This is a genomic window from Streptosporangium sp. NPDC048047, from assembly GCF_040653115.1.
Lineage (GTDB): Bacteria > Actinomycetota > Actinomycetes > Streptosporangiales > Streptosporangiaceae > Streptosporangium.
This window is the reverse complement of the sequence record NZ_JBEZNH010000049.1, coordinates 1-57671: the sequence shown is the minus strand read 5'-3', so window position 1 is coordinate 57671 and position 57671 is coordinate 1. Positions and strand designations below refer to the sequence as shown.

At 73.1% G+C, this 57671-nt stretch carries 38 protein-coding genes (1 of these 38 running past the window's edge); 16 read left to right on the top strand and 22 right to left on the bottom strand.

The window, feature by feature from the left end; all coding sequences use genetic code 11:
• Positions 1–134: the 5' end (the start) of a malonic semialdehyde reductase gene (locus tag AB0D67_RS30495; protein ID WP_362943656.1), read on the bottom strand. Its footprint begins 457 nt before the window's first position; 134 of the gene's 591 nt are visible here — the first part of the coding sequence; the start codon lies at positions 132–134; its stop codon lies off the left edge, out of view.
• 156 nt (positions 135–290) lie between these two features.
• Here AB0D67_RS30495 and AB0D67_RS30490 point away from each other — a divergent pair, with 156 nt between their 5' ends.
• Entirely contained in the window at positions 291–1325 is a 1035-nt protein-coding gene (locus AB0D67_RS30490) for a cation diffusion facilitator family transporter (protein WP_362943652.1), read from the top strand.
• A gap of 111 nt (positions 1326–1436) precedes the next feature.
• On the opposite strand, the gene AB0D67_RS30485 is transcribed toward AB0D67_RS30490, so the two are convergent.
• The 7 genes from AB0D67_RS30485 to AB0D67_RS30455 form a co-directional block, all read right to left on the bottom strand.
• Positions 1437–2294 (bottom strand): hypothetical protein, encoded by an 858-nt coding sequence (locus AB0D67_RS30485; protein ID WP_362943649.1) that lies wholly within the window; start codon positions 2292–2294, stop codon positions 1437–1439.
• Between the two features lie 270 nt (positions 2295–2564).
• Positions 2565–3983, bottom strand: a complete 1419-nt coding sequence (locus AB0D67_RS30480; protein ID WP_362943646.1) for an aminopeptidase P family protein — start codon at positions 3981–3983, stop codon at positions 2565–2567.
• Positions 3984–4313: 330 nt separating this feature from the next.
• A complete protein-coding gene (locus tag AB0D67_RS30475) occupies positions 4314–8108 on the bottom strand; it encodes a GDSL-type esterase/lipase family protein (protein WP_362943643.1) in 3795 nt (1264 codons plus the stop codon).
• Between the two features lie 146 nt (positions 8109–8254).
• Positions 8255–9205 carry an alpha/beta hydrolase family protein gene (locus AB0D67_RS30470; protein ID WP_362943640.1) on the bottom strand — a complete coding sequence of 317 codons (951 nt, stop codon included), beginning with the start codon at positions 9203–9205 and terminating at the stop codon, positions 8255–8257.
• Positions 9206–9285: 80 nt separating this feature from the next.
• Positions 9286–10446, bottom strand: a complete 1161-nt coding sequence (locus AB0D67_RS30465) for a hypothetical protein (protein WP_362943637.1) — start codon at positions 10444–10446, stop codon at positions 9286–9288.
• Positions 10447–10474: 28 nt separating this feature from the next.
• Positions 10475–11122 carry a hypothetical protein gene (locus AB0D67_RS30460; protein WP_362943634.1) on the bottom strand — a complete coding sequence of 216 codons (648 nt, stop codon included), beginning with the start codon at positions 11120–11122 and terminating at the stop codon, positions 10475–10477.
• A complete protein-coding gene (locus tag AB0D67_RS30455) occupies positions 11119–11673 on the bottom strand; it encodes an RICIN domain-containing protein (protein WP_362943631.1) in 555 nt (184 codons plus the stop codon). The genes AB0D67_RS30460 and AB0D67_RS30455 overlap by 4 nt, the downstream gene beginning before the upstream one ends.
• Positions 11674–12217: 544 nt before the next feature.
• On the opposite strand from AB0D67_RS30455, the gene AB0D67_RS30450 reads away from it, so the two are divergent.
• The 4 genes from AB0D67_RS30450 to AB0D67_RS30435 all read left to right on the top strand — a co-directional run bounded on the left by AB0D67_RS30450 (position 12218) and on the right by AB0D67_RS30435 (position 15938).
• Complete coding sequence (locus tag AB0D67_RS30450) at positions 12218–13444, top strand: sensor histidine kinase (RefSeq protein ID WP_362943628.1); 1227 nt, start codon at positions 12218–12220, stop codon at positions 13442–13444.
• Between the two features lie 20 nt (positions 13445–13464).
• The gene (locus AB0D67_RS30445; RefSeq protein WP_362943625.1) at positions 13465–14151 is read left to right on the top strand and encodes a response regulator transcription factor; all 687 of its coding nucleotides are present in this window, start codon (positions 13465–13467) and stop codon (positions 14149–14151) included.
• Between the two features lie 164 nt (positions 14152–14315).
• Positions 14316–15326 carry a UDP-glucose 4-epimerase GalE gene (gene galE, locus AB0D67_RS30440; RefSeq protein ID WP_362943622.1) on the top strand — a complete coding sequence of 337 codons (1011 nt, stop codon included), beginning with the start codon at positions 14316–14318 and terminating at the stop codon, positions 15324–15326.
• Positions 15327–15509: 183 nt separating this feature from the next.
• On the top strand, positions 15510–15938 hold the full coding sequence (locus AB0D67_RS30435; RefSeq protein WP_362943619.1) for a CBS domain-containing protein: 429 nt from the start codon (positions 15510–15512) through the stop codon (positions 15936–15938).
• Positions 15939–16104: 166 nt separating this feature from the next.
• Here AB0D67_RS30435 and AB0D67_RS30430 read toward each other — a convergent pair whose 3' ends face one another.
• From AB0D67_RS30430 to AB0D67_RS30420, 3 genes are all read right to left on the bottom strand, one after another.
• Positions 16105–19446 carry a S8 family serine peptidase gene (locus AB0D67_RS30430; RefSeq protein WP_362943616.1) on the bottom strand — a complete coding sequence of 1114 codons (3342 nt, stop codon included), beginning with the start codon at positions 19444–19446 and terminating at the stop codon, positions 16105–16107.
• A gap of 242 nt (positions 19447–19688) precedes the next feature.
• A complete protein-coding gene (locus tag AB0D67_RS30425; protein ID WP_362943613.1) occupies positions 19689–20993 on the bottom strand; it encodes an MFS transporter in 1305 nt (434 codons plus the stop codon).
• A gap of 590 nt (positions 20994–21583) precedes the next feature.
• Positions 21584–24583 (bottom strand): BTAD domain-containing putative transcriptional regulator, encoded by a 3000-nt coding sequence (locus AB0D67_RS30420; RefSeq protein WP_362943610.1) that lies wholly within the window; start codon positions 24581–24583, stop codon positions 21584–21586.
• A 259-nt stretch (positions 24584–24842) separates the two neighbouring features.
• Here AB0D67_RS30420 and AB0D67_RS30415 point away from each other — a divergent pair, with 259 nt between their 5' ends.
• Positions 24843–25097 carry a Smr/MutS family protein gene (locus AB0D67_RS30415; RefSeq protein ID WP_184757641.1) on the top strand — a complete coding sequence of 85 codons (255 nt, stop codon included), beginning with the start codon at positions 24843–24845 and terminating at the stop codon, positions 25095–25097.
• Positions 25098–25250: 153 nt separating this feature from the next.
• Here the strand turns inward: AB0D67_RS30415 and AB0D67_RS30410 are convergent, their stop codons facing one another.
• On the bottom strand, positions 25251–25889 hold the full coding sequence (locus tag AB0D67_RS30410) for a GntR family transcriptional regulator (RefSeq protein ID WP_362943606.1): 639 nt from the start codon (positions 25887–25889) through the stop codon (positions 25251–25253).
• 110 nt (positions 25890–25999) lie between these two features.
• Between AB0D67_RS30410 and AB0D67_RS30405 the strand changes: the two genes are divergently transcribed.
• The 9 genes from AB0D67_RS30405 (at position 26000) to AB0D67_RS30365 (ending at position 37864) form a co-directional block, all read left to right on the top strand.
• Entirely contained in the window at positions 26000–28000 is a 2001-nt protein-coding gene (locus tag AB0D67_RS30405) for a beta-galactosidase (RefSeq protein ID WP_362943603.1), read from the top strand.
• Positions 27997–29388: an aminomethyl-transferring glycine dehydrogenase subunit GcvPA gene (gene gcvPA, locus AB0D67_RS30400; RefSeq protein ID WP_362943600.1), complete on the top strand. Its 1392-nt coding sequence runs from the start codon at positions 27997–27999 to the stop codon at positions 29386–29388. The genes AB0D67_RS30405 and gcvPA overlap by 4 nt, the downstream gene beginning before the upstream one ends.
• Positions 29385–30944 (top strand): aminomethyl-transferring glycine dehydrogenase subunit GcvPB, encoded by a 1560-nt coding sequence (gene gcvPB, locus AB0D67_RS30395; protein ID WP_362943597.1) that lies wholly within the window; start codon positions 29385–29387, stop codon positions 30942–30944. Before gcvPA ends, gcvPB begins: the two co-directional genes overlap by 4 nt.
• A complete protein-coding gene (locus AB0D67_RS30390) occupies positions 30941–32227 on the top strand; it encodes an NAD(+)/NADH kinase (RefSeq protein WP_362943594.1) in 1287 nt (428 codons plus the stop codon). The genes gcvPB and AB0D67_RS30390 overlap by 4 nt, the downstream gene beginning before the upstream one ends.
• Positions 32224–32979: an SDR family NAD(P)-dependent oxidoreductase gene (locus AB0D67_RS30385; protein WP_362943591.1), complete on the top strand. Its 756-nt coding sequence runs from the start codon at positions 32224–32226 to the stop codon at positions 32977–32979. Before AB0D67_RS30390 ends, AB0D67_RS30385 begins: the two co-directional genes overlap by 4 nt.
• 135 nt (positions 32980–33114) lie before the next feature.
• Entirely contained in the window at positions 33115–34443 is a 1329-nt protein-coding gene (locus AB0D67_RS30380) for a sugar ABC transporter substrate-binding protein (RefSeq protein WP_362943588.1), read from the top strand.
• 5 nt (positions 34444–34448) lie between these two features.
• A complete protein-coding gene (locus AB0D67_RS30375; protein ID WP_362943585.1) occupies positions 34449–35387 on the top strand; it encodes a sugar ABC transporter permease in 939 nt (312 codons plus the stop codon).
• Between the two features lie 12 nt (positions 35388–35399).
• On the top strand, positions 35400–36275 hold the full coding sequence (locus AB0D67_RS30370) for a carbohydrate ABC transporter permease (protein ID WP_362943582.1): 876 nt from the start codon (positions 35400–35402) through the stop codon (positions 36273–36275).
• A 2-nt stretch (positions 36276–36277) separates the two neighbouring features.
• Complete coding sequence (locus AB0D67_RS30365) at positions 36278–37864, top strand: glycogen debranching protein (RefSeq protein WP_362943579.1); 1587 nt, start codon at positions 36278–36280, stop codon at positions 37862–37864.
• Positions 37865–37992: 128 nt separating this feature from the next.
• Here AB0D67_RS30365 and AB0D67_RS30360 read toward each other — a convergent pair whose 3' ends face one another.
• The 10 genes from AB0D67_RS30360 to AB0D67_RS30315 all read right to left on the bottom strand — a co-directional run bounded on the left by AB0D67_RS30360 (position 37993) and on the right by AB0D67_RS30315 (position 56600).
• The gene (locus AB0D67_RS30360; RefSeq protein WP_362943576.1) at positions 37993–39471 is read right to left on the bottom strand and encodes a condensation domain-containing protein; all 1479 of its coding nucleotides are present in this window, start codon (positions 39469–39471) and stop codon (positions 37993–37995) included.
• Positions 39468–40496 carry a glycosyltransferase family A protein gene (locus tag AB0D67_RS30355; protein ID WP_362943573.1) on the bottom strand — a complete coding sequence of 343 codons (1029 nt, stop codon included), beginning with the start codon at positions 40494–40496 and terminating at the stop codon, positions 39468–39470. Before AB0D67_RS30355 ends, AB0D67_RS30360 begins: the two co-directional genes overlap by 4 nt.
• A 162-nt stretch (positions 40497–40658) precedes the next feature.
• Positions 40659–46226 (bottom strand): amino acid adenylation domain-containing protein, encoded by a 5568-nt coding sequence (locus tag AB0D67_RS30350; protein ID WP_362943570.1) that lies wholly within the window; start codon positions 46224–46226, stop codon positions 40659–40661.
• Positions 46223–49498, bottom strand: a complete 3276-nt coding sequence (locus tag AB0D67_RS30345) for an amino acid adenylation domain-containing protein (protein WP_362943567.1) — start codon at positions 49496–49498, stop codon at positions 46223–46225. Before AB0D67_RS30345 ends, AB0D67_RS30350 begins: the two co-directional genes overlap by 4 nt.
• The gene (locus tag AB0D67_RS30340; RefSeq protein WP_362943564.1) at positions 49495–51516 is read right to left on the bottom strand and encodes a non-ribosomal peptide synthetase; all 2022 of its coding nucleotides are present in this window, start codon (positions 51514–51516) and stop codon (positions 49495–49497) included. Before AB0D67_RS30340 ends, AB0D67_RS30345 begins: the two co-directional genes overlap by 4 nt.
• 13 nt (positions 51517–51529) lie before the next feature.
• Positions 51530–52978 (bottom strand): condensation domain-containing protein, encoded by a 1449-nt coding sequence (locus tag AB0D67_RS30335; RefSeq protein ID WP_362943561.1) that lies wholly within the window; start codon positions 52976–52978, stop codon positions 51530–51532.
• The gene (locus AB0D67_RS30330) at positions 52975–53193 is read right to left on the bottom strand and encodes an MbtH family NRPS accessory protein (RefSeq protein ID WP_362943558.1); all 219 of its coding nucleotides are present in this window, start codon (positions 53191–53193) and stop codon (positions 52975–52977) included. Before AB0D67_RS30330 ends, AB0D67_RS30335 begins: the two co-directional genes overlap by 4 nt.
• Positions 53190–53522: a phosphopantetheine-binding protein gene (locus AB0D67_RS30325; protein WP_362943668.1), complete on the bottom strand. Its 333-nt coding sequence runs from the start codon at positions 53520–53522 to the stop codon at positions 53190–53192. The genes AB0D67_RS30330 and AB0D67_RS30325 overlap by 4 nt, the downstream gene beginning before the upstream one ends.
• A 5-nt stretch (positions 53523–53527) precedes the next feature.
• Complete coding sequence (locus tag AB0D67_RS30320) at positions 53528–55051, bottom strand: condensation domain-containing protein (RefSeq protein ID WP_362943555.1); 1524 nt, start codon at positions 55049–55051, stop codon at positions 53528–53530.
• Between the two features lies 1 nt (position 55052).
• Positions 55053–56600 carry a class I adenylate-forming enzyme family protein gene (locus tag AB0D67_RS30315; protein ID WP_362943552.1) on the bottom strand — a complete coding sequence of 516 codons (1548 nt, stop codon included), beginning with the start codon at positions 56598–56600 and terminating at the stop codon, positions 55053–55055.
• 574 nt (positions 56601–57174) lie between these two features.
• Between AB0D67_RS30315 and AB0D67_RS30310 the strand changes: the two genes are divergently transcribed.
• On the top strand, positions 57175–57671 hold a 497-nt coding region (locus AB0D67_RS30310; RefSeq protein WP_362943549.1), incomplete at its 3' end, for a thiamine pyrophosphate-dependent enzyme.

The following is a 57671-nucleotide window of genomic DNA, read 5'->3' as shown; positions in this document are numbered from 1 at the left end:
GTCGGGGCGTACTTCACCAGGTCGTAGATCGCCCGCATCTGCTCGTCGGTGACCGGCTCGTCGCTGAAGGCGTTCGCCGTACGGGCGTCCCGGAAGAGGAGGGCCTGCGCTTCGGGGGCGAGAATGAGTGACATATGTACTCCTAAGCGTCTGATGTCCTTTTCTTCCCGCAACATAGGTGAAGATTCAACTATTCCCGGTGTCTCGTTCCCCGGCTCGGAGGGAGGTTTCATCCTCCGGAGGGGAGGAACGAGACACCGGCGTACAGCGGCCGGACAGCGGAGATCCCAGTGAACGACCCCGAAGCGGACAGGAACGGCCCGGAGAAGCCCGACCCGGAGAAGCCCGACCCGGAGAAGCCCGGCTCGGAGAAGCCCGGCTCGGAGAGCCTCGGCACCGTCATCGTGGCCGGTCTCGCCAATTTCGCGATCGCCATCGCCAAGCTGGTCGCCGGCCTGATGAGCTCCTCGGCGGCGATGATGTCCGAGGCCGCGCACTCCGCCGCCGACACCGTCACCGAGGTGCTGCTGTTCGTCGCGGTCCGCCGGTCCGACAGCCCTCCCGACGCCAGACACCCGTTCGGGTACGGCATGGCGGGGTTCTTCTGGGCGCTGATGGCGGCCTTCGCCACCCTCATCGGCGGCGCGGGCTTCTCGATCACCCATGGCGTGCAGGAGATCATCCACGGCGAGGAGCTCGCCGACCTGAGGGTCTCCTACGCCGTTCTCGTGATCTCGTTCGTGATCGAGTCGGTCTCCTTCTTCAAGGCGCTGTCGCAGGTGCGCTCGGAGGCCGCCCGGGTCAGGGTGAGCCCGCAGCGCTACGTCGCCCGGACCTCCGACACCGCGGTCAAGGCCGTGCTCTTCGAGGACGCCGCCGCGCTGGCGGGCCTGGTGATCGCCGCCTGCGGTCTGCTGGCCTACGAGATGACCGGCGACCCCGTGTGGGACGGCGTCGCCTCGGTCGCCATCGGCCTGCTGCTGCTGGGCGTCGCCGCCCACCTCATCCGCGCCAACGTCTCCCTGCTGATGGGCCAGGCCGCGCCCGAGCGGCTCAGGAAGGAGGTCGAGCGGGAGATGCTCGCCCAGCCCGAGGTCGAGGACGTGGTGGAGCTGCTGACCATGATGCTCGGCCCGTCCGAGGTGATGGTCGCCGCGCGCGTCGACTTCTCCGACGAGAGCACGGGGGCCGCCCTGGAGCGGGCCGCCGACCGGGTGGAGGAGCGGCTCCGCGAGCGTTTCCCGTCGATCTCGCACGTCTTCCTCGACCCCACCCCGGGCAGGTCGTCCCACGACCACCGCCGGGCGGCGGACCAGGACTCCTGAACGGCGGGGGCGGCGGATCACGGAGCCCCGGCGGGGGGCGGCGGCGCCGGGGTGACGGTACCGGGCCGGAGCGGTGCCGATCGAGCCCCGGGGCGGGACGTCCCGGGTGGCCTACTCGTCCTCTCCCGAATCGTCCGCTGAGTCGTCTCCCCCGGCGTTCCCGGAGGGGCCGGGGGACGGCGCCACGGTCCTGCCCTGGGGGTCGGTGACCAGCTCGTCGGCCGTGCCCATGACCGTCGTGTCGTCGACCTTCCAGTCCCCGCCGGTCCTGACCAGGTCGAGCCGCAGGTAGGTGCCCAGGAGCCGCCGGGTGCCCGCGGTGCTGGTGACCGTGGAGTCCACCACCGTGATCGCCCTCGCCCGGTCCGGGGCGACCCCGGACACGTAGACGTCCCGCACCGAGGCGGCCGAGCGCGCCCGCATCGAGATGATCGCCTCCTTGAGCCTCCCGAAGGCCTCGTCGTAGGCCCTCTCGAACCGCTCGCTGGAGAAGGTGCGGACCCGGTCGCGGCAGACCCGCAGGTCCGCGTAGTCGTAGGTCTGCAGCGCCACGGCGAACTCGCGCGCCCGCCCCGCGACCGCCGCGCGTTCGGACTCCTCCTGCCGGAGCCGGTCGGCGGTCCTCCACTGGATCGCGGCCGTCAGGGTGGCCGCGAGCATCCCCGCCACGGCCGCCGCCGCGACGACGCCGGCCCGGCGGGTGACCGTCCGGCCCGGAGTCCCCGGACTCCCTGGAGCCCCCGGGCCCGTGCCCGCCTGGACCGCGGTCGCATGGCGGGCGGCCGGGTGGACGGAGGGCGTCCCGGCGGGCCGGGCCGCCGGGCTCGGCTGGGTGGGGGGTCCCCCGTCGCCGGAGTCCCCGCCGCCCGGGGCCCCGGCGCCGTAGGGGATTCCCTCGGGAGCCCCGCGGTGGTCCGGGGTCGCCTCCCGGGGAGCCCCCTCGCCCGGCTGCCGAGGCGCCCGGCTCAACTGCTGCTCCTGATCACGGCGGCCCCGCTCCCGATCGCGGCGGTGCGGCGACCGGCGGGCGGCCGGGCTCGCCGTATCGCCTCCGGGCCCCGTACGGCGGCCCTTCACGGCGAGTCTTCCCTGACGGAGCGTGTCCGGAACGTCGCCTAACGTCCCTTTTGGTATGTATTGCTCAGTCGGGTCGGGCGGCCATGACCCTCCACCCGGCCGCCGGGACGTCCCTGACCGGACACCCCGCCCGGTGCGGCCGGGCGGGGGAGCGGTACACGGTCAGGCGGAGAGCGCGGCCATCCAGCCCTCGATCTCGTCGGGGTGGCGGGGCAGCCCCGCCGACATCAGCCGGGCGCCGTCGGCGGTGATGACGAGGTCGTCCTCGATCCGCACGCCGATGCCCCGCAGCTCCGGCGGCAGCGTCAGGTCGTCCGGCTGCAGGTAGAGGCCGGGCTCGACGGTGAGCACCTGCCCCTCCTCCAGCACGCCGTCCAGGTAGACCTCCGCGCGCGCCCTGGCGCAGTCGTGGACGTCCATGCCGAGCATGTGGCCGCTGCTGCACAGCGTGTAGCGGCGGTACAGGCCGCTGCCGGGCTCCATGGCCTCATCCGGACTGATCTTCAGCACGCCCCAGTCGCGCAGCCCCTCGGCGATGACCCGCATGGCGGTCCGGTGGAAGTCGCGGAACCGCGCCCCGGGCCGCAGCGCCTCGATCGCCGCGCTCTGCGCCTCGTAGACCAGCTCGTAGACCTGCCGCTGGACCGGGCTGAACCGCCCGGAGATCGGCAGGGTCCGGGTGACGTCGGCGGTGTAGAGGCCGTCGGTCTCCACGCCCGCATCGAGCAGCAGCAGGTCGTCGGGGTTCAGCCGCCCGTCGTTGCGGATCCAGTGCAGCACGCACGCGTGGGCGCCGGAGGCGACGATGCTCTCGTAGCCGACCGCGTTGCCCTCCAGACGGGCCCGCAGGCCGAAGACCCCCTCCAGGTAGCGCTCGCCACGCCGGTGGTCCAGCGCCGCGGGCAGCGCCCGCACGACGTCCTCGAAGCCGCGCACGGTCGCGTCCACCGAGAACTGCAGCTCGGCGACCTCCCACTCGTCCTTGATCAGCCGCATCTCCGACAGGAACGTCTCCAGCTCGGCGTCCCCGTCGTGCGGGGCCACCCGGGCGTCCACCGAGGCGTCCACCCCGCGCAGCACCCGCGCCGGGCCGGCGAGCGCGTCGCCCAGACGGTCGATCGGCGCGCAGTCGAGGAGGTAGAGCGCCTCGGCCTCGGCGAGGTCGGGGCGGCGGCCCACCCAGAACTCCCCGTAGCGGCGGTCGCGGTAGAACTCCTGCCCGGCCGTCCCGGAGGCCGAGCGCGGCGAGCGGGGGCGCAGGAACAGCGTCGCCTCCCCGGACGGGTCGACCACCAGGACGTCGTCGGGCTCCTGGTCACCGGTGAGGTGGGTGAACGCGCTGTGCGGGCGGAACCGGTAGTCGCTGTCGTTGCTGCGGACCTTGAGCGTGCCGGACGGGATGACGAGGCGCTCGCCGGGGAACCGCGCGGCGAGCGCGGCGCGTCGCTTGGCCGTGTACGCGGCCACCGGCAGCGCCGCCACGTCGTCGCGGCGGCTGTCGGCCCAGCCGGTCCTCATGAACTCGGCGAGGGCGTCGGATACCGGCAGGTCGTGGCTGCCGGTGTTCAGCTTGTCGGTCATCGGATCCCCGGGGGCGAAGGCTTGTGATATTTCACACATTACATTCGGAAGGAGGGGACCGCATCCCGATGCGGCGCGCGGGTCCTGGACGGCGGGCGATCGATGCCTCCTCATCATGAGGTCGATCGCCGGTACGGCTGTTCGTGCGCGGGTCGCCCCGGGACCGGGCACTGATCAGCACGGTCTCGTCCTCGCGTCCGCAGCCGGGCCGGGTGCGCCGCGGACGAGCTGTCGCCCGGTGTGTGGCCAGGCAGGCGCTCGAACGCGGCGACCGGAGGCGGCACCCCGGGCCCGTCGCGGCGGTGGCGCGGGCCCGGGGCAGGCAGGTGCTCAGCCGGCCATGGCCTGCTCCACGAGGTCCGCGTAGAGCGCCTGGCCGAAGACGTTCGGGTGGAAGGTCTTGCCGTCCTCAAGCGACAGGGAGTTGAGGTAGGGGGCGGGGTCGCAGACGGCGTGGCCTTTGAAGGCGGGGACGGAGTCGACGAAGCGGATGTCCGTTCCCTCGTTGCGCAGGCGGGTCACCGCTCCTGCCGCCGCCGTGTTGAGCTTGCTCGTCATCTCGTTGATCCACTCGGCCTCCGTCGAGGAGATGACGAGGTTCTCCAGGCAGGAGAGCGGATCTCGCAGGGCGGGGTTGAAGATGTGCGGGTAGCCCACGGCGATGACGCGCGCGTTCGGGGCCGCCCTGTGGATGGTCGAGTAGGAGGCGTAGTAGTCGTCCGCCAGCTGGTCGATGCGTTGTTCGATCGCGGGGTCGATGCAGGACAGCCCGAGGACGCACCGGTTGATGATGAGGCCGAAGCCCGCGTCGTTGCCGCCGATGGACAGGGTGACCAGGTCGGTGTCCTCGTCGAGGTAGCCCTGGGCGAGTTGCGGAGGCTCGCCCTTGGAGGCATAGGAACTGCCGGTGACGTGCTGGAACTTCGCTCCCGAGCAGGCGAGGAAGGCGAACGCCGCGGTGGGGTCGGCCGCGATGGGCGACTGGCTGCCCGTCCGGCTGATCTGGCGTGCGTAGGCGGACTCGGCCGAGCGGTGGCACTTGGAGTTGCGATCGCCCAGCGTGTAGTCGGAGACCGGGTCGAAGGGCGCGTTGCCTTCCCCGGCGGAGTAGGAGTCGCCGAGCGCGACGTAGTCGACGGTGGGCTTGCCGGTGGGGATGAACGCCATGGCGTCGAAGGCGATGTCCCAGTCCCAGCCGGCGCCTTCCTCGCGCGGGGTCAGGTTGCTGAGCGAGACGCTGGCGCCGGACCTGAGGTTGAAGACGCCGAGATCAACCCACACGTCCTTGCGCTGGTACTGGCTGACCACGCGGTGGCGCCGGCCCGCGCCGCCGCCGAGATCGATGACGTAGTCGGCGAGCTGGGTATGGGCGCCGTGGCTGGGGATGTGCACCTTGAGCCGCGTCCAGCCGCTCACCGCCGAGGGAGGACGCCAGGTGCCGGTCACTCCGAAGATGTCGTTGCCGGCCGCGGCGCGGGTGTGGGCGAACCAGAAGTGGCCGCCGAAGCCGGCGCCGAGCTGGTGGAAGTCGATCTTCGAGGCGTAGGCGTTGAAGCCGTCGGGGTTGAACGCCAGCGTGAAGGAACCGTGGTCGCCCCAGGTGCGCGAGCAACCCGGCCTGACGATGGGGACGGAGGCCGGCACGTCGTCCACGACATAGGCGCCCGAAGGCAGACCGGCCAGACTGCAGTCGGGCGGGTAGTTGGTGCCGTCCGGCTGCTCGGGGTAACCGGTGTCGAAGCGGTGCAGCTCGTTGCCGCAGTAGCCGCTGCCGCACGCGTGGTATTGCGTCGAGGTGTGCCACCAGCACTGCAGGTCGTACTGGCCCACGGAGTTCTGGTGCGCGCACGGCCCGGCGGGCTCGCCGGCCACCTCGGGGTCGTTGGGCACGTAGTTGCCGGACGGGTCGCAGGTGTTCTTGTCCGGGACGCAGAAGGCGTGGATGGGCGGCTTGGCCATCTCACGGTCCAGCTCGCTCACCCACCAGGCGGGACGGAACCCGGGGCCGTCGGGCGTGGCGATCGAGTAGGCGGCGAAGCCGATGACCTTCTCCGGATACGGCCAGTGCTGCGGGTGCGCTGGATCATGCGGGTCCTTGTTGAAGAAGGCGCGGTTGGCCGGGTAGCGAGGGTTGGCCGGGTTGTTCATCCAGCCCACGCCCCACGGCGAGCCGTCGCCCGCGTCGGGATGGAACCCGGAGTTGTAGGCCCAGATCGCGAAGAACCAGTTCTCCAGCCACTTCGGATCTCCGTTGCTGTGTATCAGTCCGGCACGCCGGGTCTGGTTCCACTTGTCCTGCAGGATGCGCAGCCCGGCGGCGATGTTGGTGGCGTAGTCCAGCGCGACGGCACGCTGCTGCGTGGCCGGCAGCGCCACCTCGCAGTAGCCGTCCTTGCAGGGGCGTTCCCGCCCGGCCTTGCGCATGCCGTCGGTGATCTGGGTGATGCCGTAGCCGCAGTCGCTCTCGGCCCAGCGGATCACCCAGTCGTCGCCGGCGTTGCCGTTGTAGACCTGGCGGCCGTAGTAGTTGCCGATCAGCGGGTTGCCGGTGACGCCGGGCAGGACGTGACCGGAGGCCTGCCACAGGTTCGACTCCTGGGACATGATGCCGAGGAACACCTGCACCGGCACCCGTCCGCCGCCTTCCAGCGCCCGCGGCGGGAAGAGGCCCTGGGGCGACCACGCGGGCAGGCCGGACTGCTTCCAGTTGCCCGGGCGCGTCATGGTCAGATTGCCGACGACCGCCTGGTCGGCCGCCCATTCCACCTGTCGTGGCGTGGGCTGGTACACCTGGGAGCGGGCGTCGTTGCGCGGCACCCCGCAGTAGGCCTCGGCGTCGACCGGCGTGGTGGAGACACCGGCCGCGGCGGCGGTGGATCGCGGCGCGGCGCCGCCGGAGGCCGCGGAGCCGTCGCCGGGCGTGACGGCGAAGGTCACGTCCTCGCCCGTCGGCACGACGCGGGCGGCGAGCTCCAAGGCATGGGGACGGCCGGGCGCCGGCAGCGTCATGGACCGCTGCCAGGCATCCGACGGCGCTTCGGGACCGCCGATGGCGGGCCGGGCACCGGGCAGGATGGCCAGCCGGCCGTGGGTGGACAGCTGAGCCGTGGCGGGAACGCCGACCTGGCTGACGGCCGTGGGCAGGTGCTTCCGCAGCCGGAGGTCGCCGGTGAGGAAGACCTTGCCCGCCGTTCCCGCCACCACGTTCACGCCGCTGAGCGGGCCGCTGGCCAGCAGGCCGGGCGGCCGGCCGGGGTCGGGCGCGGCGAGCCGGCGCACGTCGGCGACGTCGCCCCGGTACTCCATGTACACCACGCCGCCGCCGCCGTCGGCGGCGAGCCGGAAGGGCGTCGAGGCGGTGCGCGCCAGCCGGGTCGTCGCGCCGTCGCGCTCGATGCGGAGCAGGTGGTTGCCGCCGGCCGCGACGATGGCGGTGCCGACGGGCACGGCTGAGGTGATCTGGCCGGGCCGTTCGACCGGCGGGGCCAGCGTCCCGTCGCCGGTGTCCAGGACGGACAGCCGGGTGGCCGCCGCTCCGTCGCCCGGCACGTCGCCGCCCTTGGCCTGGGTGATGACGCTCAGCTCGCCGGAGCCGCAGCCGGGGTTGAAGTAGCCCAGGCTGGAACGCAGCGGCAGCTTGCGCACCCTGCCGGAGGGTACGTCGATGAGCGCGGTGAAGCCGCCCCGGTCGAACAGCCGCCCGTCGTTGGTGAAGGTACGGGGCGCGTAAACGGCCACCGCCTTGCGGCCGGAGGCGGTGAAGCAGACGTTGCCGATCCAGCGGTCGGTCTCGAACCCCGGCTCACTGAGCGTGGCCAGCGTGCGCCAGGTGTAGCCGGTGCGTTCCTCGGCCACCAGCACGTGCAGGCCGGTGCTGTCGCCGTCGGTCGTCCAGGACAGGTCGGCCGAGGTGCGATAGTCGCCGGCCAGTAACCGGCCCCGTTCGGCGGGATCCACCGACGGCCCGGGTGACTCGGGTGGTTTCTCCGTCCGCACCGTCTCAGCCGCCGTCTCAGCCGTCGTCTGACGCGCGGCGACGGCGGCGGCGCCGGGCGGCGCGAGGACCGAGGCCAGGACGAGGGCGGCGGACCCGGCGGCGAGTGCGGTGCTCGTTCTGTTCTTCATGATGCGCTCCGGAGGAGGAAGAGGGGCGCTTCGGGAGGGAGGTTCGGGAGGGAGGTTCGGGAGGGCGCTTCGGGAGGGAGGTTCGGGAGGGAGGAAGGTGTCGGAGAAGCGGGCCCGCCGCCGCGGCCGGCAGGGCGGGCGCGGTCTCAAAGGAGCAGGAAGTCGAGCGAACGCCGCAGCTCGCCCTGCCAGTTGGCCCAGTCGTGGCGGTGATAGGGCTTGAAGTTCACCCGGACCGGGATGTCCAGGTCGCCCAGCCTGCTGGTGAACTGCGTGGCCATGCCGTACACGGACTGCTCGACCACGTCCACCGCCACGGGGTTGCCGACCCCGGACTGGTCCTTGCCTGCCTGGCCGTCGCCGGTGGCGATGTAGAGCCTGGTCCCGCGCAGCGCCTCGACCAGGCGCGCCGGATTGTGGCGGTTCCAGTACTCGCCGCCGACGGGGCCGTAGATCTGCTCGACGGTGACGCCGCACATCAGCGCCCCGCTCTGGATCGCGGTCATCGCGGGCAGGCCGGGAGAGCCTGGATAGTCGTTGTCCAGCGCCCCGCTGAAGGAGGCGGCGGCCCGGAACCTGCCGGGGTGGCGTGCGGCGTACCCGATGGCTCCGCCGCCGCCCATCGACAGGCCCGCGATCGACTGCCGGTCGTCGGCGCGGTAGGCGCTCTTCAGCAGGTCGTAGAGTTCGCCCATGTGGAAGGACTCCCACTTGTGCGGCGGCAGCGCGGGGTCCTTCCAGTCCAGGTAGCCCGAGCAGGGGCCGGTGTCGGGCATGACCACCAGGACCTCGCGGTCGCCCACGATCGCGTCCACGGCGCCCTTCACGTCCCAGTCGCTGTAGGAGCCGCCGCCGCCGTGCAGCAGCCAGAGCACCGGCCAGCGGCGGTCCGCCGTCTTGCTGTACCCGGGCGGCAGGAGCAGCCGGACCTTTCCGGGGACGTCGATCAGCGGCGAGGTGATGGTGAGATCGAGGACGCGGCCTTCCCTGACCACCGTCTCGGTCACCTCGGGCGAGGCCGTCGCGGTCTGAGCGGGCATGGCGAAGGTCAGCAACAGGGCGAGCGCCGCGAGCGGGCGCGCGAGGGGGATCGGCAACGCACGTGCTCCTTGAGTGATCGATGGGTCGGACGGGACGGTGCCGGGGCGCCGATCCGTTCGTGCGGGCGGGGAGCGGGCTATCGGGTTCCGAAGTAGGCGTAGGCGTCCACGGAGATCGTCACGGGCGAGGCCCCCGCGTTCCGCAGCACGACCGTGTCGTCCTGGCGCAGCGCGGCCATGCCGAAACCGGCCGTCTTCCTGCCCGCCGCGTACGCCACCGCCCGTACGGCCGTCCCGCCGCCCTGCGGCACGACCTCGACGGTGCCGTTCGCGGTGCCGTTCGCGGTGACGGCGATGCCGACGGCCGACACGCCCGACGAGGGGATCTCGCCGGTTTCCGACGGCCGCAGCACGTGCGTGGCGCCCGCGGCGATCGTCACGCCGCCGGCCACGGGGATCGCAGGCAGGGCCTTGACGAGGGAGGCGCGTTCGGCGGCGGTGAAGTAGCCGGTCACCTCGGCCGTCACCTCGGCCGCGCCGCTGCCCAGGTTGTGCACATTGATCTTGCCGTCCGTGCCGGGCCTGACGACGGTGAAGAACTGCACGGGGGTGCCCGCGGGATAGTCGGTGTTCACGTCGACGGGGAAGGCGTCCCCGGCGGGGTAGACGCGGATCGTGCCCGTCGAGGCGCTCTTCACCAGCACCGAGAGGGCGACGCTCTGCGGCGCGGGCAGGCCGGGCGTCACCAGTTCCAGGTTGCCCAGCGGCGGGACCGGCACCCGGTCGGCGACGCGCGACGGCGCGACCGGGTGGTAGGTGGCCGCGGCGTGGTCGAGGGTGTAGCCGTGGACGTCGAGATAGACACGCACGGGCCGGTCGCCGCGGTTCTCCACCTTGATCCGGCCGTCGGCGCCGACCTTGGCCCAGACCATGGTCGAGGCGTAACGGGTCGCGTCGTAGAAGACCATGTCGCCGCCCGGTTCCTGCTCGTCGGAGGGATGGACGGCCAGCGAGCCCGTGTTGAAGAAGTCACCCTTGGCGGCGACGTTGAGCGCGACCGCCTCGACGCCGTCGGCCGGCAGCCCGGCGGCGCCGGCGACGCGGCCCCGTGTGACCACGTTGACCCGCACGTCGCCGCCGGCGGCGAGCTTGTGCGCCAGCCCGGCGTCCACCCACGGGCCGCCGGCCGTGCTCGCCGCCGTGCTCGCCGCCTCGCCCGCCGTCGTGCCCGCCCCCGTCAGCGACGACGTCACCAGCGCCGTCATGGCGATCACGTGGCGGACCAGACGTCGTCTCATGCCTGCCTCCGCTCGGCCCTCACCTCGGTCACCGGGCTGCCAGCACGGCCTCGGCGCGCCGCACCCAGCCGTCGAAGACGCCCATGGACTCGGTCAGCTTCTGCCGCCGGTCGTCCAGCATGATCTGCTCGTAGGCGCGCTTGGCCGCCCGGTACGTCGGGTACAGGTTGCCGTCGGCGGCGCAGGCGGCGTCGGCGGTGGCGACCTGCTTCTCCCGCGCGGTGGCGGGTTCGCTCCCCTCGCGCGCGGCCCACGCGGGGTCGTTGCGCGCGCTCATCGGGCTGTCGTAGGCGTATCCCTTGCCGGTCATACAGGTCACCCAGTCGTTCAGGGCCTGCTTGACCCGCGTGTGCTCTAGGGCGAGGAAGCTCGCGTCGTCGGCCAGCAGCCTGGGATCGGTGTCCAAAGTGCCTTCGCCGCCGTAGACCTGGGTCTCGCCGCTCACCTCGCAGCCGCCCTCGGGGATGTCGGCGCCGGACGCGGTCCGGTCCGCGGTGCCGCTGAAGGCCTGCGTCTCCGCCGCGGTGTCGGGATCGAGGGTCTGGCTGGATGCGGCGGCCGGAGCGGCGGCGGCCATGACGCTCTGGGCCGACGAGCGGGTGGTCAGCCCGGCGGCGGTGGCGGCGATGGCGAGAACGGCCACGGCGGCCAGGAAAGGCGGCGTTTTCTTGATCATTTGCCGTTCCTCTTCCAGTAGCAGTGGGCCACGTTCGCGCCGATGTAGGTCGACTCGTCACACTCGGAACGGGCGTAGAGGACGGCGTTCGAGTACTTGAACGGCCTGAGCACGCCGATGCCGTCGTGCCAGGCGTTGCCCATGCAGCCGGCCCGGTTGTACCAGAGGGTGAACCGGCGTCCGTGGCGGCTCCAGACGCTGATGGCCTTCCAGTGCTGCTGGTTGCCGCCCCACCAGCTCCACTGCGTCAGCGGGCACTTGGCCAATCCGCTGAAGTTCCGGTTCCAGCGGTCCAGGGACCTGCCGCTGTTGACGTTGCGGACCCGGTTGTAGCCCCCGCTCGTCTTGGTGTTCTTCCAGAGCTGGTTCCTGCCGCCGTTGAGCGGCCAGACGTTGACGATGCCGCCGTTGGCCTTCGATTTCTTGTAGACCTCCAGGTATTGGCCGGTGAAGAAGTTCTGCCATCGGTAGGTGCCGTCCGCGTGCGCGGCCGCCGGAGGGATGAACCCGGCGGTGACGGCGGCGGCGGCGATTACCGTCGCCGCTCGCATGGCTGAGCGGACGGCAGGACGAGGTCGGCTCATCCTGCGGGTCTCCCTTCTGCGTCTGGCTTCCAGGACCGGATGACCTCCGGCGAGCGCGGCGGGGTTCGGGAAGCGAGGCTCTTCGGGCAATGCCGCATTCCGGGACATACGTCGGCGATCGCGAACGGCACCATTCAAGGAAAGTCCGGGAGGCGGGTCGTCAACCCACAGGCTGAACCCGGCCGAAACTTCGGCTGTAGGCCCGGCCGGACGTCAGCCTGCCGCGGTATGCGCGCGCTCCCAGGGCTGCGGCACGCCCCGGCTGACGACCGCGACCCGCGGGCGGGGAGAGGCGACACGGGACGCCGCCGAAACCGGATCGTCCTCCGGCAACGTGTCCGGCATGGAGTCGACTCGCCGGTCGCGGATCGCTGCACCCTCCGCCGTACGGTGTCCCCGCGCGGGGCGAACCAGCGCGTCAGCCGGGCCGCCTTCCTACCGCGCGGGTTGCAGGCGCCGATCGGCCGAGCGGCCCATGAAACGGGGGGCGGTTCGCGGCTACCATGCGCTGATGCAGGCAAAGGTGCTGCCGTCCCTGCGACGGCTCGCCGCAACGAACACCTTCCTCGTCGATCTGCTGCTCGCCTTCCTGGTCACCGGCACGACGCTGGCCTTCGCGTTCGCGCTCTCGGGAGGCGCCGGCGACCCGGAGCACGCGCGGCGCCCCATGGACGCCCTGGGCGTGGCGCTGACCCTGGCCGGCAACGGGGCGCTGGCCTGGCGGCGGCGAGCACCCCTCACCGTGCTGGCGATCTCCTGCGCCGCCGCCGTCGTCTTCCACGCCCTCGGCTACAACGCCAAGCTCAACGATGCGGCGCCGCTCCTGGCTCTGTACACCGTGGCCAGCCGCAGACTCCCCGCCGTGTCGCTGCCGTGCGCCCTGGTCGTGGCGGCCCTGTGGTGGCATGCCGCGCTGCTCGGCCCGGTGGAGTTCATGTGGCCGAACATCGCGCAGGTCAGCATCTTCGTCGTGCTCGCGTGGTCGTTCGGCACCAGCACCCGGATGCTGGTGGAGCGCAACGGGCTGCTGGCGGAGCTCACCGCGCGGCTGCGCCGGGACCAGGAGGACCGGGAGCGGCGCGCCGTCACCGAGGAACGGGTCCGCATCGCGCGCGAACTGCACGACGTGGTCGCCCACCACATGTCCGTCATCGTGATCCAGGCGGGGCTCGCCAGGTACGTCTTCGGCTCCGACCCCGACACCGCGCGCGGCGCGCTCGCCACCATCGCCGGCACCGGCAGCGAGGTCATGGGCGAGATGCGGCGGCTGCTGGCGGTGCTGCGGGTGGAGAACGGCGACGGCGACGACGGCTACGAAGGCTACGACCCGACGCCGAGCCTGCAACGCCTGGAGCAGCTCCTGGAACGGGTACGCGCGGCCGGGCTGCCGGTGCGGGTCACGGTCACCGGGACGGTGCGCCCGTTGCCGCCCGGGGTCGATCTGTGCGCGTACCGCATCGTCCAGGAATGCCTCACGAACGTGCTGAAGCACGCGGGCTCCGCGACAGCCCAGGTGCACCTGCACTACGGCGCGGAGCTGAAGCTGCGCGTCCGCGACGACGGGCGCGGTCCCGCGCCCGGCGACGACGAGGGCGACGGCCATGGCTTGATCGGCATGCGCGAACGCGTCAAGCTCTACAAGGGGACGATCACGGCCGGTCCGCTGCCGTCGGGCGGGTTCGAGGTCGTGGTCACCCTGCCCCTGACGTCCCCGGGCCTGGACGCTGCGCCCGCTTAGCCGCACGGTGAGCCGAACGCATGATCAGAGTACTCGTGGTCGACGACCAGATCCTCATCCGCGCCGGTCTGGCCGCCCTGCTGCGCGCCGCGCCCGGCGTCGAGGTGGCCGGGGAGGCGGCGACCGGGGAGGACGCCGTCCGGCTCGCCGCGGACGCCCGGCCCGACGTGGTCCTCATGGACATCAGGATGCCCGGCATGAACGGTGTCACAGCCACCGAGCACATCCTGTCGGCCGGCGAGCACCCGCCGCGGGTGCTCATCCTGACCACGTTCGACCTCGACGAGTACGTCTACCACGCACTGCGCGCCGGCGCCTCTGGCTTCCTGCTCAAGGACACCCCGCCCGAACGGCTCATCGCGGCCGTCCGCACCGTCTCCTCCGGAGACATGCTCTTCGCGCCCACCGTCACCCGCCGCCTCGTCGAGGCCTACACCCGCCACACCGACCCAGGCCCCGCCGCCCGGCCCGCGGCCTCCGAGCTGAACCCGCTCACCTTGCGCGAGACGGAGGTGCTCAAGCTGGTCGGGCACGCCCTGTCCAACTCCGACATCGCCTCGCTCCTGGGCCTCAGCGAGGCCACCGTCAAGACCCACCTCAACCGCGTGATGGCAAAGCTCCACCTCAGCAGCCGCGCTCAGGTCGTGGCCCTGGCCTACGAGTCCGGTCTGGTCACGCCGGGCGAGCCGATCCCGCTCCGTGCCTGACGGCCGGCGCTTCTGGCCAAGGACCTGTCCTGCGCGCCGGAGGCGACCGAGCCCGGCCTCCCCGTGAGCGCCGCGGCGAGACCCCGGCTCGCCGCGGCCGTGGCCGGCGGGAACGGTGCGCAGGACAGGTCTGCGATCATTCGAGCCTACGGAAAGAGGTGGCTATGAAGGTTCTCATATCGGGCGGAGCAGGGTTCATCGGCAGCACCGTGGCCTCTGCCTGCCTCGACTCGGGAATCATGCCGATACTCGTTGACAACCTGGTCACCGGCCGCAAGGAGTTCACCGCCGGAAGGATCTTCTATGAAGGCGACATCGTCGATGACCGCCTGATCGACGCGATCTTCGCGGAACACCCGGACATCGAGCTGGTGATCCACTGCGCCGCCCTGATCGTGGTCCCGGACTCGGTCCGCGACCCCAGGGGCTACTACGAGGCCAACGTCGTCAAGACCCTGAGGTTCGCGGGCAGCCTCATCCGCAACGGCTGCCAGAAGATGATCTTCAGCTCCTCCGCGTCGATCTACCAGCCGGATGCCGGCTTCTCTGTGGACGAGGACTCCGGGATCGACCCGCAGAGCCCGTATGCCCGGACCAAGGCCGTCTGTGAGGCGATGCTGGCGGAGATCGCGGCCGCCGAACCGCTGAGGGTGCTGTCCCTGCGTTACTTCAACCCGATCGGCGCCGACCCGGAGATGCGGACCGGCCTGCAGATCCGTCATCCCTCCCATGCCCTGGGCAAAATGATCCAGGCATGGGAGGCGGGGGAGCCGTTCACCATCACCGGCACCGACTTCCCGACGCACGACGGTTCGGGCATCCGTGACTACGTCCATGTCTGGGACCTGGCAGCCGCGCACATCGCCGCCGTGGCGAGGTTCGACGCGCTCGTCGGTGACGAGGCCCGGTCGTTGGTGATCAACGTGGGCACCGGCACCGGCACCACCGTCCGCGAGCTGCTGGATGCCTTCAACCGTGTCGCGCCGACGCCGCTGGCGGGGGTCGAGACCGGGCGGAGGCCCGGCGACGTGGCAGGGGCTTTCACCCGCAGCGATCGCGCCCGCGCTCTCCTGGAGTGGACGCCGCGCTACTCCGTCACCGACGGGATCGCTCACTCCCTGGAATGGGCGGCGATCCGCGATGAGCGACTCTTCACCGACAGCGGAAGCGGGTAGCCGGGTACCCCGCGTGGATCGACGACCTTCCCGAGGGCGAACCACGCGTCCGGACGGCGTCGGTTCCGGCGGCCGTGACGCACCGGCCCCGTCACATGACAGGGCACGGACGGACGCTTAGCCGGGGAGCCCTCCGGGCAGGAAACAGGAACCCCCACCCAGCCGAACACCCAGGTGGTCTCGATGCTCATCGGTGCGCTCCTCGCCAAAAAGGGAAATCAGGTGGTCACCGTCCGTCCCCGTTCGACGGTGACCGAACTGCTGGCCGTACTGGCCGACAACAACATCGGAGCCGCGGTGGTCTCCGAGGACGGTTCCTCGATCAGCGGCATCGTCTCCGAGCGCGACGTGGTCCGCGGCCTCGACGACCGCGGCGCCGCCGTGCTGGACGCCCCCGTGTCGGCCATCATGACCACCGAGGTCCGCACCTGCGGCCCTGGCGTCAAGGTGGAGGACCTGCGCCAGACCATGACCACGCACCGCATCCGGCACGTGCCGGTGGTGGCGGACGGCCGGCTCGCCGGGATCGTCAGCATCGGCGACGTGGTCAAGAGCGCCATTGAGGAGCTGGAGACCGAGAAGGCGCACCTGGTGGACTACCTCCACCGCTGAACGGATCCACCCGGCTTCCGCTCCCCGTCCCACCAGGCCCGCCGCGTCGCCGGGCGGGCCCCGCGGCACCCGGCGGCGTCCCGAGGGGTGCCGGCGGGGACGTCCGAGGGACGCCGGTGGGGCCCGGCACCGGGTGCCGGGTCCCACGGACCGCCGTCGCGCGCCGTTACCGGACGGTTATCCTGTCGACCTCGATGGTGAGGCCCTTCACCTCGGGCGTCGAGGTGCCGGTGGTCACCGTTCCCGTGCCCGTCGCGACCCCCTTGACCTTCATCGTGTAGGTGAGGGTGCCGCCCGGGGCGCCGGGCGTGCTGGTCACCCGGAGGTCCCGCGTCGGCGGGCCGCCGATCTGCGACCCGGCCGTGCCCTCGGAGTTCTCGGCGCCCACGGTCAGGCCGTAGCCCGCCGGGGTGTCACCGGGCAGCCGGTCCGGGTCGTAGGCGTAGGTGATGTCCTCGGTGCCGTTCAGCCCGATCCACTGCTGGAACACCTTGGCGTCGGTGGTGCCGTAGAGGTTGACCCGCCATTCGACGACGAGCCAGTCGTCGACGCCGTCGGTGAGGGTCGCGACGTAGACGCCGGGCGCGCCGGTGCCGTCCAGGTCGGTCCAGTAGGGGGCGAGCACGTTGTTGGGAGCCGCCGGGTCGGGCAGGGACTGCGGGACGGGGTCGATGTCGCCGGAGCCCGAGGTGCCTCCCACGACCGTGTAGCCGTCGGAGACGACGCCGATCCGGGTGTAGGTCCGTCCCGCGTACGTGAACGCCGGGACGGTGAAGTTGAGCGCCTGCTCGTCGCCGATCGGCGTCGGCGCGATGCCGAAGGCGTCCAGCGGCAGGTACGGCGCGGGCCCGGTACCGGGCGATACGACGGGCCTGTCCGGCTGCCTGCCCGCCAGGGTCGTCTTCGCCGTGGCGATCTGGGAGCCGGCCTTCGTGGCTCCCGTGACGCCGTTGAGACGCAGCTTCGCGTCCAGCGTGCTGACCGCCGTCACCTCGGTGTCGTTGAGCGTGTCGTTGCGCACGCTCACCGTGCAGGTGGACTCGCCGGTGTCGCGGGCGATGGTGTCCGGCGTGCAGGTCTGGTCGACCGGGACGGCGCCCTCCCTGCGGAAGAACGCCACCGGCAGGTGCAGGTCGCGGCTCCCGCCGACCTGCTTGAGGTCCACCTGGCCGAAGTACTGGCCGTCGGGCAGGTCGGGGGCGGTGACCACCACGGTGATCTTCGCGCTCTTGCCCGGCTTGACGATGAGCAGCGGCGGCAGCACCGCGATGTCCGCCCCGCTGACGGACTTGCCGGTCGCGGTGTAGGTGAGCGTCCTGTCGGTGACGTTGGTGACGGTCCGCCTGGCGGTGATGAGACCCGGCATGGTCGGGGCGTTCACCGACGGCAGGTTGAGGTCGATGCGGTTCCGCTCGTCGGTGGCCGAGGCGGCGAAGTTCTCCGCGGTCTCGTCCAGGGTCAGGCCGGGGTCGCCGGCCCTGGTCAGGTCGATGCGGCCGCCGCCGAGGTCGAACGGGTCGGCGGGGGTGACGCGGTCCTGCTTGGTGACCGACGTCCTGGCCGTGGTCTCCAGCGCGGACTTGACCTGGCCGGGGGTCCAGCCGGGGTGCAGCGCGAACACCAGGGCCGCGGCCCCCGCGACGTGCGGCGACGACATCGAGGTGCCCGCGATGGCCTGGTACAGCTGGCCGGCCGGGCCGCCGGCCGGGTCCTCCGGCGTCGGCGTCTGCCCCGCCAGGATGTGCAGGCCGGGCGCGGTGACGTCCGGTTTGAGGAAGTCCCCGCCCGGTCCGCGAGAGGAGAACGTGGTCATGACGTCGCCCTGCCAGGTGGTCTTGGCGCCCTGCGGGAACGACGCGGTCGCACCGGGGTCGGCCGACAGGAAGGCCAGCAGGGCGTCGGTCTCCGGCTTGTCGATGTGGACCGTGGGCAGCCAGTGGTTGTCGGTCATCACGTCGAGCGGGGTGGTGTTGTAGAGGATCATCCCCGCCGCGCCGCCCTGGCGCACGCTGAAGCCCTTCAGGACCCGGCCGGGGCCGCGCTCACAGGCGACGATCTTGCCGGTGAACAGGCCCGGGGGAGCGGGGGCCGTACACAGCGGGTTGGAGTACGGCGGAGCCGAGGCGAGCACGACCGGCAGCGGGGAGTTCACCCCCGCCGTGATGGAGGCGCCCTTGAGCTTCGCCGTCGCGCCGCCCGTGCCGGTCAGCGTGACGGTGGACTGGAACGTCCTGGACTGCGTGGAGGCCGCCACCGTGGTCACCCACGGGCCGCGGTGGTCGGTGGTCCCCGCGCCGGGGCCGGAGTTGCCCGCCGAGGCCGACACGAACACGCCCGCGGCGTAGGCGTCGAGGAAGGCCAGTTCCACCGGGTCGGTGTAGGGGGAGCCGCCGCCGGAGATCGAGAAGTTGATCACCCGGACGCCGTCCAGGATCGCCCGGCCCACGGCCTGCGCGGAGTCGGAGGGGAAGCAGCCCTGCACCCCGCACACCTTGTAGACCGACACGTGCGCCGCCGGGGCGATCCCGTGGATCGGGCCGCGGCTGATGCCGAGCGGGGCGGCGTCGGCCGCCGGGCCGCCGGCCGAGGTGGTCGCGGTGTGGGTGCCGTGGCCGTTGGAGTCGCGTGCGCTGTCGGGGTAGACCTCGCCGCCGATCACCGCGTTGTAGGTCTCCAGGAACGGCGCGCCGCCGATGAGCTTGTTGTTGCAGGTGAACGGGTCGGCGGCCAGGGTCAGCGGATTGTCCCCGAAGTCGCAGACGCGCGGGGTCCCGTCCTTGGTGGGAGGCGGGGCGGGCAGGTCGCCGGGGTCGGCGAACTGGGGGTGCTCCGGCCAGGCGCCGGAGTCGAGGACGCCGACGACGACGCCCTTGCCGGAGGAGGAGCTGCCGCCCAGCCTGCTGTAGATCGCCGGGGCGCCGATGAAGTCGGAACTGGAGTCGGTCAGCGGTTTCTCCGGCCTGTCGTTCTGGACCGCGGCGACCCCGGGCAGCTTCAGCACCTCGGCCGCCTTGTCGGCGGGGATCCGCAGCGCGATGCCGCCGTAGACCGTCCGCAGCCTCTGCCCGGCCCGGGCGTCCGGCACCTTCCTGGCCAGCTCGGCGAGGAAGGCGTTCTCCACCCGCTCGATGTGCTTCTCGTACTTCCTGGCGGTCGCGCTCCTGACGTCGAGTGCCTTGCCGGTCTTCGAGGGACTCGTGGCGGGAAGCCCTTCGAGGTCTCCCTGGTAGGCGGCGTAGGAGTCGTAGTCGAGCTTGACCATCACGTTGACGGGGGCGCTCGACGCCGACCTCAGCAGCGTCGTGTCGCTCCGGGCGAGCCTGCCGGTCGCCGACTTGGCGCCCTGGACCGGCTCGCCGCCGGTCAGCGGGGTCGCCGTCCACTTCTTCGGAGCCGGCGTGGGAGCGGGATCCGCGCTCGCCGGCGGCGTCATCGCCGCGACGAGCCCGAGGCCGGCGGCGAACACCGCCGCCCGCCTGATCCCGGGCAGCTGCGGGGTACTGGGCAAGGAGACCTCCCTGTGGGGGGACGCATGAGCGCGTCACCCCGCGTGGAGGCCCCAGGTCACCCGGCTGTGCCCGGCCGCGGGCATGGCGTCAGGAGGTCTCGGCCCTCCCCGTTGGGTGACGAGCGATCGACCGTCCGTGAGGGCGGCCGACATGACTGGGAGACTAATCAGCGGCCATTTGCTTGGCTAGGGACGGAAATTGCCACAATAAGCGTCCTGCTTGGGCAAGTCTGATCGCATGATCACCGGCGCCCCCGCGGGGCCTCCTCACGGAGACCGGCGTCCGCCGTACCGGCGCTGCGGCCGTCCGCCGCATCGGCGGCGCGGTCGTCCGCCGGGTGGGTGCGAGCGCGATGCCAGCCCAGCGCGGCCGGCACGCCGGCGACCGTTCCCGCGATCCCCGCGACGGCCAGGGCGCCCGTCATCCCCATCCGCTCGGCGAGCAGGCCGCCCGCGAGCATGCCCAGCCCCTGTGCGGCCACCAGCGCCGACGACGCGATTCCCAGCACCTGGCCGCGCCGTTCGGTGGGGGTGATCCGGACGAACTCCGCGTTGGCGGTGACCTGGTATGCCCCCAGCAGCCCGATCAGCGCCCACAGCGCCAGGGAGGTGGCGACACCGGGGAGGAACGCCGACGCCAGCAGCGGCAGGCTCGCGGCGCACGCGAGCGGCCCGAGCCACCGCAGCCGGGCCGAGGTCGGCACGAACCGGGTGAGCAGGAACACTCCAAGCACGTTCCCCACCGGGATGGAGGCCATGAGCAGCCCCACCACCGCGGTGCCCTGCCCGAGCCCGGCGGCGTAGGGGCTGGCCAGGGCCTCGGGGACGACCTGGAATCCGGCGAGCATGGCGAGCGCCAGCAGGCTCCGCAGACGGCGGTCACCGACGAGCAGGCGAAGCCCGGCCGCGGGACCGTCCCGCCCCGCCCGTCCGCCGGAGTCGCGGGTCCCGGTGGCGGGCCGGAAGCGCACCCCCCGGAAGGCGATCAGCGCGGCCGCCACGAAGGTCGCGGCGTTGATGAGGAGCGATCCGGTCGTGCCCACCGCCGCCACCAGGACGCCCCCGGCCGCGAAGCCGGCCAGTGTCACGATCTGCGAGGTCAGATGCTGGATCGCGATGCCGGCCTGGTAGGCGTCCTTGGGAAGGATGTCGGGGGTCATCGCCATCTGGGCGGACACGGCCGGCGATTCGAGCAGCTGCGAGGCGAAGAGGAGCGCGCACAGGACCGGGAGCGGGATCGACGGCACCGCGACCAGCGCGATCAGCACGGCCCGCGCCAGCCCGCACGCGACGATCAGCCGCCGGCGCGGGTACCGGTCGGCCAGCCCGCCCAGCAGCGGGCCGCCGATGAGCGCCGGGAGCAGGGTGAGGGCGTAGACGAGGGCGGTCACGGCGGCCGAGCCGGTGCGCTCGTAGGCGAGCACCGCCAGGGCCACCCGCCCCAGCTGGTTGCCGGCTCTCATGATCGCCACGGCTGTCCACAGCGCCCGGAACTCGGGCACGCCGAAGGCTCTCCGGAAGCCGCCGGCGTCGGCGGTGGCACTCAACTCTTCGTTCTCCTGCCTGGGGTTCACGGGCCGCCGTACGGGAACCGTGCGGGAGCCGTACGGCGGCGCCGTGTGAGAGGGGGAAGGCGTACGGAAGGCGGCGCCCGCGCGCCGGGCGCCGCCTTCCGCCGGGTCGCGTCACGAATCCGGCGGACCACCCGCCCGTCCGTCCCGCGGCCCGAGCGGATTCATCGGATCAAATCCGGACGAAGCCGCGCATGCCCACCTTCCGCGGGCGTTCGCATGGGTCGTGTGTCCGGGTGCCGATCAGTACCAATCGAAGTCGCGCATGGTCACCTCCCATGGGCCCCGTCGGTGTCAGACGGGTTCGGTCAGTTCCATTCGAACTCGCGCATGGTCACCCCCCCGTGGGTTCCGCAGGTGTCGTGTGGTCTGTTTCCGGTCAGTTCCATTCGAACTCGCGCATGGTCACCCCCCGTCGTCGCGAACCGGCCGGTGATGTCTCGCCGGTGGTGAGCGGCCACCGGATCACCGTGCCGAAGCCCTCCGGCGCCCCCGTGCGCGGCGAAACGGAGGGCTTCGACGGGTCATTTATGGCAGAAAGGGTTGATACACGAACTATGCGCGAACTACACGTTCTCCCGTCGCTCCAGCTCAGCGCGTATCCGCCGGGCGTCGGCCCTGGCCCGAGCCGACGCCTCGGGCTCTCCCCGCCGGTCGTGGATCTCCGCCAGCAGCTCCATGGCCTCGGCCCGCAGCGAAGGGGGCGCGGGCTGCAAGAAGAGCGGCAGGACGCGTTCGAGCGTCTCCGCCGCCTCGGCGGTGTGTCCGGTGCCCAGCCACGCCCTGGCGCTCGCCACGCCGACCCTGCAGATCATCGGCGTGATCCCGCAGCGGGCGGCCTGCTCGGTCGCGAGATCGAACTGGACGCGTGCCTCCCCGTGGTCGCCGAGCTCGGTGGCCACCTCCGCCAGGCCCAGCCGGGCCCAGCTCGCTCCCGCGATGTCCCCCGCCGGCTCCACCGCCCGGACGACCGACAGGTAGGCCGTCCGCGCCTCCTCAAGCCGTCCCAGCTGCCGGTACGCCTCGCCGAGCCAGTACAGCGTGGTCATCCGCGGCCAGTCGCCCCGCCCCCGCGCCGCCACGGCGCAGGCCTCCTCCAGGTACGGCAGAGCCTCGTCGAGGCGGCCCCGGGTCAGATGTATCTGGCCGATGCAGCGCAACGCCAGCGCCTCTCCGGCATGGTCCTCCTCCACCCTGAAGACCTCACTCAGTTCCTGGTAGCGCTGGAGGGCGGCGGCGTGCTCCCCGCGGACGCGGTGCAGGTATCCGAGGTTCCGCCCCGCGTCGGCCGTTCCGTGCCGGTCCCCGAGCTCACGGAAGATCGCCTCGGCCTCCCGGAGCAGCGCCTCGCCCTCTACCAAAGCGCCGAGCATCACGCGCATGTCGCCGACGGCCGTGGTGACCACCGCCTCGGCGCGTCTGTCGCCCGCCTCCCGGGCGGCCTCCAGGGAGATGGAGAGCAGGGCCTCGTACTCGCCGGTGTAGGTCTGGGCGTCGTAGAGCCAGCTCGCCATCAGGGCGATGCGCCAGCACTCGTCGAACAGCCGGTACGCAGACGTCTGCCGGATGAGGCCGGAGAGGGTGGACCGCTCCGCGTCCAGCCAGGTCACCCCGTGGACGGCGGCGAGGTCCAGGCTCCGGGCATCGACCTCGACGGCCAGTTCCTCGCCGCACCGGGTCCAGTAGTCGCGGCCCCGGTCGGCGGCTCTGGCCTCGGTGGTCAGCCGGAGCAGGTACCGGGCGGCCGACGCGACCACGGCCGCCGCGCCGGTGTCGTCTTCCTCCTCGGCCATCCGCTCCCGGCAGTAGACGCGCACCAGATCGTGCATGCCGTACCGGATCTGCCCGGTGCGGTCGACGCCCTCGACCCGCAGCAGATGGACGTCCGTCAGGCTCTCCAGCGTCTCCTCGGCGTCGGCCGGGCTCTCCCCGCCGGCGGCCGCGGCCAGCCAGACGGTGGCCTGGTGGACGTCGAGGAAGGCCAGCCGTCGCAGCAGCCGTCGCTGCGGCACGCTCAACCCCCGGTAGCTCAGGTCGAGCCCGGACCGGACGGCGAGGCCGGAGTAGGAGAGCTCGTCCAGGCGGCGCCGCTCGTCGGCGAGGCGCTCGACCATTTCCCCGATGCCGCGGTGCGGCCGTGCGGCCAGACGCGCCCCCGCGATGCGCAGCGCGAGAGGCAGGCCCTCGCAGAGGCGCGCCAGCTCGCGGGTCTGCGCGCTCTCCGCCGCGACGCGTTCCGCCCCCGCCAGCCTGCCCAGCAGGGCGACCGCCTCGTCGCCGCCGAAGGGACGCAGGTCGAGCAGCGTACGGGCCCCGAGCCCGGTGAGCCTCCTGCGGCCCGTCACCAGCACCGCGCAGGTGCCGGTTCCGGGGACCAGCGGCTGCACGTGGTTCTCGTCCGTCGCGTTGTCGAGGACCACGAGCACGCGCCGTTCGGCGAGCAGGGTCCGGTAGAGAGCCGCGCGCTCGTCGCGGCTGTCCGGGATCGCCCCGGTTTCGACGCCCAGCGCGCGCAGGAAACCCGCGAGCACCTCCTCCGGTTCCACCGGATAGGTGTCGGCGCCGCGGAGGTCGACGAAGAGCTGGCCGTCCGGGTAGTGCTCGCGGACCCGGTGCGCGACGTGGACGGCGAGGGTCGTCTTCCCCACGCCGGGCGGACCGGTGATCACGCAGATCCCCGGTGCCGTCTCCTGCGGACCGGTCATGCCCCGGACGGCGGCGGCGATCTCCTCGTCCCGCCCGGTGAAGTCGACGGTGTCGGCGGGCAGCTGGGCGGGGACGCCGACCGGCGGCGCCCCGCCCGAGCCCGCCGTGACGGCCGGCGCCGGGAGGTCGAGAGAGGGATCGCCGCGCAGGATGGCCTCCTCCAGCTCGACCATCGCGTGACCGGGGTCCAGCCCGTGCTCCTCGACGAGCCTGCCGCGCAGGTCACGGGCGAGGTCGAGAGCCTCGATCCGGCGTCCGCTCCGGTAGAGGGCCAGCATGAGGCGGGTGCACAGCCTCTCCCGCAGCGGGTGGCTGTGGGCCAGCTCCCGGAACTCGCTGATCACCACGTCGTGCCGCCCCAGGGCCAGCTCCGCGTCGATCAGCTTCTCGACGCAGGCGAGCCGCTTCTCCTCCAGGTGCACCCGGGCGGGTTCCACGTAGGCTCCAGAGGCGTCGCTCAGCGCGGGGCCGCTCCAGACCCCGAGGGCACGGCGCAGCAGCCGGGCGACCTGCGCGGGGTCCCGCTCCGTCCGGGCCCGCCTCTCACAGTTCTCGAACACGGCGAGGTCCAGGTCCTCCGTGCCCGCGCGCAGCAGGTAGCCGCCCCGGACCGACGTCACCTCCTCGACGCCGAGCCCCCGCAGCTCGCCGCGGATCGCGTGGATGCCCGAGTAGATCTGGGCGCGGGCCGACGACGGCGGCGCACCGCCCCAGAGGGCCTCGACCATCGCCTCCAGCGTGACGACCAGGTCGGCGTTGAGCAGCAGGAACCCGAGGAGCCCTCGACGCTGGGACCGGCCGAGCGTGCTGACCCGTTCGCCGTTTCCCGCTCTGACGGGCCCCAGAACGGTGAATTTCATCAGTTCCCCCGCCACCGAATCGCTGAGACCGGCAGGGAGCGGTCTCGCGAAGTCCGCTGTTTGTGATCATTTCAGGCGAGGCCCGATGTGGGGCCATTATGGCCCCGCGGGGGGACACCGGGGCGGGCGGCGTGCCCCGACCGGTGCCGGGCGACGCCGGACGGCCTGCGGGAAACCGGGCGCGAGGCCGTAGCCTGAGGGGTGCCGGCGCCCAGGAGGGCGTGACCGGCCTCGAGGGCCGCCCGGCGGAAGGGACACCGTGAAGCTCAAGCTGGACCTGCACCCGATCTTCAACCGCGGTGGCGAGATCGACAAGGCGCTGCGCGGCATCATCGACGAGGCGATCAGGAAGAAGGCCACCGAGGTCGAGATCATCCCCGGGAAGGGCTCCGGCCAGCTCAAGAAGAAGGTGCTGCGCTTCCTGGAGCAGAAGGAGATCAAGGCCCTCTACCACCGCATCGACAAGGACTCCAAGAACCACGGCCGGTTGTTCGTCTACTTCCGCCACAAGTAGTCGCGTACTCCGGCCGCGGGTGGGCGTCCGCCGCGGCCGGGCGCGTGTTTCCGCGGCGGGTGGACGCGCGGGCGGATGACCGCTTCCGCCGTGGCCGGGCCGTGCGGCGGCCGGGGTCCGGACGGCGAGCGGCCCCGGTGCGCCGGGCGGCGGTCAGGGGATGTGGGGGATCATCCGCTCCATGCCGTTGATCCAGTTGTCGCGCAGGGCGCTCACCGCGCCCTGAAGGTCGCCCTCGGCCAGTCGCTCGGCGATCCGGCGGTGCTCCTCGGCGGCGCGCGCCGTGGGGGTGGCGTCGCCGGACAGCAGGTGGGTGTAGCGGCGCATGCCCGCCTTGACGCTGGTGATCAGATCGATCAGCCGTTCGTTGCCGCAGCCGCTCAGCATCAGGTCGTGCCACTCGTCGTCGTGACGTTCGATCTCCTGGCGCGCGGCGACGTCGGCGGAGAACTCCCGGGCGAGCCGGAGCAGCTCGGGGGCGATCCGGCGCAGGTGGGCCGGGTCGGAGCTCTCCAGGGCCAGCGCCTCCAGGGCCGCCACGATCGCGCACAGCTCCCTGAACTCCTTGCGGCTGACCGGGGCGAACCTGAAGCCCCTGCCCTGGTTGCTCTCCAGCACGCCCTCGCCGGCGAGGGTGATCAGGGCCTCGCGCAGCGGGGTGCGGCTGACACCGAGCTCTCCGGCCAGGACGGCCTCGTTGATGTCGGTTCCCGCGGCGAAGTCGCCTCGGTCGAGCCGGAGCATCAGCTCCTCGCGGATCTGCTCGCGGAGGGGGCGCCGCTCGATCGCCATTGCACTCCTTGCGTTGATCTTCCCTCAAGCCTAGCGGCTTGACGGCATTCAGTACACTGCACTATGAATTCTGCATACAAAATATTACATGTCACAGATCGGAGTTTCGGGTGGGGCTGACCAGGGTTTCCGGTCTGCTGTTCGGCGGTGACTACAACCCCGAGCAGTGGCCGGAGCACGTCTGGGAGGAGGACGTCCGGCTGATGGCCGAGGCGGGCGTCAACATGGCGACCGTCGCCGTCTTCTCCTGGTCCCGGCTCGAACCGCGTCCCGGGGAGTACGACTTCGGCTGGCTGGACCGCGTCCTCGACCTGCTGCACGAGCACGGCGTCGCCGCGGACCTGGCCACCGCCACCGCGACCCCGCCGCCCTGGCTGGTCCGCGACCACCCCGAGGTGCGGCCGGTGGACGCCGCCGGGACGCGCCTGGAGTTCGGCTCCCGGCAGGGCTACTGCCCCAGCTCACCGGTCTTCCGCGACGCAGCCGTCCGGCTGGTCCGCGCCATGGCCGCCCGGTACGGCCGGCACCCCGCCCTGGCCCTGTGGCACATCGGCAACGAGTACGCCGACCACGTCCTCGAATGCTTCTGCGCCGAGTCGGCCCGGCACTTCCGGACCTGGCTGGAGAACCGCTACGGAACCGTCGACGGGCTGAACGACGCCTGGGGCACCTCCTGCTGGGGCCAGCACTACACCGCGTTCGGCCAGGTCGAACCGCCCCGCAGGGCCCCCGGCCCGGTCAACCCCGCCCAGGTCCTCGACTGGCGCCGCTTCTGCTCCGACGCGCTGCTGGAGTGCTTCGAACTGGAGAAGGCCGTACTGCGCGAGGTCACCCCCGACGTGCCGGTGACCACCAACTTCATGAGCATCCTGCACGGCCTGGACTACTGGAAGTGGGCCGCCGCCGAGGACGTCGTCAGCGACGACGCCTACCCCGACCCCGCCGACCCCGGGTCGCACGTGGCGGTGGCGCTCAGCTACGACCTGATGCGCTCGCTGAAGCGGCGGCCGTGGATCCTGCTGGAACAGGCCGCGAGCGCGGTGAGCTGGCGGGAGGTCAACGCCCCCAAGCCGCCGGGCATGATGCGCCTGCACAGCCTCCAGGCACTGGCCCACGGCGCGGACGGCGCGATGTTCTTCCAGTGGCGGCAGGCCCGCTACGGCCCGGAGAAGTTCCACTCCGCGCTGCTCCCGCACGGCGGCACCGCCGCCCGCGGCTGGCGGGACACCCTCCGGCTCGGCGCCGACCTGCGACGGCTCGCCGAGGTCGCCGGGACCGGGACGCGCGCCGACGTGGCGCTCCTCCTCGACTGGGACAGCTGGTGGGGCCTGGAGGCCCCCGAGTCGATGCCGTCGAACCGGCTCGCGCTCAAGGACCTCCTGCTGTCGTGGTACCGGCCGCTGCACGCCCGCGGCGTCGCGGTCGACCTCGTCCCCGCGGGCCGCGACCTGTCCGGCCACCGGATGGTCATCGTCCCCAACCTCTACCTGTGCACCGAGGAGCAGGCCCGGAGCCTGGCCGCCTTCGACGGGCACCTCGTCGTCGGCCCGTTCAGCGGCGTCGTCGACGCGGCCGACCGGGTGCACGACGGCGGCGCCCCCGGCCCGCTGCGCGAGCTGCTCGGCCTGACGGTCGACGAGTTCTGGCCGCTTCCCGACGGACAGGTCCAGCGGGTCCGGCCCGTCACGGGGACAGGGGCGGCCGCGGCGGCCGTGCCGGCGCGGACCTGGGCCGAATGGCTGCGCGTCGAGGACGCCGAGGTGCTCGCCCGCTACGAGGGCGGCGACCTCGACGGGCAGCCCGCCATCACCCGCCGCGGGCGGGCCACCTACCTCGGCTGCCTGCTCGACGACGTCACCCCGGTGCTGTCGGAGGTCCTGGCCGCCGCGGGCGTCCGGCCGGTGGCCGACGTGCCCGAGGGCGTGGAGGCCACCCGCCGGGGCCCGTACCTCTTCCTGCTCAACCACGCGACGACCCCCGCCCGGGTGGACCTCGCCGAGTCCGGGACCGACCTGCTGACCGGCCGCGAGCTGCGCGGCCGGATCGAGATCCCGGCCCGCGACGCGGTGGTGCTCCGCACCGGCGCCGGGCCGACCGAAGGAGAACGGTGACACACCCCTACATCCCGAACGCCGAACCGGGCGTGCGGGCCGAGATGCTGGCGGCCGTCGGCGCCGCGAGCGTCGAGGAGCTCTACGCCGCCATCCCGGCGGACCTGCGCCTGGACCGGCCGCTCGACCTGCCCGAACCTTTGCTCTCCGAGCACGAGCTGGTCGCGCACATGCGCGGGCTGCTGGGCCGCAACACCGACACCACCGAGGCGCTCAGCTTCCTCGGTCACGGCTGCTACCCGCACCACGTGCCGGCCGTCTGCGACGAGATCAACGGGCGCGGCGAGTTCCTCACCGCCTACGCGGGCGAGCCGTACGAGGACCACGGCCGGTTCCAGGCCCTGTTCGAGTACGTCAGCATGATGGCCGAGCTGCTGGAGATGGACGTCGTCAACGTCCCCACCTACGACGGCTACCAGGCGGCGGGCACCGCGATCCGGATGGCCGTCCGCTACACCGGCCGCTCGAAGGTGCTGGTCAGCGGGGCCGTCGCCGCCGACAAGATGAGCAAGCTGCGCGACTTCCTCGACCACGACGTCGAGCTGGTCGTCGCCCCGGCCGGGCCGGGCGGCGAGATCGGCGACGTGGGGATCGACGAGACCTTCGCCGCGATCTACCTGGAGACCCCCGACGTCTACGGCGTCGTGGAGACCCGGGGCCGCGAGCTCGCCGACCTCGCGCACGCCGCCGGAGCGCTGCTCGTCGTCTCCGCCGACCCGATCTCGCTGGGCGTGCTCGCCCCGCCCGCCGCCTACGGCGCCGACATCGCCTGCGGCGACATCCAGTCGCTCGGCATGCACCAGGCCCACGGCGGCGGCCACGCCGGGTACATCGCCACCCGCGACGAGGAGCGCCTGGTCGCGGAGTTCCCCTCGCGGCTGTTCGGCCTCGCGCCGACCGAGGTCCCCGGCGAGTACGGCTTCGGCGACGTCTTCTACGACCGGACCTCCTTCGCCCACCGCGAGGAGGGCAAGGAATGGGTGGGCACCGCGGCCTCCCTGTGGGGCATCACCGCCGGGGTCTACCTCGCGCTGATGGGCCCCGAGGGCATGCGCGAGCTGGGCGAGACGATCCTGGCCCGCACCCGCTACGCGATGGAGCGGCTCGCCGCCGCCGGCGCCCGGGTGCTGCACCCCGAAGCGGTGCACTTCCGCGAGTTCGCGATCGAGGTGCCCTCCGCGGACGGCCTCCTCGCCGCGCTGCGCGGGCACGGCATCTTCGGCGGCGTCCGCCTGGACGACCGCACGCTGCTGGTCTGCGTGACCGAGCGGCACTCGAAGGACGACATCGACCGGCTGGCGGCAGCCGTACGGGAGGGACTCGGCGTGAACGGGACCAGCGAGGGCGCCGCGGGCGCCGGGACGCCGGCCGCGGGGGAGACGGCGTGAGCGGGCACGCGGGCGAGCCGTTCGCCGAGCTTCCGGTCGCGCCCAAGCCGCGGCTGCGCCGGTTCCACCAGGCCCGCTGGGACGAGCCGATCATCTTCGAGCAGTCGCGGCCCGGCCGGCGGGGCATCGCCGTACCGGCCCCGGGCGTGCCGCCGGTGGAGCTGCCCGACACGGTACGGCGGGCCGGACCGCCCAGGCTGCCGGAGATGTCGCAGCTGCACGTGCTGCGGCACTACGTCCGGCTGTCGCAGGAGAACCTGGGCGTCGACCAGGCCATCGCGGTCGGCCAGGGCACCTGCACGATGAAGTACAGCCCGAAGGTCAACGACCGCTTCGTCACCGATCCCAAGGTGGCCGAGCTGCACCCGCTGCAGCCCGACGACACCGTGCAGGGCGTGCTGGAGGTCTACTGGCGGCTGGAGCGGATGCTCGCCGAGATCTCCGGCATGCACCGGGTCTCGCTCCAGCCCGCCTCCGGGTCGGCCGCGATCTACGCCAACGTCGCGATGATCCGCGCCTACCACGCCTCCCGCGGCGAGGGGGAGCGGCGTGACCAGGTCATCACCACGCTGTTCTCGCACCCGTCCAACGCGGCCTGCGCCAAGACCGCCGGGTACGAGGTCATCACGCTGATGCCGGACGAGAACGGATACCCCGACATCGAGGCGCTGCGCGCCGCCGTCGGGCCCCGCACCGCCGCCCTGATGATCACCAACCCCGAGGACACCGGCATCTTCAACCCGCGCATCGCGGAGTTCGTCGAGCTGGTGCACGAGGCGGGCGGCCTGGCCTGCTACGACCAGGCCAACGCCAACGGCCTGCTCGGCGTCACCCGCGCCGCGGACGCCGGGTTCGACCTGTGCCACTTCAACCTGCACAAGACCTTCTCCACCCCGCACGCGAGCGGGGGACCGGCGGCCGGCGCGAGCGGCGTGTCCGAGGCGCTCGCGCCGTTCCTGCCGGGGCCGACCGTGGAGTACGACGGCTCGCGCTACCGCCTCGACGCCGACCGGCCGCTCTCCGTCGGCAAGACGCGCCCGTTCCTCGGCGTCACGCCGAACGTGGTCCGCGCCTACGCGTGGATCATGGCGCTGGGCGCCGCCGGGCTGCGCGAGGTCGCCGAGATCGCGGTGCTCAACAACAACTACCTGATGCACAAGGTCCTGCAGATCAAGGGGGCCTCGGCGCCCTGGGGACGCAGCCGCCTGGAGCAGGTCCGCTACTCCTGGCAGGAGCTGTCGGAGGAGACGGGCGTGCACTCGGAGGAGATCGGCGTGCGCGCCGCCGACTTCGGCGTGCACTACTGGACCAGCCACCACCCCCACGTGGTCCCCGAGCCCTTCACCCTGGAGCCGACGGAGTCGTATTCACAGGAGGACCTCGACGAGTACGCCGCGATCCTGGCGCACGTCGCCGACGAGGCCCGCCGCGACCCCGAACTCGTCAAGGGCGCCCCGTACAACCAGACGGTCCACCGGATCGACCCGTCGTCGCTGGACGATCCCAAGCGGTGGTCGCCCACCTGGCGGGCCTACACCCGCAAGCACCTGTCATGACAGCCGACCGGCCGGGCCCCTCCCGCGTCGCCGCCGAGTCCCCGGACTCCTCCCGTGCCGCGGGCGGAGCGGGGGGAGCCGAGCGGACCGCGACGCGCGCGGCCTTCACGGTCGGGCTGGTCGTCAACCCCGTCGCGGGGATCGGCGGCCCGGCCGGGCTCAAGGGCAGCGACGGCGCGGGCGTGCAGCGCGAGGCCCTCGCCAGGGGAGCCTCCCCCCGGGCGGGCGAGCGGGCCGCGCTGGCCGTACGGGCGCTGCTGGCCCGCCGCCCGGACACCAGGATCGTCACCGTCGCGGGCCCGATGGGCGAGGACAGCGTGCGGGCCGCCGGCGGCGTCCCCGAACTCGTACGGCGGGCCCCCGGCGACCCCTCCTCGCCCCGGGACACGACGGCGGCCGTCGAGGCGATGCGCGACGTCGACCTGCTGCTGTTCGCCGGAGGGGACGGCACCGCCAGGGACGTCCTCGACGGCTCGCCGTCCTGCCCGGTGCTGGGCGTCCCGGCGGGCGTCAAGGTCTACTCCGGGTGCTTCGCGGTCAGCCCCGCCACGGCGGGGACCACGGCCGCCGAGTTCGGACGGGACACCGGCCCGGCCGGGAGCCCGGGGAGCCCGGGGAGCCCGGAAGGTACGGAGAGCCGGGGGAGGACCATCGCCGCCGAGGTGGTGGACCTCGACGAGGACGCCTACCGGAGCGGCCGGGTCAGCCCCCTGCTCTACGGCACCCTGCGCGTCCCCGCCGCCCGCGCGCGGCTGTCGGGCCGCAAGGTCGGCTCCTCCGCCGCCGCCCCCGGTTCGGCCGAGGCGATCGCCCGGGAGGTCAGGGCACGGATGCGGCCCGGCGTCCGCTACGTCCTCGGCCCCGGCGCCACCACCATGGCCGTGGGACGGCTTCTGGGCCTTTCCACCACGCTGCTCGGCGTGGACGTGGTCCAGGACGGCCGGCTGGTCGCCGCGGACGTGACCGAACGGCGGCTGCTCGATCTCGTCGCCGGGCACGAGACCTGCGCGGTCGTCTCGGTCATCGGCGGGCAGGGCTTCGTGCTCGGCCGGGGCAACCAGCAGATCGGCCCCGCCGTACTCAGAAAGATCATGGCTTCCGGGGGGCTGCTCGTCCTGGCCACCCAGCAGAAGCTCGCCGGTCTCGGTGGCCGGCCGCTGCTGGCCGACACCGGAGACCCGGAGACGGACGCCCTCGTCGCGGGCCACGTCTCCGTCATCACCGGATACCGCGAGAGCGCGGTGTACCGGATCCGACCCGCTACCGAGGAGAGCTCAGCATGACCGCCCTGACTGACAAGGTCGCCATCGTCACCGGCGGCGCCTCCGGCATCGGCCGGGCCACCGCACTGCTCTTCGCCCGCCAGGGCGCGGCCGTGGTGGTCGCCGACATCGACGGCACCGGCGCCGCGACGGTCGCCAAGGAGATCGAGAACGAGGGCGGCCGGGCCGTGGCGGTCGAGACGGACGTGGCCGCCGAGGCCGACTGCGCGCGGGCCGTACGGACCGCGGTGGAGACCTTCGGCGGGCTGCACGTGCTGTTCAACAACGCCGGGATCATCCGCCGCACCACCGTGCTGGACCTGCCGGTCGACGAGTGGGACCGGGTCATGGCGGTCAACGTCAGGTCGGTCTTCCTGATGTGCAGGCACGCGATCCCCGCCATGAAGGACGGCGGCTCGATCGTGAACACCGGCTCCGGCTGGGGCCTGAAGGGCGGCGGCAACGCCATCTCCTACTGCGCCTCCAAGGCCGCCGTGGTCAACATGACCCGGGCCCTGGCCATCGACCACGCCAAGGCCGGGATCCGCGTCAACTCCGTCAACCCCGGCGACACCGACACCCCGATGCTCCGCGACGAGGCCCGTCAGCTCTCGGAGGACTGGGCGGCCTTCGCCGCCGACGCCGCCGACCGGCCGATGGGCCGCGCCGGATCCCCGGACGAGATCGCCCAGGCCGTCCTCTTCCTGGCGAGCGACGCCGCGAGCTACGTCACCGGCGCGGCGCTGGTCGTCGACGGCGGCGGACTCGCGTGACCCGCCCCCTCATGTAACCCACCCCTCATACGGCGCTTCGCGTGACCCGCCATCCCGCGACGCACCCCGTACGACCCGTCACCCCGCAAGGCATCCCGCGTAACCCACCCCCCGCGAACCCCCAGGAGGCACCCCGTGTCCTTCCCTCCGACCCCTCCGACCCCTCCGGCCTCTCCGGCCAAGAAGATCCTCGCCGTGGCCCTCGCCCTGACCGCGGCCCTCGCCACCGCGTGCAGCGGCGGCGGCGGCGGTGCCGGCGGCGGCCCGGCCGCCGCCGGGAAGGTCACCGTCCGCTGGTCGACCTGGGGGTCGGCCGAGGACGTCGCGCTCTTCAAGACCTTCAACGACGACTTCATGAAGCGCCATCCGGACATCGTGCTGAAGATGGAGACGGTCCCCAAGTACGAGGACTACCACCCCAAGCTCCTCACCCAGCTCACCTCGAAGACCGCGCCCGACGTCTTCTTCGTCGGTGACGACAACGTAGGCAAGTTCGTCGCCGCCGGGGTGCTCGCCCCGCTCAACGAGCGGCTCGCCGGCCCCGCCAGCAAGAGCAGGCCCGGGGACTTCTTCGAGGGCGTCTACGGCGGTGCCAAGAAGGACGGCAAGATCTACGGCGTCCCGAACGACACCAACCCCGAGGTCCTCTGGTACGGCAAGAAGGCCCTCAAAGAGGCCGGGATCACCGAGGACCCCGCCGAACTGAACGCCGCCGGCAAGTGGACCATGGCCAAGTACCTCGACATGAACGCCAGGCTCAAGGCCGCGGGCAAGGCCGGATCCATCTTCTGGAACTGGTACGGCTCCACCTACAGCGTGATCGGCGGCTTCGGCGGCAAGGTCTGGGACGGCGGGAGGTTCGTCGCCACCACCGACCCCAAGTCCCGCGAGGCCCTGCAGACCCTGGCCAAGGGCTACGCCGACAAGACCTTCCTGTCCGCCGACGTGCTGCCCGCCAGCAACGGCCCCAGCACCCAGTTCCTGCGCGGCAGGGCCGGCTTCTACGCCGGAGGCCGGTGGGTGATCGACGTGGTCAAGAAGGGCGGCGACCAGGCGAACTACGACGTCGTGCCGTTCCCGTCGCAGACCGGCGAGCCGATGCCCGGCGCGGTCGCGGCCTCCTACCTCGCGCTGAACAAGGACTCCCGCGTCCCCGACGCGGCGTTCACCTTCCTCACCGAGTTCGTCAGCAAGGAGGGCCAGCTCCTGCGGCTCAAGAGCGGCGGCGCGGTCCCCTCGATCAAGGGCGCCGAGCAGGTCGTGCTGGAGGGCGGCTACCCGGCGCACGCCCAGACGTTCCTCGACGTGCGTGACACCGGCTTCGCGAACTACCCCGAGGAGGTCGCGGTGCCCGGCCTCACCAAGGACATCAACGACCTTCTGCTGAAGGTCTGGACCGGCAAGGTCGCCTTCGACCAGGGCATGACCGAGCTGCGGTCCCTCGTCGACGGCAAGATCGGATAACGGCCGTGGGCGTCGTCACCCCGGCACGCCCCACCGCGAGGACCCGGCCCGCACGCGCGGCGACGCGCGTGCGGAACCGGGACGGCTGGTGGGCCGCGCTCTTCCTCGCCCCGCAGGTGCTGGGCCTGCTGGCGTTCCTGGTCTTCCCGCTCGGGTTCGCGGTCGTGCTCGCGTTCATGAAATGGGACGGGCTCGGCGAGAAGTCCTGGGTCGGCTTCGACAACTTCACCGCCCAGCTCAGCGACCCCGAGTTCGGCACGGCCGTCTGGAACACCGTCAAGCTCGCCCTGCTGACGGTCCCGGCCGGCCTGGCGCTCGCGCTGCTCGTCGCCCTCGCGCTGAACAACGTGCGGGGGAGGACCTTCTACCGGGTCGTCTACTTCCTGCCCGTGGTGACCAGCTCCGTCGCGGTGGCCGTGATGTGGCAGGTCATCCTGGCCGGCGGCGACTACGGCGTGCTCAACAACACCCTCCACGAGTGGTTCGGCGTCACGCCGCCCGACTGGCTGGAGGACCCGGGCTGGGTCATCGTGGCCATCGCGGTCGTGACCATCTGGTCCTCGCTCGGCCTCAACGTGGTCATCTTCCTGGCCGGGCTGCAGACCATCCCGCCGTCGCTGACCGAGGCCGCCCGCATCGACGGCGCGGGCCCGGTCCGCGTCCTCCGCTCGGTGACGCTGCCGATGATCTCCCCGACGATCTTCTTCTCCACCGTCGTCGCGGTGATCAGCTCGTTCCAGGCGTTCGACCAGATCTACGTGCTGGTCAACCCCGACCACAACGAGGGCGCCCGGACGATCGTCTACCAGGTCTACGACCTGGGCTTCCAGAAGTTCGAGTTCGGGATGAGCAGCGCCGCCGCGCTGATCCTGCTCGCGCTGACGCTGCTCGTCACCTTCGTCCAGTTCGCGGCGCAGAAGCGCCTCGTCCACTACGACTCCTGAGGGGAGGCGTCGATGGCTGTGATCCCTGCCTCTCCCGGTGCCCATCCCGGCTCGCGCCCTGGTCCCCGCCGTCTGGGACAGATCGGCCTGCACGTCGCGCTCGCCGCCGGCGGGCTGCTGATGCTGTTCCCGTTCGTCTGGATGCTGCTGACCTCGTTCAAGGGCGCGCACCAGATGCTCAACGCGCCGCTCGACTGGCTGCCGAACCCGTGGCGGGCGCGGAACTACCCCGACGCGTTCGGCGCGCTGCCCTTCGCCCAGGCGTACTGGAACAGCTTCTACATCGCGGCCCTCAACGTGGTGCTCACGCTGTTCACCTCCGCGATGGCCGCCTACGCCTTCGCCCGGATCCGCTTCCGCGGCTCCGGACTGCTGTTCGGCCTGTTCCTGGCGACCCAGATGGTCCCGGCGCAGGTCACCATCGTCCCGCTCTACCTGATGCTGGCGGAGCTGGGCTGGGTCGACTCCCACCTGGCGCTGATCGTGCCGGGCTTCGTCAACCCGTTCGCGGTGTTCCTGCTGCGGCAGTTCATCCGGGCCGTGCCCATCGAGCTGGAGGAGGCCGCCCGCCTCGACGGCGCCGGCCGGTGGACGATCTTCTGGCGCGTCGTGCTGCCCAACGTCCGGCCGGGCATGGGCGCGCTCGGCATCATCGTCTTCCTGGCGAGCTGGAACAGCTTCTTCTTCCCGCTGATCTTCCTCAACTCGCCGGAGCTGGCCACCGTGCCGCTGCTGGTCAGCCAGTTCGCCGGGCAGCACGGCGCCACCGACTACGGCCTCACCCTCGCCGCCTCGGCCATCTCGGTCATCCCGATGATGATCGCCTTCCTGATCGGCCAGCGGCGCATCCTCAACAGCATGGCCATGTCCGGCCTGGGAGGACGCTGACGATGCTCGACCTGCGAGTGACCCCCTTCACCGAACGCGGCTCCCGGCTGCTGGTGCTGGCCGACCCGGACGGCTCGCTCCGCGTCGCCCGCGCCGAGTACGAGACCCGCCTGTCGGACACGACCGTGCTCACCGGACTGCGGCTGTTCTCCGGCGACCGCGAGCTGCCGGTACGGCGGGCCTTCCCCGACCGGGTCTCCTTCGGGGCCGGGGTGGACCTCGTCTTCGCCGACGCCGAGACGCTCGTGCTGACCGGCTCGGGGGCGCGGGCCGTCTGGGACGGCGGTGGGGGCGGGATCGACGGGACCCTCGTGCTCACCGGCCGGGCGGGCCCGTACGACGCCGGGGAGCTGCTGGCGCGGGCCGGGGAGCGCCGCCGGGAGTGGTTCGCGCGGATGCCGGCCGTACCGGCGGAGCTGCGGGAGCGGGCCGAGCAGGCGTGGTGGACGCTCGGGGTGAACCTGCTGCCCATCGCGTTCGCCGGGGGCCGCGAAGGCGTGGTCCCCTCCAAACTGGGATATGTCGGCATCTGGAATTGGGACTCCTACTTCCACGCCGTCGCCCTGCGCCACGCCGACCCGAAGCTCGCCCGCGACCAGCTCCGCATCCTCCTCGACCACCAGCGGCCCGACGGCCTCATCCCCGACGTGGTCCACGACCGGGGCGTGCTCGCCGAGACCACCGACCTGCCACGCTCCGACCACGACCGGCTCGCCCAGCACGTCGGCGGCTCCGCCACGCCGGGCGAGCCGATCGGCGGCGTCGTCCCGGTGACCAAGCCGCCGCTGACCGCCTGGGCCGCCTGGAAGATCCACGAGGCCGCCCCCGACCCCGGCTTCCTCGACGAGGTCTACCGGCCGATCGCCCGCTCCCAGCGGTGGTGGCTGACCGCCTCCGACCCCGACGGGGACGGCCTCGCCGAGTACCTCCACCCCTACTCCTCCGGCCTGGACGACAGCCCCGTCTGGGACCACGGCCCCCGGGCCGAACCGCCGGACCTCAACTCCTACCTGGCCCTCCAGTTCGACCGGCTCGGCGACATCGCCGAGGCGCTGGGCCGTACGGCGGAGGCCGAGGAGTGGCGGCGGCGGGCCGCCGGGCACGTCGAGCTGCTGGTCGCCCGCCGCTGGAACGGCGACCGGTTCGTCACGCTGACCAAGACCGCGTCCGGGGCCGAGGCCGAGGTCGCCACCCGCACCCCGCTGGAGCTGATGCCCCTGCTCACCGGCCGCCTGCCCCGGGAGATCGCCGAACGCCTGGTGGCCGACCTGCTGTCCCCGGCCTTCTGGGGCGAGCGCCCGGTGCCCACCGTCGCCTTCGGCGACCCGGCCTTCGACCCGGACGCCATGTGGCGCGGCCCGGTCTGGCTCAACGTCAACTACCTGCTGATCGAGGGGCTGCACCGCTCCGGCTTCGCCGCCGAGGCCGAGGAGCTGACCGGGCGGACCCTGGACATGGTCGACGCGGGCGGCGGGCTGCACGAGTACTGGAACCCGCTCACCGGCGCCCGCGCCCGCGGGGCCACCACCGGCTTCGGCTGGTCCGCCGCGCTCTTCCTGGACCTGGCCCACCGCCGGGCCCGGCCGTGAGGCGACCGGCGCGGTGACCGTCCCGCCGTACGGTCCGGTGAGCCGTGCGGCGGGACGATCCTTACGGTCCGGTGAGCCGTACGGCGGGACGATCCGTACGGCGAGGCGGTCCGCGTGGCGGTACGGGGTCAGGGCGCGCCGTCGACCAGGGCCGGGAGCGCCGACAGCGGCATGCCCTCCGTCGCCGCGCCGACGACGAGCGCCTCGACCGCGTACAGGAACCGGTCCACCAGGTCGGGCGGCATGGTGACGGTGTCCGCGGTCAGGCTGACCCCCAGGACACCGCCCTCGTCGTCGACCAGGTGGACGCAGAACCCGCAGTTGAGCCGCTCCACGCCGGGAGGACGCCGGATGCGGGTCTCCGTCCGGGCCGCGACCGCCTCCCGAGGATCCTCGGGCGCGTCCCGCCCCAGCGGGTCGGCGGCCCGCTGGTCGTTGAAGCAGCAGCCGGGGAAGACCGGGAGCCCGCGCTCCCCGCTGACCTCCTCCACCATGCGGTACCACTCGGCCTGGTCGTACCGGGCGTGCCGGTAGGCCTGCAGGGCGAGGTGCCTGGTCCCGGCGAGCAGCTCGTCGAACGTCGCCGCCCCGGTCGCCCCGGCGTCGAGCACGAACAGGCCGAGCTGGCACAGGGAGGTGACGAGCGTCCTGCTCTCCGGGGCGAACCGGTTGTTCACCAGCGGGTTGACCGCGACCGTACGGTGACCCGAGACGGCCGAGACCAGTGCCGCCACCGCGGTGAGCAGGACGGTCGCGGTGCTGACGCCGTGCCGCCGGGCGAGCGTGCCGGTCGCCAGGTCGATCGCCCGGGACACGATCACCGCCTGCTGGAAGCGCGGGCTCCCGGGGGCTCCCCGCACCTCGGAGAACATCGTGTGCGGGATCGCCCGGTAGTGGCCCGCCCAGTACCCGAGCGCGGCGGCGCTCCCGCGCGCCGCCCGCCCGCCCTGGGCGGCGACCAGGTCCATCAGCTGGTACGGCGCGGGCGGCGCGCCGCCCCTGAGCAGGAGCCGCAGATCACGGACGACGACGTCGGCGGCGAAGGCGTCGGCGGCCAGATGGCACAGGACGACGACCACGTGGCTGACGACGCCGTCGCCGGTCACCAGGCCGGCGCGCAGCGGCAGGTCCTCGGCGTAGGAGAACCGGCGGCCGGCCAGTCGTTCACGGAGCGCCTCCGCCGCGGCCCCGGCGCCCTCCGGCGTGGTCTCGACCACCTCGACGGCGACGGCGCCGCGGGCCTCCACCGTCTGCAGGGGATCGGCCGGTGGAGAGGCCGCGTGCAAAAGGCCGGTGTGCGGGAGGCCGACCCGCTCCTCCAGGCACAGGCGGCTGCGCAGCGCGTCGTGCCGGGCCAGCAGCCGCCCGATCGCCGCCACCGCCGCGTCGGGGCCGATCCGCCAGCTGCGGGGGAGGCGCACGAGCCTGGGCACGTTGTAGTAGTGGTCACCCTCCGGGCCGACGTCGCGGATCGCGCCCCAGATGGCCCGCTGCCCCCAGGCCAGGGGAACCGTCCCGGTCCGCTCGGCGGCGAAGCGGGCCTCCAGCGAGGCGACGCCGGTGCCGGTGGCGGTGGCGGTGGCGGTGGCGGTGGTGGCGGGGTTCATGGTTGCTCCGGCGGGAGGGGGTCGAGGGCGGCGACGACGGGGTAGGCGTCGCGATATCTCAGATAGTCGGCGAAGGAGAGGGCTCTCGCCTGGTCTACCAGATCACGGGCCACCCCGCCGGTGCCCTCCGACAGGAGGATGCCGGCGACGTTGAGCAGGTATCTCGTGCGGATGGCCAGCCCCTCCGCCGGATCGATCACACCGCGGCGGACCGCGAGGTCCACCGCCTCGGCCAGGCCCGGCTCGGTGACCTCGACCCGCATCCGGTTGAACGCCTCGATGCCTCCGGCCCGGCGGCGGGACTCGCTCCCCTCCTTCTCGTCGGGGATCCGGTAGCGGGACGGGATCGCGGGCGCGAAGGCGATCTTGGCTCCGGACGCCGAGTAGCGCAGCCAGGTGTGGGTGTCCTCGAAGAAACGGCAGTGCTCGGGGAAGGGGATCTCCAGGGCGAGCGCCGTGCGCGCGCTCAGCGCGGAGGGGATGGTGAGGTTGTCCCGCTCGACGGCGACGGAGACCCAGCAGTCGTGCCCCTCCAGGGGGCGCTTCTCGATGTCATCCATGATGATCTTCACGCTGCTGATCAGACGGTCGCGCCCGACCTCGTCGCCGTCGCCGTCGATCACGACGAAACCGGAGTAGACGAGGTCCGCCTCCGCGTCGGCGGCGAGTGCGTCGCGCACCGTCCGCACCCGGTCGGGGTGCGTGAGGTCGTCGGCGTCCAGGAAGCAGACGAAGTCCGCGCCGGCGTCCGCCGCGACGCGGACGCCCATGTTCCTGCACCGTCCGGGACCCCGGTTGTCGGGGGCGAGGACGACCCGGAGCCGGGCGTCGTCGCGTTCCCAGCGCAGCAGCTCGGCCCGGTCCTCGTGGCTGTCGGAACAGTCGTCGACGACCACGGCGAACACGTCGGGGTCGGTCTGGGCGCGGACGCTGTCCAGGGCCTGGCGCAGGTAGCCGAGCCGATGCGGCCTGCCGTCGGACCAGAACGGGATGACGAAGGCGGCGGGACCGCTCGGCCCGCTCATGCCGTCGCCGCTTTCCCGTGCGCTTCCGCGCAGCCGGTCGCGGGCCCGCCCGGGAGGGTGCGCGACGGGCGCCGGAGAGGTGGTCGGGCCGTTCTCATGTTCGTCTCCTGCCGGTGAGAAGAGGGTGGAAGGGCCGGTGGCGGGCGGTTTCCGTGCTCGCCCTCACCGTGCGCCCCTCCTGGAGAGAAGCGCCTGGCGGCCCACGAGGTCGTCCGCGGGGGCGTCCGGCACCTCCCGGTCGAAGCGGGCCAGTGTGCGGGTGCGCAGCGCGGTCGCCACGATCATCGCCATGGCCAGGGCGAAGGTCACGTACATGAGCCCGATGCCGCGCCCCTCGCCGACGCCGATCAGCACGCCCAGCGTGTCCGCCAGGGGCTGCCCGGGGGCCATCAGCGGCTCGAAGACGGCCGCGCCGTACGGCGCGACGAGCCCGAACCCGATCGGCAGCGTGGACCAGGCGATCATGGTGTTCAGCGCGAACACCCGCCCGTGGAACCGCTGCGGTACCTTGACCTGGATGATCGTGGTGTAGACGCCGTTGACCAGGGCCAGGCAGAGCGCCATGCCGCCCGCCCCGGCGGCGATCAGCCAGAGGTCCGGCCGCGCCCCGGTGAGCAGGCAGAAACCCGCCAGCGCGGCGGTCAGCGCGAGCATCCCCCGCATGCGGCGGTGCCGCGGGCCGCCCCAGAAGGTCATCAGCAGCCCGCCGAGGAACGCCCCCAGGCCGGACACGAACGCGACCGTGCCGGCGTCGTCCAGGGAGGCGAACGACAGGACCAGCGGGGAGATCATCAGGAACAGCGGCGAGAGGAAGACGTTCAGCACCGCGAAGAAGATCAGCATCCCCCGCAGGCCGGGCTGCCCCCAGGAGTACCGGAAGCCGTTGCGGATCTCGGCGACGAGCGGTTCCTTGCGGCGCCAGGCCATGGTGGCGGGGAACCGCACGAGCAGCAGGATCGTGACGGCGACGACGGAGCCGAGGATGTCGAGCACCAGGATGCCGCCCAGGCCGATGGCCGCCATGAGGCCCACCGCGATCAACGGGACGATGAGCTGGGCCACGCCGAAGGCCATCTGGGCGACCCCGTTGGCGTGGCCGAGGTTGCGTTTGGGCACCAGCTGGGGGATCGCCGAGCCGTACGCGACCCGCTGGAAGGTGAGCGCGACCGACAGTACGGCGAGCAGCGGGTAGACGTGCCAGGATTCGAGCGCCCCGGTCCACAGCAGTGCGCCCAGGACGAGCTGGGTGCCCATCGCTCCCAGGTCGCCCGCGAGCATCACCCTGCGCCGGTCGCTGCGGTCGACGAGGGCGCCCGCCAGCGGCGCCACCAGCAGGCCCGGGACCAGGCCGGCGACGGCCATCAGCGCGAAGCGCGCGAGCGAGCCGGTGGTGAGGTAGATCCAGATCGGCAGGGCGAACTCGGTGAGGGCCGAGCCCGTGATCGACGCGAGCTGACCCAGGGCGACCAGCAGGAAGCGGCGCATGGACGGCTGCGGCCCGGTGGGGGCGGCCGCGCCGGGCCCGCCCCGCGACACGCCGTGCACCCACCAGTCGGCGTCCTCGGCGCGGGGCCTGACGGCGGTGGCCACCGCCGTCGCGGCCACGGCGCCGGCGTCGGTGGTCCCGGCGTCGCCGTCCGCCGTGCCGTCGTCGTCCGCGGCGCCGGTGGCCGTTGTGTCGTCGATGCCGGGGCCGAGGACGGTGTGGACCCAGGTGACGATCTCCGCCAGCTCATCCGCCCGATATTTCAGGAAAAAGTGTCCTGCTTCGGCGAGCACGACCACGGCCGAGACCGGGGTCAGGAAGTGCCACTCGAGGTAGCGCTCCTCGTAGTAGTCGGTCGCCGGGTCCTTCTCCCCGGCCACCGTGATGATCGGCGCCCGGAGCCCGATGCCCCGCTCCGCGAGCAGGCCGGTGAAGTACTCCTCGGCCGCCTCGGAGTCCCGGCGCATGTTGCGGATGATCTGCCGGGCCTGCGCGGGGTCGAGGTCCTTCATGTCGACGCCCATCGACGTCAGCCAGTTGGCGTAGGTCTGGTCGCCGCGCAGGGACTCCATCCGCGCCAGCCTGGCCAGCGTGGAGGCGGCCCGGCTCTGCGGGCGTGCGAACGGGAAGATCGCGCCGATGTACACGGCCTCCAGGCGGCGCCCGGCCGCCTCCAGCCGGCGGGCGATCTCCACGGTCAGCGCCGACCCGACGCCGCAGTGCCCGTACAGCGCGACGGGCCCCTCCACCTTCTGGAGGACCTCCGCGACGCACCGTTCCGCCAGTTCGGCCAGCGGGAGCCGTTCCTCGACGAGCCCGACGTCGTGGCCGGGGATGGCCAGCGACCACAGGGCGTGGTCGGCCGGCAGGGCGTCCGCGAGCGGCTTGTAGACGACCGCGCTCCCGCCCCCGTAGGGGACGCACACGAAGGTGAGCGCCGGAGTCCCCGTCCGGCGCGGGGTCAGCTCGTGCAGCAGGCCGCGGGGCGCGCGCTCGGCGGCAGGCAGGTCGATCACCGCGGCCAGTTCGCGGACGGTGGGGTTCTTGAACAGGTCCATCACCCCGACGCCGCTGCCGCGCAGCTTGGCGATCACCTGGGTGGCCAGCAGGGAGTGCCCGCCGAGGTCGAAGAAGTCGTCGTCGACGCCGATCCGGCCGGTTCCGAGCACCTGCGCCCAGACCTCGGCGACGGCGCGCTCCGTCGGCGTGGACGGCTCGGTGAACGGGGCCCCGTCGTCCCGGCCGGCCGCGGGGGCGGGCAGGGCGCGCCGGTCGAGCTTGCCGTTGGGGGTGAGCGGCAGCGCCTCGACCGCGACCGTCGCCGAGGGCACCATGTAGTCGGGCAGGACGCGTTTGAGCGCGGCGCGGTCCGGCGGCTCACCCACCACGTAGGCGACCAGCCGCCGGTCGCCCGGCCGGTCCTCCCGGACGACGACCGCGGCGTCGTCCACGCCCGGCTGGGCACGCAGGGCCGCCTCGATCTCGCCGGGCTCGATGCGCAGGCCCCGCAGCTTGACCTGTCCGTCGATCCGGCCCAGGAAGTCGAGGGTGCCGTCCCGCCGCAGGCGGGCGAGGTCGCCGGTCCGGTAGAGGCGGGCGCCGGGCGGGCCGTACGGGTCCGGCACGAAGCGTTCGGCGGTGAGCGCGGGCCGGCCGAGATAGCCGGTCGCGACCTGGGCCCCGCCGATGTGGAGCTCGCCCGGCACCCCGGCGGGCAGCGGGTTCATCCGCTCGTCCAGCACGTACAGCGTGGTGTTGGCCACCGGTGACCCGATCGGCACCCGGGCCTGCCCGGCCAGCGCCTCCGGCGTGCACCGCCAGGCGGAGACGTCCACCGCCGCCTCGGTCGGGCCGTAGAGGTTGTGCAGCTCGGCGGGGATCAGCTCCAGGCACCGGCGGGCGAGGTCGACGGGCAGCTCCTCCCCGGAGCAGATGACGCGGCGTACCGGCAGGCCGGCGAGGCGCGGCCGGGCGGGGCCCGCGTCAGGCCCGGTGCCCGCACCGGCGCCGATGCCCGCACCGGCGTCGGTGTCGGCGTCGGCGTGCGCCAGGAAGGCGGCGAGCATGGAGGGGACGAAGTGCAGGGTGGTGACGCCCTCGGCGGCGATCAGCTCGTGCAGGTAGGCGGCGTCCCGGTGCCCGCCGGGCCGCGCCAGGACGAGCCGGGCCCCGGTGATCAGGGGCCAGAAGAACTCCCAGACCGACACGTCGAAGCTCGCGGGCGTCTTCTGCAGCACCACGTCGTCCGGGCCGAGGCGGAAGCGGTCCTGCATCCAGCGCAGCCGGTTGCAGATCCCCGCGTGGGTGTTGACCACGCCCTTGGGCCTGCCGGTGGAGCCCGAGGTGTAGATCACGTAGGCGGGGTCCCCGGGACGGGCGGCCGGCGGCGGCGACGGCGCCGACGACGGCGCGGGCCAGGCGGCCGGCGTGTCGAGCGTGAGGACCGTCGCGGTGACGCCGGGAAGCCGCGGCACCAGGTGCTCCTGGGTGAGCAGCACCGGTGCCCCCGCGTCCTCGATCATGAACGCGAGCCGGTCGGCCGGGTAGTCCGGATCCAGCGGGACGTACGCGGAGCCCGCCTTGAGCACGCCGAGCAGCGCGGGCACCAGCTCCAGTGACCGTTCGGCGCAGACGCCGACGAGCGAGCCCGGCCCCGCGCCGTTCTCCCGCAGCACGCCGGCGATCCGCCCGGCCCGCTCGTCCAGCTCGGCGTAGGTCAGCGACCCGCCGTCGAACGTCACGGCCACCGCATCGGGGGTGCGCTCCGCCTGGGCCTCGACCAGCGCGCCCAGCGTCGCCGGCGGCCCCTGGTCGACCGCCGTGTCGTTCCACTCGTGCAGCACCCGCAGCCGCTCGGCGTCGGTGAGCGGGTCCAGCGCGGAGATCGGCGTGTCGGGGTCGGCGACGGCGGTGCGCAGCACGGTGGCCAGCATGCCGGCGACGCCTCCGACGGTCGCCTCGTCGAAGAGCGCGGTGTTGTAGACGAACATCCCCGACTCGCCGGTGACGTAGAGCTCCAGGTCGTACCGGGTCGCCCACCGCCCCAGCGGGAAGTCCCCGGCCGTCACCTCGTCCGGCGCCGCGGGGGAGTCCTCCCGGGGAGCCGGCTGGGGGCCGTCGTAGTTCTGCATGGCGAGGATGACCTGGAACACCGGCGACCGGGAGGTGTCACGTTCGACGTTGAGCTCGCCGACCAGCTGCTCGAAGGGCAGGTTCTCGTGCGTGAACGCGTCCAGCGCGAGGTCCCTGACCGCGAGGAGCAGCTCGCGGAAGGACGGGTCCCCGGACAGGTCGACGCGCATCGCGAGCATGTTGACGAAGCAGCCGACCAGCCCCTCCAGCTCGGGCAGCGAACGGCCGGCGACCGGCGAGCCGATCGTGAGGTCGGTCTGCCGGGAGAGCCGCCCGAGCACGACCGCGAAGGCCGCCAGCACGGTCATGTACGGCGTGGCCCCGTGCGCCTGGCCGAGGCTCTGGACGGCGCCGGCGAGCCCGTCGTCGAGGCGGAAGCCGTACGTGGCGCCGTCGTGGGTCTGCTGCGGCGGCCGGGGGTGGTCCAGGGGCAGGTCCAGCGGCGGGGCGCCGGCCAGCCGTCCGGCCCAGTAGCGGAGGTCGTCGTGCTGCGCTGGACGCTCCCGCTGCCAGGCCGCGTAGTCGCCGTAGGCGATGGGCGTCTCCGCGGGGGTCCGCCCGGCGTAGAGGTCCATCAGCTCGCGGAGCATGATCGAGATCGACCAGCCGTCCGCGGCGATGTGGTGCACGGCCAGGGCGAGCACGTGGTCGCCGGGGGCCAGCCGCACCAGGAGGGCGCGCAGCGGCGGTCCGGCGGCGAGGTCGAACGGCTCGGCCAGGAACGCGTCGACCAGCCTCCCGGCGTCCCGCTCGCCGGCGGCGTCCGCGACGGCCAGCGGAACCGGGGCGCCGCCGCCGCCGTCGACGGCGGCGACCGGCCGGCCGTCATCGGTGTGCGGGAACCGGGTGCGCAGCACCTCGTGCCGGGCGGCCAGGTCCCGCAGCGCCCCGCGCAGCCGGTCGTGGTCCAGCGGCCCGCGCAGACGCCGCGCCACCGGGATGACGAGCGCGGGGGAGCCGGGGGTGTACTGCTCCATGAACCACAGCCGCTCCTGCGCGTACGATAGCGGGGGAGGCTGCGACCATTCGCGCCGGGGGATCGTCTCCTTCCGGTCCTCCCCGCTCAGCATCCGGGCCAGCAGCGCCCGCTTCGGCTCTGAGAGCTCCGTCATCGCGTCTCCATAACCCGCAGGGCTTCCTCGTCGGACATCTCATCGAGCTTCGAGATCAGGAACTCCTCGACCGCGGCGGCGAGCTCGGCGACCGTACGGCCGGCGAAGACCAGCCGGATGGGCACCTCGATGCCGGTGGCCCGGCGCAGCCGGGCGGCGACCCGGGTCGCGAGCAGCGAGTGACCGCCCAGGGCGAGGAAGTCGTCGTGCACGCCGACCTCCTCCAGCCCGAGCAGCTCACACCAGATGCCCGCCACGAGCCGTTCGGCGTCGGTGCCCGGCGCGGCGCGCCCGCCGCCCGCCGGGGCGCCCGGCGGCGTGCCCGCCGGCGTGTCCGGTGGCGGGGGAAGCGCCGCCCGGTCCACCTTGCCGCCCGTCGTGAGCGGCAGCGCCTCCAGGCGCACCCAGACGGTCGGCAGGAGCTGCCGCGGCAGGAACCGTTCCAGGTGCGCGCGGAGATCGGCGGGCGTCGCCGTACCCGTCACGTAGGCGACGAGGTCGTCGCCCCGCGCGGTGACGGACGCCTGGCCCACCCCCGGGTGGGCGCACAGGTGGCCCTCCACTTCGCCGGGCTCGATCCGGAACCCGCGGACCTTGAGCTGGTCGTCCAGCCGGCCCAGGAACTCCAGCCGGCCGTCGGCGCGCAGGCGGCCCCGGTCCCCCGTCCGGTAGCGGCGCGACCCCGGCCCGCCGTGCGGATCGGGCACGAACCGGTCCGCGGTCGGCGCGGGCCGCCCGAGGTAGCCCCGGGCCACCCCGGCTCCGCCGATGACCAGCTCTCCGGCCGCTCCCGGGGGAAGCGCCTCGCCGTGCTCGTCCACCACGCGCACCGAGGTCGCCCCGATCGGGCGGCCGATCGGGGGGTGGCCGCGGGCGGCCTCGGCCCCGAGTTCCGCCATGGTCGCGATCACGGTGCCCTCGGTGGGCCCGTAGGTGTTGAGCAGCCGGACCCCGTCGCCGAAGCGGGTGCGCCAGCGCCGCACCGCGGCGGCCGCGACCTGCTCCCCGCCGAGGATCACCAGGCGCAGCGCCGGGGGCCACGGCGTATCGTCCAGGTCCTCGACCAGGCTGTGCCAGTAGGCGGTCGGCAGGTCCAGCACCGTCACCCCACCGCCTCGCGGGGAGGTGAGCAGGTCGGGCAGGGTGGCCGCGCCGTCGGGCAGCAGGATGAGGGCCGAACCGGCGGCGAGGGCCGGGAAGATCTCCTCCACGTGCGTGTCGAAGGCGAGCGAGGCGAACTGGACGACCCCGTCGCCCGCGGTCAGGCCGTACTCGGCGCGCATCCACCGGACCCGCGCGGCGACCGCCCCGTGCTCGACCACCACGCTCTTGGGCACGCCCGTCGAGCCGGAGGTGGAGATGACGTAGCAGGCGTCCCGCGCCGTCACGGTCCCGGCCGGGGTGGCCGGGCCGGCCGGCGCGACGTCCCCGGCGTTCCCGGGGGCGGACGGGTCGATCGCCGTGACGCCCTCGGGGGCCCTGTCATGCGTGATCAGGTGGACGGCGCCGGCGCCGGCGAGGGCGCGCGCCGCGCGCTCGCCGGGGTGGTCCGGGTCGAGCGGCAGGTACGCGGCCCCCGCGCGCCAGACGGCGAGCGGCGCCGCGACGGTCCAGGCCGAGCGGGGCAGGCGCACCCCGACGACGTCGCCGGGGCGCACCCCGTGCCGCAGCAGGGCCGCCGCCAGCCGCGCCGCCATGGCGTCCAGCTCGCCGTAGGTGACCTCCTGCCGCCCGCAGACCACCGCGACGGCGCCGGGGGCACGCCGCACCGCGTCGGCGATCATCTCGGGGACGAGCGGGGCCTCGCGGGCGTCCCGGCCGCCGGTCTCCCCGGCGCCGTCTCCTGCGCTCCCTCCGGCGGCGGTCTCCCCAGTGTCGTCTCCTGCGGTCTTCCCGATGCCGTCCTCGGCGGTCTCCCCGGTGCCGTCTCCGTCGGCCAGGGCGTGGATCTCCTCCTCGTCGGCGGCGGTCCAGATCCCCAGCCGGGACAGCGGGACGGCCGGCCCGGCCGACACCGACTCCAGGAGCCGCAGGTAGCGGTCGGCCAGGCGGCCGCCCGCCCGCGGCTCCGCGAGGGCCGAGTCGTGGCACAGCGAGACGGTCAGACCGCCGGAGTCCCGCCAGACCTCGACGAGAAGACCCGCCTTGACCTGCCGGTATCCGGCGTCGAACGGTTCCACGGCCAGCCCGCCGAACGGCCGCGAGGTCCCGTCGTCGTGGTTGTGCATGATGAACATGGTCGGCATGAGCGTCTCGGGCGGATGTCCGAGACGCTCGAAGGGGACCGACGTCCGTCCCAGGGCGGCCATCGCCTCGCCGCGGGTGCGGGCGAGCAGCCCGGTGAACGGGGGGTCGCCCGACAGGTCGCCGCGCAGCACGACCGTCTGCGCGAGATAGCCGACCAGCGGCTCCAGCCCGACCCGGTCCCGTGCCGCGGCGACCGAGCCCACGAGGACGTCGGTCCGCCCGGTGTGGCGTAGCAGCAGCACCTGGTAGGCCGCGAGCAGCACGGCGAAGAGCGTGGTCCGGTGCTCCTGCGCCAGACGGTCCAGCCGGGCGGTCACCGCCGCGGGCACCCGGACGGTGTGGAACACCCCGGCCCCGCTCCCCCCGGGGTCCGGCCGGAGGCCGAAGGGCAGCTCGGGAACCGGCGGGTCCGCGAGCCGCCCACGCCAGTACGGCACGGCGCGTTCGGCGCGGTGCCGCTGCCAGCGCGCGTGGTCGCTGGGCTGCACGGCGAGTGGGCGCAACCGTGGCTCGCGCCCCCCGCTCCGCGCCGTGTAGCACTCGGACAGGTCGTCGAGCAGGACGTTGAGAGACCAGCCGTCGGCGATGATGTGGTGCAGCGTCAGGCAGAGCACGTGGTCGTCGCCGGCGAGCCGGATCACCGCGATGCGCACCGGCGGCCCGCCCGCCAGGTCGAAGGGCGCGTTGACGCGCTCGGCCACCATCCGTTCCGCCTCGCCGGGGTCGCCGGCGACGGCCCACTCGATCGGCGGGGCGGCGGGTGAGGCGGGCTGCGGGGTGACCGGTGAGGGGGCCGTGGGGGCGGCCGGTGAGGAGACCGCCCAGGGCACGCCGTCCTCCTCCTCGAACCGGGTTCGCAGGCTCTCGTGGCGGGCCACGACGTCGGCGAACGCCGCGGTCAGCGCCGCCGTGTCGAGCGGGCCGCGCAACCGCCGCACGAGGTACATCACGTAGGAGGCGTCGCCGGGGGTGAGACGCTGCAGGAGCCAGAGCCGCTCCTGCGCCGGGGAGAGCGGCGCCCTCATGCGCCCGGCGCCAGTCCGTCGAACAGCGCGGCGAGCTCGTCGGCGCCCATCCCGTCGAGCTGGTCGCGGAGCGCGACCACGTCGGCCAGGTCCAGGTCGTCCGGGTCGAGACGGTCCATCTCCGCCGCGAGCCCGGCCACCGTGGGATGCTCGAAGAGCGTCGCGAGCGGCACATCGAGCGTGAACCGGTCCTGGATCCCGGCGATGATCCGGGTGGCCGTCAGCGAGTAGCCGCCCAGGGCGAAGAAGTCGTCGTCGACGCCGACCCGTTCCACCCCCAGCGCCTCCTCCCACAGCGCGGCGAGCTCGGCCTGGACGGAGGTCTCCGGCGCGCGGTACGGCACGGCGCGGGAGCGGGTCCACCGCGGCGGCGGCAGCGCCTTCCGGTCGAGCTTGCCGTTCGGGGTGAGCGGCAGCGCCGCCAGGACCACCAGGTGGGAGGGGACCATGTACTCGGGCAGGCTCCGGCGAAGGTGCTCCTGAAGCCGTGGCCAGGCGTGGTACGGCGTGTCCGCCGGAGACCCGGTCGGGTCGTCCTCCGGAGATCCGGGCGGATCGTCCGCCGCGCCGCCGCCGGGGGAGCCGGACGTGGATCGGCCGGAGGCGGCGTCGAGGGTGCCGGGCGGGTCGTCCGGGACGACGTAGGCCACCAGCCGGGGCAGGCCGTCCGGGCCGTCGCAGACCCCCGCCGCGGCCTGCCGCACCCCCTCGGCGGACCGTAGCGCGCCCTCGATCTCACCGAGCTCGATGCGGAACCCGCGGATCTTCACCTGCTGGTCGGCCCGGCCCAGGTACTCCAGGCGTCCGCCGGCGGTGATCCGGGCGAGGTCGCCGGTGGCGTACATCCGGGCGCCCGGCCGGTCGGCGAAGGGGTCGGGCAGGAAACGGGCGGCCGTCCAGGCGGGCATGCCGTGGTATCCCAGGGCCAGGCCCGCGCCCCCGATGTGCAGTTCGCCCGTCTCGCCCCGGGGCACGGGCCGGCCCCGCGGGTCGAGGAGGTGGAGCGTGGTGGCCCTGATCGGCTCTCCCAGGTCGACGGGGTGCGGTGCGGGCCGTACGAGCCCGGCCGTGGACCACACGGTGGTCTCGGTGGGCCCGTACACGTTCCACAGCCGGGCGCCGTCGGCGAGCAGCGCGTCGGCCAGATCGCGCGGCACCGCCTCTCCGCCGCACAGACGGGTCGTGATCTTCTCCGGCACCCCGCCGGACTCCAGCAGGATCCGCCAGCCCGCCGGGGTGGCCTGCATGAACGTGACCCCCTCGGCGGTGGCGCGCTGCCGGAGCGCGGGCCCGTCGGCGGCCTGGGCCGCGGAGGCCACGACCACGCGCGCGCCGCACGTCAGCGGTAGCAGCAGTTCGAGCACCGAGATGTCGAAGGAGAGCGTGGTGACCGCGAGCCAGGCGTCGCCGGGGGAGGGCTCCAGCAGGGCGGCGAAGGACTCCAGCAGGTTGACCACCGCCGCGTGCGGGACCGCCACCCCCTTGGGACGGCCGGTCGACCCCGAGGTGTAGATCAGGTAGGCCGGGTCGCCGACGGGATCGGACGCGCCGGATGCACCCGACGGGTCGGACGGACCAGGCACACCGGACGGCGGCGCGGAGGGCCCCGCCGGAGACCGCACATCGGACCGCGGCGTCCCTCCGGGCGTGAGCGTGAGCACGTCGGGGACGCCGTCGAGCAGGGAGGCGTCGACGCCGGGGGTGGCCAGCACCAGGCCGATGCCGGCGTCGTCGCGCATCAGCGCGAGACGGTCCGCGGGGAACGACGGGTCCAGCGGCACGTACGCGCCGCCCGCCGCCCACACGGCCAGCATCGCGACCACCATGCCCGTCGTGCGTTCCAGGCAGAGGCCGACGGGAACCCCGGGGCTCACCCCGCGCCCGCGGAGGACGGCGGCCAGGCCGTCCGCGCGGCGGAGCAGCTCACCGTAGGCGAGCTCGCCGTCGGGTCCGCTCACCGCGACCGCGTCCGGCGCGGCCTCGGCCCGCCGCCGGATCAGTGCCAGCGTCGTCACCATGATCATTCGCCTTTCAGGTACCGCCGTGAGCCGGCGTCGGCAGCGGCGTGTCAGGGTCGGTCGCGGCCCGCCGTACCAGGCCGGTGAACGCCTCGGTGAGCCGCCGGGCGGTGCCGGCCTCGAAGAGGTCGCCGTCGTACTCGAGGAAGCCGCCCAGGCCCCGCTCGTCACGGAACAGCTGCGCCGAGACCTCCGCCCTCGTGCGGCCGAAGGGCGGCTGGGGGAGGGCCTCGACACGCAGATCCGCCATGCTCGTCCGGAGCAGGGCGTCGGTGGGCAGGTTGTGGGTCAGGTTGAACAGTGCCTGGCACAGGGGCGGCCTGCGCAGGTCGCGGGAGGGCGACACCGCGGCCACGACCCGCTCGAACGGGGCCTCGGCGTGCTGGAGCGCGCCGAAGACGGTGCGGCGGACGCGGCGGAGGAGGGTACGGAAGGACGGGTCGCCGGACAGGTCGGCCCGCATCGCGAGCGTGTTGGAGAAGTCGCCGATCAGCGCCGAGAACTCCGTCCTGCCCTGGCCCGCGACGGGCACCCCGACGCAGAAGTCCGTCTGCCCCGACGCCTGCCACAGCGCCGCCTGGAACGCCGCGAGCAGCGCCATGAACAAGGTGTGGCGCTCGGCCACGGCGAACCGCTCCAGCCCGGCCAGGTCCGCGTCGGGAACGGCCACGGCGACCCGCGCCGCGCGGCCCCCCCAGCGCGCGGGGCGCGGATGGTCGGCGGGCAGGTCGAGCGCGGGCACGCCCGCCAGCGCCCGCGTCCAGTACGCGGTGTGGCGCGCGCCCTCGCGCTCGAACCGCTCCCTCTCCCATGTCACGAAGTCCGTGTACTGCGCCGGCAGGTCGTCCAGGCGGTCCGGCCGCCCCTCGCGGTGCGCGGCGTAGCACTCGGCCAGCTCACCCATCAGGACGTTCAGGGACCAGCCGTCGGCCGCGATGTGGTGCAGCCCGATGCACAGCAGGGCGTGCCCACCGGGCTCCCGCCACATCAGCGCCGTCCGGATCGGGGGATCCGACCGGAGGTCGAACGGCCGGCCGGCGTAGCGGGCCACCGCCTCGGCCTCGGACTCCTCCGTCTCGCCGGTCAGGTCGATCTGCTCCAGGGGGACCGGCCGCGGGGGCGTCACGATCTGCACGGGCCGTCCGTCGCGCTGGACGAACCGGGCCCGCAGCACCCGGTGACGCTCGGCGATCCGGGTGAAGGCCGCGGCGAGGCCGCCGGGATCGACGGGGCCGCGCAGCCGGACCGGCCAGATGATGTTGGAGCCGGTGTCCGAGGGATCGAACCTGCTGAGGAACCACAGCCGCTCCTGGCCGAACGACAGAGGCCAGGCCGGACCGGCCTCCGCCTCGTCCGTCCCGCCCGCCCTGCCGGCCAGCGACCGGCGCAGCGCCTCCCGCCGGGCCGGGGGCAGGGACGCCAGGCTCCGCCGCAGCGCCTCATGACGCTCCGCCGGGGTCAACGGTTCCCGTCCGGGGCGTCCCTCTGCGTCCGGTCCCGGTCCCGGACGCTGCGCGGCCGTATGTCGGTCCAGACCTCGGCGATGTGGTCGAGGCACTCCTCCCGGGAGCCCTCGAACCCGGTCGGCGTCCAGCCGGGCGGCGGCTCACGGTCGGGCCACCAGACGGAGTACTGCTCCTCGTGGTTGACGACGACGCGCATGGCGCTGTCCGTCATGTCATCTCCTCAGGGGTCCGCGGGCGTTCGGTGGTCGTCCGGTGGACATCCGGCGGTCGTCCGGCCCGGGAGCGGGCCTCGGCGACGTGTCGGACGAGCCCGTCGACGGTGTCGAGGTGGGCCGCGTTCCCGCCCATGTCGACGTCGACCCCGTACTCGTCGTCGATCGCGTCGATGAGGCGGATGTAGGTGAGGGAGTCGACCCCCAGGGCGGGCAGCGTGCATTCGGCCGAGAGGATCTCCTCCACGGTCAGCTTCCCGTCGCTCGCCCAGGACAGCAGTTCCGCCATCCGCTCCCGCGTCATGTCACCCGGGTGGCCGTCCGTCATGCCGCTCAACACGTCTCCTCCCGTGTCCGGGCGATCTCCTCGGCGACCCCGTTGACGGTGGGGAGATCGATGAACACCTCGAACGACAGCTCCACATCCAGCCGCTCGCGCACCATGGCGATGATCCGGGTGATCGTCAGTGAGTGCCCGCCCAGGTCGAACAGATCGTCGTCCGGGTCGACACGGTCGCGGTCCAGCGCCTCCTGCCAGATCGCGGTGACCTCCTTGACCAGGCTCTCGTCGGCGGGCCCGCCGGCCGGCCGCGGCCCGGCGTCCGCGGCCTCCGGAGCCCGGACCGCGGCGGGCAGCGGCAGCTCCGCGAGCCGGTCGCCGGGCCGCTCGGCGACCGCCGCGAGGAGCGTCCGCAGGTGCCCGGCCACGACGTCGCCGTCCACGGCCTCGGGATCGAACCGCACCGTGGCGGTGATCCGGTCCGGGGCGTCCACGACCTGTAGGTGCAGGGGGTTGCGCACGGCTCCGCTGAACATCGCCCAGTCCACGGAGGCGTCCAGTCCGTGGAAGACCGGGTCGCCGCCGTCCCGCCGGCGGTAGCTGAGGGAGACCGGGGCGAGGGCGGTGCGCGGTGACACGCCGCCCAGCGCGCGGGCCAGGGGCACCTCGCGGAAGGCGTAGACGGCGCGCAGCTCCGCGCGGACCGACGCGGCGAACTCCGCGAAGGTGGTCTCTCCGCCGGGCGCACAGGCCACCGGCAGTTCGTTGACGAAGAGCCCGACGTGGTCGCGGGACTCCGGGGCCCGGGTGGACAGGTCCACGGCCACCACGGGCGCGTCGTTGCCGTAGCCGTACAGCAGGGTGTGCAGCACCGTCAGCAGCAGCTCGAACCGCGTGACCCCCAGCTGCCCGGCCGCGGCGGCGAAACCTTCGGGGACAGGCAGGTCCACCTCCAGGCCGGGCGCCGCACGCAGGGACGGCCTGGCCCGCAGCCCGGGAAGCCGGAGGTCCGGGTCCTCCCGCCGGCGCGTGCGCCAGAACTCCGCCGCGGCCTCCTGCTTCGCCGCCACCCGCGAGAGTCCGTCCTCCACCACCCGCCCGTAGGGGACGGCCGGCGGATCGAGCGCCGCTCCGCCGTAGGCGGCGGACAGGTCGTCGAGCAGGACGTCCTTGGACACGCCGTCGAAGACGACGTGGTGGGCGACGACCAGCAGGACGTGCCGCTCCGGCGCGAGCCGGAAGAGGGTGAACCTGGCCGGCGGCCCGGCGGACAGGTCGAAGGGCCGGGCCACCTCGCGTTCCACGAAGCCGGCGCGGGCCTCCTCGACGACGATCGGCGGCGGATCCGCCGCGCGCACCAGGCTCGGCTCGCCTCCGCGCTCGACCAGCGCGGCACGGAGCACGGGGTGACGCTCCGCCACCGCCGCGCAGGCGGCCAGCATCGCCTCCACGTCCAGCGGCCCGTCGAGCCGTACGGCGAGCGGCATGTGGTGAGCGGTCCCGCCCGCGCCCGCCCGCTCGGTGAGCCACATACCGTGCTGGGCAAGGGACGCCTTGCCGATGAGGGGTCTCGACATATCACTCACTCACTTGACGTGGGACGTGGGACGTGGGCCGGTCCGCGCCGGGGCCGGCCGGTGACGCGGAGGTTCCCGCCTGCCCGAGCAGGCGCCGCAGATCTTTCTTGAGGACCTTTCCCGACTGGTTCCTCGGCAGGGACTCGACGAGGAACACGTGGCGGGGCAGTTCGTGCCGCGCCAGCCGCTCCGACAGGAAGGCGCGCAGCTCGCTCGCGGTCACCGCCTCCGCGTCGTCGCGGGGTACGACCGCGGCGGCGGGCACGGCGCCGAGAACCGGGTCGGGGACGCCGAACACGGCCGCCTCGCGGACCCGCGGATGCTCGTGGAGGGCCGCCTCCACCTGCAGGGTGGAGACCTTGAACGCGCCGGACTTCAGCACGTCGCTCTCGCGGTCGATGAGGTAGAGGTAGCCGTCGGCGTCGAGGCGGCCGAGGTCGCCCATCCGCACCCAGCCGCCGCGGAAGACCGCGGAGGTCGCCCGGTCGTCGCCGTAGTACGACCGGGTGACCGCGGGGGAGCGCAACCAGATCTCGCCGGCCTCTCCCGCGGGGAGGGGCTCCCCCCGTTCGTCCGTGACGCGCAGCGCGCTGCCGAACGCCGGCCGTCCCAGCGCCTCGGGCCGTCGCGGATCGTAGATCATGACGGTCTGGGCGGGGGCCGCCTCGGTGGAGGTGTAGTAGTTCGTCACCGCCGCGCGGGGGAAGGCGGCGGCGAGCCGCGCCGCCAGCGCCGGAGGAAGGGCGGCCGCGGCGGAGCCCAGGAGCACGACGCTCGACATGTCGTACCGCTCGTGCAGGCCGGCGTTGAGCAGCTCCATCGCCATGGTGGGCACGAGGAACACGCTCCCCGCCCGGTAGGACTCGATGAGCCGGGCGAACCTCGCGGGGGTGAACCCGCCCGGAGTCAGCATCGCCGGGTGCGCCCCCAGCGCGTTCATCACCATCATCTGACCGGCGTTGGTCCCGATGGGGAACGCGTGCAGCAGGTGGCGGGAATGCCGGAACCTGCGGCGGTCCGACCGCCCCGCCCAGCCGAAGGTCAGGTTCGCGTGGGTCGCCCCCACGCCTTTCGGCCTTCCGGTGGTCCCCGACGTGTAGAGGATCTGGGCGAGATCCCCCGGGCCGGCCACCGGCGCGGGGGCGTCGCGGGTGTCCTCCTCGACGTCCTCGACGCGGGCGGTCCAGTGGTCTCCGGGCGGCGGCGTGAGGCCCCGCCCGCACAGCACGGCCGAAGCCGAGGAGTGCCCGAGCATGTACGCGATCTCGGGGGCGGCGAGCCGGTCCGACAGCGGCACGGCCACCGCGCCGGCCTTCTGCACTGCGCAGCAGGCCACGCAGAAGTCGATCCAGTCCCCGGCGCCGAAGAGCAGCCCCACCCGGTCGCCGCGCCGTACCCCCCGGCGGGTGAGCCCGTGTGCGACGGCGTCGGAGCGCCTGTCCCACTCGCCGAACGACATCGTCCCGCGTCCCTCGACGACGACGGCCACGCTTCCGGGCTCGTGCTTCGCCCGCGCTCTGAGCATGTCCGGCACGGTCCGTGCCGTCATCGGATATCCGGTCGCGGCGCTTTCCATGGTTCGGCCTCCCCGATGACCACAGGACTTCCTGGCCGGTCGATCAGTCGTGGTCCAGCGGTGGTTCGGTTGGGTGACGGGAGGGAGGCACCCGACACGGGCGGTCCTCCAGCCCGGGAGAGTCCGCGAGACTTCCCCGGGCGCACGCCGTGGCGGTGCTCCCAGACGGTGAAGGCCTCCAGCAGGGGAAACGATGCCTGCATTTCGTGCTTCATTGCACGGAGGCGGTGAGAGAACGCTCTCAGTGACGAGAAGGCTAGAGACAGCGCCGATGCTCCGTCAAGGTTTACGGATATCCGGACCGAAATTCATCGGGCTCCTGACTGCGCCTAGTCGGGAAACGCCAATAAGTCCAGCTCAGTCGGTATTATCTTTAAGTTTCAACGATGATCGCCTGGTCTGTGGATCGCGACGACCTGCACTTTCGGGCAGGGTTGACATCAAAGACGGACGGCTCCTAATCTCGCCTCGGAGAGCGCTCTCTCACGCGTGAACCGTGTTTTCCCAGGCCGGGCGCACTATTCGGCCGCCGATGCCAGGAGTGAACGTGACCGTCACCGCCTGTCAACCGCAGGGCCCGCCGGTCGCGTGGTCCCTGCCCGTCGACGAGGACCTCCGGCTCCTTCTCCTCATCCGTCATTTCGAGCTGGCGCTTCTCCGGCTGTTCGAGGCGGGTGAGCTGAGCGGCACCACCCACACGTGCCTCGGTCAGGAGTACATCCCGGTCGCGCTGTCGCGGTTGTTGCGTGAGGACGACTTCGTGCTCAGCAACCACCGGGGACACGGTCATTTCCTGGCCCGGTACGCCGAGCCGTACGGGCTGCTGGCGGAGATCATGGGCCGGGAGGGGGCGCTGTGCGCGGGCGTCGGCGGCAGTCAGCACGTCTACCACCGGCGTTTCCTCTCGACGGGGGTCCAGGGTGAGAGTCTGCCGGTGGCGGCCGGTGTGGCGCTCGCCCTCAGGGGCTCCGGTGCGCTGGCGTGCGCCTACATCGGTGACGGCACCTGGGGGGAGGGCGCGGTCTATGAGGCCCTGAACATGGC

Bases quoted from the DNA above. Each gene is read 5' to 3' on its own strand.
- AB0D67_RS30480 (WP_362943646.1), bottom strand. From the start codon at position 3,983: ATGACCGACAAGCTGAACACCGGCAGCCACGACCTGCCGGTATCCGAC.
- AB0D67_RS30475 (WP_362943643.1), bottom strand. From the start codon at position 8,108: ATGAAGAACAGAACGAGCACCGCACTCGCCGCCGGGTCCGCCGCCCTC.
- AB0D67_RS30465 (WP_362943637.1), bottom strand. From the start codon at position 10,446: ATGAGACGACGTCTGGTCCGCCACGTGATCGCCATGACGGCGCTGGTG.
- AB0D67_RS30460 (WP_362943634.1), bottom strand. From the start codon at position 11,122: ATGATCAAGAAAACGCCGCCTTTCCTGGCCGCCGTGGCCGTTCTCGCC.
- AB0D67_RS30455 (WP_362943631.1), bottom strand. From the start codon at position 11,673: ATGCGAGCGGCGACGGTAATCGCCGCCGCCGCCGTCACCGCCGGGTTC.
- AB0D67_RS30450 (WP_362943628.1), top strand. From the start codon at position 12,218: ATGCAGGCAAAGGTGCTGCCGTCCCTGCGACGGCTCGCCGCAACGAAC.
- AB0D67_RS30445 (WP_362943625.1), top strand. From the start codon at position 13,465: ATGATCAGAGTACTCGTGGTCGACGACCAGATCCTCATCCGCGCCGGT.
- galE (WP_362943622.1), top strand. From the start codon at position 14,316: ATGAAGGTTCTCATATCGGGCGGAGCAGGGTTCATCGGCAGCACCGTG.
- AB0D67_RS30435 (WP_362943619.1), top strand. From the start codon at position 15,510: ATGCTCATCGGTGCGCTCCTCGCCAAAAAGGGAAATCAGGTGGTCACC.
- AB0D67_RS30420 (WP_362943610.1), bottom strand. From the start codon at position 24,583: ATGAAATTCACCGTTCTGGGGCCCGTCAGAGCGGGAAACGGCGAACGG.
- AB0D67_RS30410 (WP_362943606.1), bottom strand. From the start codon at position 25,889: ATGGCGATCGAGCGGCGCCCCCTCCGCGAGCAGATCCGCGAGGAGCTG.
- AB0D67_RS30390 (WP_362943594.1), top strand. From the start codon at position 30,941: ATGACAGCCGACCGGCCGGGCCCCTCCCGCGTCGCCGCCGAGTCCCCG.
- AB0D67_RS30385 (WP_362943591.1), top strand. From the start codon at position 32,224: ATGACCGCCCTGACTGACAAGGTCGCCATCGTCACCGGCGGCGCCTCC.
- AB0D67_RS30370 (WP_362943582.1), top strand. From the start codon at position 35,400: ATGGCTGTGATCCCTGCCTCTCCCGGTGCCCATCCCGGCTCGCGCCCT.
- AB0D67_RS30365 (WP_362943579.1), top strand. From the start codon at position 36,278: ATGCTCGACCTGCGAGTGACCCCCTTCACCGAACGCGGCTCCCGGCTG.
- AB0D67_RS30360 (WP_362943576.1), bottom strand. From the start codon at position 39,471: ATGAACCCCGCCACCACCGCCACCGCCACCGCCACCGCCACCGGCACC.
- AB0D67_RS30355 (WP_362943573.1), bottom strand. From the start codon at position 40,496: ATGAGCGGGCCGAGCGGTCCCGCCGCCTTCGTCATCCCGTTCTGGTCC.
- AB0D67_RS30350 (WP_362943570.1), bottom strand. From the start codon at position 46,226: ATGACGGAGCTCTCAGAGCCGAAGCGGGCGCTGCTGGCCCGGATGCTG.
- AB0D67_RS30345 (WP_362943567.1), bottom strand. From the start codon at position 49,498: ATGAGGGCGCCGCTCTCCCCGGCGCAGGAGCGGCTCTGGCTCCTGCAG.
- AB0D67_RS30340 (WP_362943564.1), bottom strand. From the start codon at position 51,516: ATGGTGACGACGCTGGCACTGATCCGGCGGCGGGCCGAGGCCGCGCCG.
- AB0D67_RS30330 (WP_362943558.1), bottom strand. From the start codon at position 53,193: ATGACGGACAGCGCCATGCGCGTCGTCGTCAACCACGAGGAGCAGTAC.
- AB0D67_RS30325 (WP_362943668.1), bottom strand. From the start codon at position 53,522: ATGACGGACGGCCACCCGGGTGACATGACGCGGGAGCGGATGGCGGAA.
- AB0D67_RS30320 (WP_362943555.1), bottom strand. From the start codon at position 55,051: ATGTCGAGACCCCTCATCGGCAAGGCGTCCCTTGCCCAGCACGGTATG.
- AB0D67_RS30315 (WP_362943552.1), bottom strand. From the start codon at position 56,600: ATGACGGCACGGACCGTGCCGGACATGCTCAGAGCGCGGGCGAAGCAC.